This window comes from Citrobacter sp. MGH100 (assembly GCF_001034465.1).
GTDB lineage: Bacteria > Pseudomonadota > Gammaproteobacteria > Enterobacterales > Enterobacteriaceae > Citrobacter > Citrobacter youngae.
Genome location: NZ_KQ089801.1, coordinates 346,030 through 403,700 on the forward strand (window position 1 = coordinate 346,030; position 57,671 = coordinate 403,700).

A 57,671-nucleotide genomic window follows, 5' to 3' on the forward strand; every position below is an offset into this window, starting at 1 on the left:
GGTGAGAACGGCAACGCAATGCCCACCACCATTACCACCAGCGTCATCAGCATCAGCGGCCATGCGGCGCGGCTTTGGATGAACGGCACGCGACGGGTACGGATCATATGCACAATCAGCGTTTGCGACAGCAGACCCACCACGAACCAGCCCGACTGGAACAATGTCTGATGTTCAGGCGTATTGGCATGGAAGACGAACCACATCAGGCAAAAAGTCAGAATATCGAAGATCGAGCTGATCGGTCCAAAGAAGATCATAAAGCGGCCCAACTCGGCGGGATTCCAGCGCTGCGGCTTTTTGATCTGCTCTTCGTCGACGTTATCAAACGGAATCGCCACCTGGGATACATCGTACAGCAGGTTCTGGATCAGTAAGTGCAGCGGCAACATCGGCAGGAACGGTAAGAAGGCGCTCGCCACCAGCACGCTAAACACATTACCGAAGTTAGAACTGGCCGTCATTTTGATGTACTTCAGCATGTTAGAGAAGGTACGGCGTCCTTCGATCACCCCTTCTTCCAGCACCATCAGACTCTTTTCCAGCAGGATGATATCTGCCGCTTCACGCGCAATATCAACCGCGCCATCAACGGAGATACCAATGTCCGCCGCGCGCAGCGCCGGGGCGTCGTTAATGCCATCGCCCATAAAGCCGACCACATGACCTTCACGCTTGAGCAGTGTGACAATGCGCTCTTTGTGCATTGGCGTCAGGCGGGCAAACAACGTGGTGCGCTGGGCAAGTCGGGCCAGCTCGTCGTCGCTTAACCCTTCAATGCTGCTGCCGATAACCACATCACCTGCATCCAGACCCACTTCATGACACACTTTCGCCGCAACCAGTTCGCTGTCACCGGTGAGAATTTTCACCGTAATACCGCTGGCTTTCAGCGCTTTCAGCGCCGGGGCGGTCGTTTCTTTCGGCGGATCGAGGAACGCGATATACCCTTCGAGGATCAGATCGGATTCATCAATACGCTGATAGTCCCCTTCACGCGCAGGCAGGTATTTGGTTGCCACCGCCACCACACGCAACCCCTGACGATTCAGCGTATCGGTAACGCGTTTCACCCGACGCAGCATGTTGTCATCTAACGGGACAATCTCACCGTTATGGCGCACCTGGGTGCAAACGCTGAGGATCTCCTGCAGCGCGCCTTTACATACCAGTTGGTGCACATCGGTTTCTTCAGCGACCACCACCGACATGCGGCGGCGTTCGAAATCAAACGGGATCTCATCGATTTTTTGCCAACGGGTAGAGAGCCGGCGGGCGGATTCTTCGTCCACGCCTTCCAGCACTGCCGTATCCAGCAGATTCTTCAGCCCGGTCTGATAGTGGCTGTTCAGCCACGCGGAATGCAGGACATGTTCGCTGGGCTTGCCGGAGATATCGGTATGATTCTCCAGCACTATTTTATCTTGTGTCAGCGTGCCGGTTTTATCGGTACACAGAATATCCATCGCGCCAAAGTTCTGGATGGCGTCGAGGTGTTTGACGATGACCTTCTGTTTTGACAGCTTCACCGCCCCACGCGCCAGCGTCGAGGTGACGATCATCGGCAGCATTTCTGGAGTAAGTCCCACCGCCACAGACAGCGCAAACAGCGCCGCTTCCCACCAGTCACCTTTGGTATAACCGTTGATGATGAGAACAATTGGCGCCATCACCAGCATAAAGCGGATCAGCAGCATGCTGACGCGGCTGATCCCTTTCTGGAAGGCATTCTGCTCGCTTTCCTGCTCGCTAACACGGCCCGCCAGTTGCCCGAACCAGGTATTGGCTCCGGTCGCAATGACGATAGCCTGTGCCGTTCCGCTCACCACGTTAGTGCCCATAAAGCACAGGGTATCGCATTCCAGCGGGTTGCTTTGCTGCGGGTCGCGGCTGGTGGCGACTTTCTCCACCGGCAACGATTCACCGGTCAGTGAAGCCTGGGCCACGAACAGATCGCGCGCCTGCACCACGCGCAGATCGGCTGGGATCATATCCCCTGCTGCCAGCTTAATAATATCGCCAGGCACCAGCTGGTCGATCGGCAGTTCAACCCAGCCGTTCTCCCCTTTCTCGTTGATGACGCGCAGCACCGTAGCAGTGTTGCTGACCATCGCTTTCAACGCATCCGCCGCTTTGGTGGAACGCGCTTCCTGGACAAAATTAAGCAGCGTGGAGATGACAACCATCAAGGCGATAACGCCCGCGGCAAACAGATCCTCGGTTGCATAAGAAATGCCGCCTAAAATAGTCAGCAGAATATTAAACGGGTTGCGGTAGCAGACCCACAGGTGTACCCACCATGGCGACGGCTTCTGCGCCGGTAGCTGGTTCTCGCCATGTAACTCGCGAGCGTTTTCCACTTCTGCGGCGTTCAATCCTTCCGGGTGCGCGCCAAACGTTTTCCACAGCGCTTCTTCGTCCATCAGCGCCATTTTCAGGCAATGTTCGCTCAGCGAAGGCGGGATCGGCGTGCTGGCGACGGTCTGCGCATTGGGTAGCGGATCGCGATGCACCAGACGATGCGGTAAATGGCGGTTTAGCCGGGCAAACAGCTGGCGAGTAATATTTTTGAACATAGGCAGTCCCTCTGCACCAGTATAAGCGGGCGCAGTAAATCCTTCAGGCGTGGCAAAGCCTTGCCTGGTGGCAATTTTAAAATCACAACAGGGACGTCAGAACGTCACTGTCTTACAGCTCCGGTAAGACAGTGAAAACAGGCTTACCGGAGAGGGGGAGTTCTCCATTTAGGGAGAGGGGTGGGATCGGGATCCATATAGCCTCCGGTAAGTGAATGATAAGCGCTGCAGATTATACGCAGAAAACCATAAGGTTTGTGACAATTATGGCGGTATGATACAGCATGGAAACTAAACCAAACGTATACACATCGCCTGAAGGGTGAACGGTTTAAAGCAGACTTTCCCCATTGCACTCCACATGGGTAAAGTTACTCTCTTTGATATAACTGAAAAAGTGCGCAACGGGAAAACAGGATGCAAAATCGGCTGACTATTAAAGACATCGCCCGCTTAAGCGGTGTAGGGAAATCAACGGTTTCCCGTGTGCTCAACAACGAAAGCGGCGTTAGCGAACGCACCCGTGAACGTGTTGAAGCAGTGATGAATCAGCACGGTTTCTCCCCTTCCCGCTCCGCACGTGCCATGCGTGGGCAAAGCGACAAAGTCGTGGCGATTATCGTCACGCGTCTGGACTCACTTTCGGAAAATCTCGCCGTGCAGACCATGCTACCCGCCTTTTATGAGCAGGGTTATGATCCGATTATGATGGAAAGCCAGTTCTCGCCTGAACTGGTAGAAGAACATCTGGGAATGCTCAAACGTCGCAACATTGATGGCGTCGTGTTGTTTGGTTTTACCGGCGTAACGGAAACCATGCTCACCTCCTGGCAGGACTCTCTGGTTCTGCTGGCCAGGGATGCCAAAGGCTTTGCCTCCGTCTGTTATGACGACGAAGGCGCCATTCATACCCTGATGCAGCGTCTGTACGATCGCGAACATCGTCATATCAGTTTCCTTGGCGTCCCCCATAGCGACGTGACCACCGGTAAGCGCCGTCATGAGGCCTACCTGACCTTCTGCAAGAAACATAAGCTGCATCCTGTCGCTGCTCTGCCTGGTCTGGCCATGAAACAGGGCTATGAGCATGCCGCCGATGTCATTACGCCGGAAACAACTGCGTTAGTCTGTGCGACGGACACGCTTGCCCTTGGCGTCAGCAAATATCTGCAGGAACAGCGAATCGACAACCTGCAACTGGCAAGCGTCGGTAATACGCCGCTGATGAAATTCCTCCATCCGGAGATCATCACCGTCGATCCCGGCTACGCTGAAGCCGGACGGCAAGCGGCCTCGCAGCTGATCGAACAGATCAACGGCCGCAGCGAACTGCGGCAAATCGTTATTCCCTCCAGCCTCTCCTGATTGCTTTCTGAGCACTAATTTGTGATCTTCACTGCGTTTCGGGAACGTTCCCATTTTTAAATATTCACCGACGATATACTCTGGCACCAACAACGAGACAGCTGCCGGATGACGTCGCGAAAGCGTCTAATCCGACCTACGGGGAACACACGTCATCATGAGCAAAGTAAAACAAGCGGATATCGACCGGCTGATTGAGCTGGTAGGCGGGCGCGACAATATCGCCACGGTGAGTCACTGCATTACGCGCCTGCGTTTTGTGTTGAATCAACCCGCGAATGCCAGACCCAAAGAGATCGAACAGCTACCGATGGTCAAAGGCTGCTTCACCAACGCCGGGCAGTTTCAGGTAGTGATTGGCACCGAGGTGGGCGATTACTACAAAGCGCTGCTGGCGACAACCGGACAGGCCAGCGCCGACAAAGAGCAGGCGAAAAAAGCGGCGCGGCAGAATATGAAATGGCACGAACAGCTGATTTCTCATTTTGCCGAGATCTTCTTCCCGTTGCTGCCCGCGCTAATTAGCGGCGGTTTGATCTTAGGTTTCCGTAACGTAATCGGCGATCTGCCCATGAGCAACGGCCAGACGCTGGCGCAGATGCATCCTTCGCTGAAAACCCTTTACGACTTCCTGTGGCTGATTGGCGAGGCGATCTTCTTCTATCTGCCGGTCGGGATCTGCTGGTCGGCGGTGAAGAAAATGGGCGGTACGCCGATCCTCGGTATTGTGCTGGGCGTAACCCTGGTTTCACCGCAACTGATGAACGCCTATTTGCTCGGTCAGCAGGTGCCGGAGGTGTGGAACTTCGGTCTGTTCAGCATTGAGAAAGTGGGCTACCAGGCACAGGTTATTCCGGCGTTACTGGCCGGGCTGGCGCTCGGGTTTATTGAAACGCGCATGAAGCGCATCGTGCCGGATTATCTGTATCTGGTGATCGTCCCGGTGTGCTCGCTGATCCTTGCGGTATTCCTTGCGCACGCCTTTATCGGTCCGTTTGGCCGCATGATCGGCGATGGTGTCGCGTTTGCGGTCCGTCATCTGCTGACCGGTAGTTTTGCCCCGATCGGCGCGGCGTTGTTCGGCTTCCTGTACGCCCCGCTGGTGATCACCGGCGTGCATCAGACTACGCTTGCCATCGACATGCAGATGATTCAGAGCATGGGCGGCACGCCGGTATGGCCGCTGATCGCGCTGTCGAATATCGCTCAGGCCTCTGCGGTGGTGGGCATCATTATCTCCAGTCGCAAACACAACGAACGTGAAATCTCAGTCCCTGCAGCCATCTCCGCGTATCTCGGGGTCACTGAACCGGCAATGTACGGCATCAACCTGAAATACCGCTTCCCGATGCTGTGCGCGATGATCGGCTCCGGTCTCGCCGGACTGCTGTGCGGCCTGAACGGAGTGCTGGCAAACGGGATTGGCGTCGGCGGTTTGCCAGGCATCCTCTCTATCCAGCCGACCTACTGGCAGGTATTTGGCATGGCGATGGTCATTGCGATTGTTATCCCAATGATACTGACCTCATTTGTTTACCAGCGTAAATACCGTCTGGGCACATTACAAATTATCTAACTTTTCTTCGGGGCGCAGTTGCGCCCCAGCGTATTTCCAGGAAACAACCATGACTATTCCACACTGGTGGCAAAACGGCGTTATCTATCAGGTTTACCCCAAGAGTTTTCAGGACACCACCGGCAGCGGCACCGGCGATTTACGCGGCGTGACCCAGCGTCTCGACTATCTGCAAAAGCTGGGTGTCGATGCCGTCTGGCTGACGCCGTTCTATATTTCGCCGCAGGTTGATAACGGCTACGACGTCGCGGATTACCTGTCTGTCGATCCGGCCTACGGTACGCTGGAAGATTTTGACGAACTGGTGGCGCAGGCGAAAGCGCGCGGTATCCGTATTATTCTCGATATGGTGTTTAACCACACCTCAACCCAGCATGCGTGGTTTCGTGAGGCGCTGGATAAAGACAGCCCGTATCGCCAGTTTTATCTCTGGCGTGACGGTACGCCAGACAGTACACCGAACAACTGGCGTTCCAAATTTGGCGGCAGCGCCTGGGGCTGGCACGCCGCAAGCGAGCAGTATTATCTGCACCTCTTTGCTCCTGAACAGGCAGACCTGAACTGGGAGAACCCGGCGGTACGCGCCGAGCTGAAAAAAGTGTGCGAATTCTGGGCCGATCGCGGCGTGGACGGATTGCGCCTCGACGTGGTGAATCTTATCTCTAAAGATCAGAGCTTCCCGAACGATCCCGACGGCGATGGACGCCGTTTTTATACCGATGGCCCGCGCGCGCATGCGTTTTTACGCGAGATGAACCGCGACGTCTTCACGCCACGCGGCCTGATGACGGTGGGCGAGATGTCTTCCACCACACTGGAAAACTGCCAGCAGTACGCCGCGCTCGATGGCAGCGAACTGTCGATGACCTTTAACTTTCACCACCTGAAAGTGGATTACCCCAACGGTGAGAAGTGGACGTTAGCCAAACCCGACTATGTGGCGCTGAAAACCCTGTTCCGCCACTGGCAGCAGGGCATGCACAATCAGGCCTGGAACGCGTTGTTCTGGTGTAACCACGATCAGCCGCGCATCGTGTCGCGTTTTGGCGATGAAGGTAAATACCGCATTCCGTCGGCCAAAATGCTGGCGATGGTGCTGCACGGTATGCAGGGCACGCCCTATATCTACCAGGGGGAAGAGATCGGCATGACTAACCCGCACTTCAGCCAGATTACCGATTATCGCGATGTGGAAAGCCATAACATGTTTGCCGAACTGAACGGTCAGGGGCGAGATGCCGACGAACTGCTGGCGATCCTCGCCAGTAAATCCCGCGATAACAGCCGCACGCCGATGCAGTGGGATGCCAGCCAACACGCGGGCTTTACCGAGGGCGAGCCATGGATCAATCTGTGTGACAACGCGGCGGAGATCAACGTGGCGGCTGCGCTGAGCGATGCCGACTCAGTGTTCTACACCTATCAGCGGCTTATCGCATTGCGCAAAGCGGAGCCAGTTATTACCTGGGGCGACTATCAGGATCTGTTACCGGACAGCCCACATCTGTGGTGTTACCAACGCGAGTGGCAAGGGCAGCGGTTGCTGGCCATTGCTAATCTGAGCGATACTTTCCAGAGCTGGCAGCCAGCCCAGACCGATGGAAACTGGCAGGTGCTAATGCACAACTATGCCGAGGTCGCCAGCCAACCTGGGGACATGACACTGCGTCCTTTCGAAGCCGTCTGGTGGGTACAAAAATAGCTTGCAATTATGCTCAAGCCCGGTACGCATAGCGCTACCGGGCGTTGCTACATGCGCTTAGCTTAGCCTCCTGTTTTTGTTGAATAATTAATCAGAATTTTCTGCCCACAATTTACAATCGCTGTACTGCCCGTCATCTGTACGCTCCGATTTTTACTTTGCGCTACATCAAATAAATCGTAAACATCCTTGATGCAAATCACTACATATAGAACTTAAAATGCACGCCGACCCAATATGTTGTATTAATCGACTACAATTGCTACAACTACAGTGCACCGCTTTACGGTGGAATTGTGGATAAAGTGGGTCAGGATTGCGGGAAGTCATTGGCCTGATAGATGAATAAACCCATGACCGCTTCCCCAACCTCTGTGGATAACCTGTTCTTATAAATATGGAGTGATCATGACACCGCATGTGATGAAACGAGATGGCTGTAAAGTGCCGTTTAAATCAGAGCGCATCAAAGAAGCCATTCTGCGTGCAGCTAAAGCAGCGGGAGTCGATGACGCAGATTACTGTGCCACCGTCGCAGAAGTCGTTAGCAGTCAGATGAATGAGCGCAGCCAGGTCGATATCAACGAGATCCAGACCGCGGTAGAAAACCAACTGATGTCTGGTCCGTACAAACAACTCGCCCGTGCGTACATCGAATATCGCCACGACCGTGATATCCAGCGTGAAAAACGTGGCCGTCTGAACCAGGAAATTCGTGGTCTGGTTGAGCAAACCAACTCTGCTCTGCTGAATGAAAATGCCAACAAAGACAGCAAAGTGATCCCGACCCAGCGTGACCTGCTGGCCGGTATCGTCGCCAAACATTATGCGCGTCAGCACCTGCTGCCGCGTGATGTGGTCCAGGCACATGAGCGTGGTGATATTCACTATCACGACCTCGATTACTCGCCGTTCTTCCCGATGTTTAACTGCATGCTGATCGACCTCAAAGGTATGCTGACACAGGGCTTTAAGATGGGTAACGCGGAGATTGAGCCGCCAAAATCCATCTCGACCGCGACCGCCGTCACTGCACAAATCATCGCGCAGGTTGCCAGCCACATTTATGGCGGCACCACCATTAACCGTATTGACGAAGTTCTCGCGCCGTTCGTCACCGAGAGCTTTAATAAGCACCGTAAAACCGCTGAAGAGTGGCAGATCCCGGATGCCGACGGCTATGCGCATTCCCGTACCGAGAAAGAGTGCTATGACGCATTCCAGTCCCTTGAGTATGAAGTGAATACCCTGCATACCGCCAACGGTCAGACGCCATTCGTCACCTTTGGTTTTGGCCTGGGGACCAGTTGGGAATCACGTTTGATCCAGCAATCCATTCTGCGTAACCGCATCGCGGGACTGGGTAAAAACCGTAAAACAGCCGTCTTCCCGAAACTGGTGTTCGCCATTCGTGACGGTCTGAACCACAAGTTCGGCGATCCAAACTACGACATTAAACAGCTGGCGCTGGAATGCGCAAGCAAGCGTATGTACCCGGATATCCTGAACTACGATCAGGTAGTGAAAGTCACCGGTTCGTTCAAAACCCCAATGGGCTGCCGTAGTTTCCTCGGTGTCTGGGAAAACGAGAACGGCGAACAGGTTCACGACGGGCGTAACAACCTCGGCGTTATCAGCCTCAACCTGCCGCGTATCGCGCTGGAAGCGCACGGTGATGAAGCCACCTTCTGGAAACTGCTCGACGATCGCCTGGTGCTGGCGCGTAAAGCGCTGATGACCCGCATTGCGCGTCTGGAAGGTGTGAAAGCCCGCGTTGCGCCAATCCTGTATATGGAAGGCGCCTGCGGCGTGCGTCTGAAAGCGGACGATGATGTGTCTGAAATCTTTAAAAATGGTCGCGCATCCATCTCTCTGGGTTACATCGGCATTCATGAAACCATTAACGCGCTGTTTGGTGACAAACATCTGTACGACAGCGAGGAGCTGCGCGCCAAGGGTATCGCCATTGTGGAACGTCTGCGTCAGGCGGTCGACCAGTGGAAAGACGAGACCGGCTACGGCTTCAGCCTGTACAGCACGCCGAGCGAAAACCTGTGCGACCGTTTCTGCCGTCTTGATACCGCCGAGTTTGGCGTGGTACCTGGCGTTACCGACAAAGGTTACTACACCAACAGCTTCCACCTCGACGTGGAGAAAAAGGTTAACCCGTACGATAAAATCGATTTCGAAGCGCCGTACCCGCCGCTGGCAAGCGGAGGCTTCATTTGCTACGGCGAATACCCGAATATTCAGCACAACCTGAAAGCGCTGGAAGACGTGTGGGATTACAGCTACCAGCACGTGCCGTATTACGGGACCAACACGCCAATCGATGAATGCTACGAGTGTGGCTTTACCGGTGAGTTCGAATGCACCAGCAAAGGCTTCACCTGTCCGAAATGTGGTAACCACGACGCCGCGCGCGTGTCGGTAACCCGTCGCGTATGCGGTTACTTAGGCAGCCCGGACGCCCGTCCGTTTAACGCCGGTAAGCAAGAAGAAGTGAAGCGCCGCGTTAAGCATTTGGGTAACGGGCAGATAGGTTAATCCGCTGTTACGTTAATGCCCGGTGGCGCTGCGCTTACCGGGCCTACGGACCGCACTCTTATTGTAGGCCGGGTAAGCGCAGCGCCACCCGGCATGGTTACAAGCTATGAACTTTCACCAATACTATCCCGTCGACATCGTTAACGGCCCCGGCACCCGCTGCACGCTGTTTGTGTCCGGGTGCGTGCATGAATGTCCCGGTTGCTATAACAAAAGCACCTGGCGGCTCAATTCCGGCAAGCCATTTACCAAAGAGATGGAAGACAAGATCATTGCCGATCTGAACGATACGCGAATCAAGCGTCAGGGGATCTCGCTCTCCGGTGGCGATCCGCTACATCCGCAAAACGTGCCGGAAATCCTGAAACTGGTACAGCGCGTTCGCGCTGAGTGCCCCGGCAAAGATATCTGGGTGTGGACTGGCTACAAGCTCGATGAACTCAACGCCGCGCAAATGCAGGTGGTCGATCTCATCAACGTGCTGGTCGATGGCAAATACGTGCAGGATCTCAAAGACCCGGCGCTAATCTGGCGCGGCAGCAGCAACCAGGTCGTACATCATTTGCGTTGATCGCTAAAGCCGTTTGTTTGCATCGAGATAAACGGCCGAATGTTCTCGCTTGCCGACCGCGACAACAAACACGGTCACAACCTCATCCCGAACCTGGTACACCAGACGATAGCCGGACGATTTAAGCTTAATTTTATAGCAATCTGGAAGACCGTTTAAACGGGCAGAGTCAATTCTGGGGTTCAACAACACGTCGGCCAACTTCTTCTTAAACTGAGCCTTCACCGTATCACCCAGTTTATGCCACTCTTTTAAGGCTCTCGGGTCGAATTCCAGTTCATAAGTCATCCAGACTAACCTTGATTCCTTTTTGCGGGCTGGCCAGCCTCTCCCGGACTGTCTGAATCAGTGTATCTTCGCTGTCGCTAACGGTGACGGTTTTCACTGGCATGCGCCCCGTTTCCGCGACGTACTGAAACAGTAATCGCACAGCTTCCGTTGGAGTAATGTTCAGTTTTTCCAGCACGGCATAAGCCTCATTTTTGAGTTTGTCATCCAGACGGACGTTCAGCGTGGCCATTATGCCTCCAGTAGAATCGAATGTGTAATGCAGTTTAGCATTACATACGCATTACATCGAATTCTGGATAACGCCTCTCAAAAACGACTGACACACTCCATGGCGACGGTTTTGAACTCGGTGAAATTCCGGCATGCGCAGAGCCGCGTCATGGCGCGCTCACGCAGGAAGGTGACGAAAATATCGTAGATCGCCATCGCTTCTTCGTACTCGCTTTTACTAATGGCGAGCAGGAAGATCACGTGCGCGGTTTCATCGCCCCAGGCAATACCCTGCGGGGCGAGGATGGTGTAGACCACCGTTTTCTTTGCCAGCAGACCGAGGGCGTGCGGCAGCGCGATGCCATCACCCAGCATAGTGCTGACGATGGCCTCACGTTCAACCACCGAATCAAGAAACTCCGCGTCGACAAAACCTTCATCCTGCAACTGATGGCATAACGTTTTGAACAGCGTCTGCTGATCCATGGTGCCGTCGATCACGCGAAAATGGGCGGCATCGAAAAATTTATTCAGCATCCACGGGCGGGTTCTGTCCACCAGCACCAGCTTGCCAATTTGCTCCAGTTGATAATCGGTCGGAAACGGCGCAATCATCGCCACGGGCTTATCTTTTTCACCGATCCGCGCGGTCGAGATAACAAAATCTTCGCTAATGCTTTCCCGCTGTTCGTAGTCGCGCAACGTGACGGTATCGACGATTTCAATCTGCGGATACTTACGCGCCAGCACCGCTTCAATCATCCGCGCCATCGCATTTCCAGCATCGCATACCAGCAGAACTTTCGGTTGCCTCTGGTAACCGATGTTGTAACTACGTTCCAGCCCCACGCCAATATGCAGGACCAGAAAGCCAATCTCATTTTCACTGATGGTATACGGCGTATATTTCCCCCATCCCGAGACGGCGGCCAGCGTCATATCCCATGCCATCGGGTAGTGCTGTTTAATATTTTCCAGCAACGGATTAGGGATCATTATCTGGTAACGCACGCGGGTGATCATCGTCTTAATATGCGTCAGCAGATCGGCATGCAACTGTTTGTCATTCAACAGGTTGTAGTTGTATTGAGTATTGATAAAACGCAGGATGTAATTAACCAGCGCTTCGTCATCATCCGCATTGATGGCGCTGGGGGCGATCTCTTGAACCTGACGGGCGGCGATGTGCACCTGTAGCCAATTCTCTTCGAAAACAGAAAGCGGTTTGTCTGCCAGCCGGTGCAGGACCGCAGCAATCTCACGCGCGGCCAGGCACACCGCCTGTTCAGTTTCTTCAGCAGCAAACTCCGGCAATGGATACCCTTCACTAATCCGCCGTATCGCCACCGCGCAGTACAAGCGTAAAAACAGCTCGCCCTCGTCGGTCAAACGAATATGAAAACGAGCAAAAATATCCTGTAAAACGGGCTGTAGCTGCTCAGGGATCCCGGCATTCAGCGCCTCCTGCATCACTAACGGGTGCTGCGGATCCTGCTGTGCCAGCGTCCACAACAGATCGGTCAAACAGGCGCGGATCGCCATCTCGCTGCCAAACAGCTTCATGCCGTGACGGGGACGCGTTTCCAGCGTCAGATGATAACGTTGCAGATGCTCACGCACCTCAGCCATATCGTTTTGCAGCGTCGCGCGGCTGATAAACCATTCATCAGCCAAATCTTCAAGCTTTAGCGAAAAGGCCGACGTCAGAAAACGGACCACCAACCAGTGTATCCGCTCCTGGCTGGTTCGCGGGATGCGCAGCAACGTTTCAGGCTGCTGCGTTTGCAGAGAGTGATAACTTGCCGGGTCGTCAATTTTGAGCTGATAACCGCTGCCCCGGCTGAGGACAAACTGCGCGCCGTACTGAGTAAGCAGCGCGTTTAGCGCAGTGATATCCGCCCGTACGGTGCGTGTAGAAACCGACAACCGCTGCGCCAGCTCATCCTGTGGAAGCGCTTCGTTTTGCAACATATCAAACAGCTGTGCTAAACGTTGGTTGGGAAATCGCACGTCAGTTTCCTCATCTGTCAGTTAGCCTATGCAAGCCCGGGTCATCGCCATCAGTTGGCGCACGTCGTCCGGGCGGGTGTTACCACTCACCTTATCAATAATCGAACTATAGATGTGAGGAATGATTTTGCTCACTCCGGCATCCAGGGCGATCTGCAGGATTTCAGTAAAATTATCCAGATCGATACCCCCGGTAGGCTCCAGCCAGAAGTCATGCCGGGCACAGGCCTGCGCGACGGCGATGTACTCGTCACGGCATTTCAGGCCGCCCATCGGGAAGTATTTAATCGAGCTACCGCCCATATCTTTGAGCAGCGCAATCGCGGTTTCTACCGGCACAATGCCGTCCGGCGTCTGGCTGCTCAGCGGACCGGTGGAGATTTTCACCATCCCCGGCGTACCCGTTGGCGAGACCAGACCGTTGACTACCGTCTCCTGCTGGCCCAACAGCGCCCGACTGGTCGCCACGCCGGTAAAGACCTGATTAACATGCTGCGGCTGTACCTGACGGGAGATCTCACTGACCATCGCCGACTGGTTTGGATCGCCCGCCCCCAACCCCACTGAAAGCGCATTGTCGATAAGCGCTGCGTATTCACGCATATCCGCGACCGCGCTTGCGACATCCGGGTAATTTTTTGACAACACGCCGACCAGCACGTGTCCTTCCGCCGCTGCGTAAATATCCCGCGCATTTTCTTTGGAGCCTGCCAGCACGTTCAGGCAGACGCGGTCGCGATAAAAGTTAGGGGTCAGTTTCATGCGTTTTTCTCCTGCGAAATCACTTCACCAATTCGACGGGCCACAATTTCCAGCTGCGCGCGATCCACGCTGCGCACATCGGCTTCGATAATGCCTTCGTTGGCTTTGTACCCACGGAAGTAAATCGCGTACTCGCCTTGTTTCAGGGCTTCAACCAGTTCGCCCGTGGCGATCCCGGTTACCGCTTCATCAAACTTAATTTCGGTACGGGCGATGTCGCGCCCTGCGCTGTCCCACACCACGCGGGCGCTGACGCCATTAAAGGAATTTAGCGCATTAATGAACGGCGTCATTTTCTCGACCATCTCCGCGCCACTCTCTTTCTGCGCGTTCAGATACAGTTCGATGGCGCAGGTCAGGCCAAGAATTCCCTCTTTGCCCACCTTCATCGCCCGGCCGATCCCCGCCGTCTGGCGTTTCACCCACTCAACATACTGGGTTTTGCCAATCACCAGTCCACTGGTTGGCCCTTCAATCGCCTTTGCGCCGCTATAAATCACCAGATCCGCACCAAGGCGGTAGTAGCACTGCAAATCTTCTTCCGCCGCCGCATCCACGATCAGCGGCAGGTTATGCGTGCGCGCCACCACCGCGGCCTGCTCCACGCTGAGCATGCTTTTCTGTACGCAGTGGTGAGATTTGATATACAGAATCGCCGCCGTGCGCGGTGTAATGGCTGCCGCCAGCTGTGCCGCGGAACATTCATTGGCATAGCCCGCTTCCACCAGCTTGCCGCCGCCAAGCGCCACCATGGTGCCAACCGGGGCACCAAAGTTGACGTTGTGGCCTCTGGGCAGCACGATTTCGTTGTTCTCGATGGGCGTAACGTGCAGATTTTCCAGCAGCCAGTCGCTGTCTTTCACCAGCACCGCAGCCACCGACTGGGCGATTCCAGCCGATGCGCAGGAGACGACGGTCGCCCCTTCCACTTCCAGCAATTTCGCGATGTAGTCGCCGGTTTTATTGACCAGATCTTTCATTTCGAAGTACTGATTCATCCCCGCCATCGCAGCCTCAACCACTTCTGGTCGCGGCGTGGAAACGCCGAGCGCCGTCATGCGGCCTGATGTGTTAATCACCTGTTTTAAATTGTATTTCTCAAAAATCGAAGGCATGTTCCGCGCTCCCTTGTTCGGTCATATAGCCCTTGCCCGCACGTATTGCGGCAAGCGGCACCAGCATTTGTTCAGCCTGCAGGCTGTCGTTTTCAGCATCTACCAGCACGGTTGGCTGGCGCTTAAGCGTAAAGAGGGTTAAATCGGCATCCAGACCAGGCTGCAGTCGCCCTTTCTGTTTCAGGCGCAGGCCGTCAGCGGCATTGGCGGTCACGCACTCAATGACCTGTGGGAGCGACATCCCCATGGCGAGAAATTTCGACATCACATTCGCCAGGGAAAACACCGGACCGCTGATACGGTTGCGGCAATAAATATCGGAGCTGATGGTGTGCGGCAAAATACCAAGATCGATAGCGCGTTTTGCCACCGCAAAGCTCAGGCTGGCGGTGCCATGCCCAACGTCCAGACGCACGCCTCGTTGTAGCGCCCGCGTGACAGATGTACGCAGCTCGCCCTGCGGCGTCAGAATGCGGTTCGGCTTACCGTTGTAGCAGTGGGTAATAATATCGCCCGCACTCAGGCGTTCGGCGATCTCATCGAGATTCGGCGGGTTGTTGCCAATGTGCACCATCAGCGGCAGGTCCCCGTTCTCTGTTTGCATCGCTTTGGCACGATCCAGCGGCGTGATGCCGTTTTCACCTACCACGCTGCTGCTCATGCGTGCCTTCAGGCCGACAATAAAATCAGGGTGGCGTTTCACCGCCTGGCGCACCGCATCGGCGTCAATGTTGGCCATGTTGGCCAGCTCGTTCTGGGCGATAAGCCCAACGCGGGAGATGTTCAGCAGCGCATACACTTCCGTCGCTGCTTCCCGGGTCAGGGTGTAAAAATCGTCGATATCATCCGCCCCGGTACTGCCCGCATCCACGACCGTGGTGACGCCGGTCGCAATACCGACGCTATCCGGCTGGTCGTGGTAAATCGGGGATTTCGGGTAGCAATGAACGTGGGAGTCAATCCAGCCTGCGCTGACGTAGCACTCGCCGCCCAGCTCAATGGTTTTCAGCGCCGGGCCATCAACGTCGCCCAACGCCGCGATCTTGCCGTCTTTCAGCGCAATATCGCTCACCGTATCGTCAACGAGGCGCGCACGGCGCAGGAGTAAATCAAACATCGCTCTCTCCTATGCCGGATGGCGGCGTAACCGCCTTATCCGGCCTACAAATCAACAGTTAGCTAATGGCAATCGGGAAGATGGACCCCAGGATCATTGCCCCAAGGATCGCCCCGCCGGTGATCGGTTTTTGCCACAGATAAAACAGCAGCGCACCCGCCAGAGAACCGATGCCGATAGGAATAGAAGCCGTCATCGCGCTGAGGATAATCAATGGCCCGAGGAAGCGGCCAGAGGCGTTACCGGCCCCCATCATGACGTCCGCTCCGTAAGTTGAATCGCTCTGGTTGATGGTGAACTTACGCGCCAGAATAATGATGTAGCCAATCGCCAGGCCAATCACCAGGCCGGTGACCAAAGAGGCGGCAAAGTTGGCGACCGGGAAGATAATGCCCGCGCCCAGCAGCAGCGCCGGAACACCTAACCCGACCCCGGTCTGAATCGCGCCGCCGATATCCAGAATCCCCACCAGCGAACCTTCAATGATGCGGGCAAACAGGAAGCTTGCGCCAAATGCCGCCACCGCGCCGTAAGAGCCGGTGTCCATTCCCGCCTTTAGCATCGCCACAAAAGCGACTTCGTTAAATGCGCCGATACCGTACAGGTAGTACATGTGCGTTCCGGCAAAGACGCCAGAGGAGAGCAGGCCAACGAAGATCGGGAACGACCAGTCAGCGAACCAAAAACCTTTATTCTGTTCCATGATGACCTCCGTTATTTGCCGCTGAGCGAGTTGTGGATCAGTTCCAACCAGTTCGGCACGGTCAGATGGAAGGATTCGATCATCTTCATGTCGAAACCGCGGAAGAAGCCGCTCAGGACAAACAGCGCGACGATAGCTACCATCATCACTTTCGTGACGTGGTTCCAGCCGCTTTCTTCAACACCTTTGCCGATCAGAATACCAAGGACCAGACCCGGAACGGCGTTGCCCATGATCAGTTGCGCCGCGCCGCCAAAAACGGTGGCCCAGAAGCCGGATTTCTTACCGGCATCGATCGCCGCCAGCCAGAAGATCACCGGCATCACGGTATTAACCAGCAGGTTAGCCGCAGGCACCAGCACCTTGACGGCGGTAACCTGCAGCGCTTCCGGTACGGATGACGCGGTGAGGTTCAGGAAGGTCACGACAATCATCCCGATAACGCCACAGGCAATCGCCATGCGCTTGGGATCGTGCAGCGTTTCACCGACGTTGCGGTTTTTAACCATCAGCGCGGCGGCACCCCAGTTGGGAATGATGCGATGGTCGACATCCTGCGTGAACGCCCCCGCCGCAACGGAAGAAGCCCAGGCGTTAAAGAAGAAGCCCAGGCCGAACGAGAAGTGAGAAGCCGGATCCCCTTCGCAGGAATTCAGTTCTCCCAGAGTACGAAACGCGCCCATCCCTTGAGTGGTAGGCGCATGAAACATGCGTGCAGCCCCAGCGCCGACACCGACGCCAACCAGGCCACCAATGATGAGCGATTTTATTAATATTATCAGGAACATATTTATGCCTTTTAATAAAGAATCAGCGTTGCGTAACGAAATCCACCTTGTCGAGATTGATGGCAGTCACGTTGACGGTCACATCCAGCTCCACGCTGAAGGTGCGTCTTTCCCGGCGCAGAAAGAGGAATAAAAACGCCTCTTTACGCACCGTTTCACGCGCTTGAACAACCTGCACATCCTGTGGCTCAATACGCAGTAAGATATGCGGCGACGCTTTCATCACCGCAGCCTGAACGTGGTTCAGGGCATCGGCAAAGGCGCGCGCTTTGGCCTCGCCCTTGCCAGTGACTCTCACCGTGGTGGTGAATTGCTCTTTCATACTTAAGCGCCGTGTTTCTTTTGCCAGGCCTGCACCAGGCGCTCGCCGAGCTCTTCTTTGTCCATAAAACCGAATCCCAGCACGTTGCAACCTTCGTTGATGGCCGTTACGCCTTCATCAACCGAGCGCATGCCATATTTCGCCTTGTAGCCGTATTTGGTCTGTGCGGTAATCGCCCCTGCCCCGCCACTGCCGCAAAACGAGATACCAAAGGTGGCGTTTTCCGCTTTCATTACGTCACCCAGCTTCATGTCAGCCGCCACGCCCGGTACCACAACCGCACGGCCACCCGCTTTCTCAACGCCTGCCGCCACTTTCTGGCCTTTACCCAGACGATCGCCAATCACTACGGTAATCTGTTCCATCTTTTGCTCCTTAAAGGTTGTCTTTCGCGACTTCGAAGTGCACCGACAGCAGCCAGGCTTCTTCCTCGGGAAGATTGCCAAACTCGGCGACCACGTCGCGGGCAAGCGCCATTGACTCGGCAGAAATTTCATCAAATAAGCTGGCATCGACTTCTGGTAAGGGTTCACCCGTTATCGAGCGGTGCGCCATGGCGCGAACATGCGATGTCAGCATCTGTTCCTGTACGGCGTTGGGAATAATGTGGCGTTCACGCAGCAAGGCATATACCTGCGCCAGCATGCGGTCGGCCAGTTCCACCGATTCCCCCATGTCATTCATTACAGCTCCGTTATTCACTCGTCTTACCCCACTAATGGCTCTGAGGGTAAATTAGCGGTGGGGGTTAAAAGTTTGTAGCGAGTTGTTTTCCACTTCGAAGTGGAAAGGGGGTCAGCGATAGTGATCTGTGCCGCAAAAAGGGCGGGATTCGCAATTTATCACTGGAAGAATGTGATTGAGATCGCAAGAGTGAGCCGCAAAATGGCAGGAAATACGAACAATGAATGGGCGATAAAAATGAAAAAATGTGATGGGGATAGCGTTTACTTATGGGGCGTGCAGTAGCGGGGGATTTTATCCGGCCTACGGGTATGCAGGCCGGATAGCGCAGATTAGCGGAACTTCTTGTGGTTTTCGTTGCGCGTGGTTTTCAGCTCTTCCGCAACGGCTTTCGCCTCTTTGACTTTACCTTCGTTCGCCAGCTTAAGCGCACCATCAATCTGGCCGATCAGCGTGTCAAAACCGTGGCGGAAATCCTTCATCTCCGGGCTGTCCGGGGATTTGCTTTCCAGCTTCGGCGGCGTGGCCTTTTGAGCATCCAGCGCGGCTGCACGCATTTTGGTTAACGCATCTTTCAGTTCAGTCGCATTATCCGTTTTTTCGACGATCTTCAGGTTGTCATTGAGGATCCCCATGTCGTCTTCAAGATCGGCTGCAAACGCAGAAGAACCAAGAACCAGCGTTGAAGCCGCGACGATCGCTAACAGGTGTTTACGCATTGCTCACTTCCTTTTTTATTATTAAAAATTAACGCCTTAACGAGTATCACTGCCCGGCGATTTTCATCTCCGGTAACAATACCGAACCACACTGGATATTACTGCGCGTTTCAATATCGTTCCCCACGGTCACAATATTGCGCCACATCTCTTTTAAGTTCCCGGCGATGGTAATTTCACTCACCGGATACTGAATTTCGCCGTTTTCGACCCAGAAACCCGCCGCGCCGCGCGAGTAATCGCCGGTAATGCCGCTTACGCCCTGGCCCATCAGCTCGGTAACCACAAGGCCTGTGCCCATCTCCTTGAGCAACTGCTCGAAGCTTAGACCCTGTCCCGGAATTCGCCAGTTGTGGATCCCGCCCGCATGCCCGGTGCTCTTCAGCCCCAGCTTACGCGCAGAGTAGTTGGTCAGCAGCCACTGAGTCAGCACGCCGTCTTTAATGATGTCACGGCGTTCAGTCCGTACCCCTTCACTGTCGAATGGCGACGACGCCAGCCCTTTCAGCAGGTGCGGATGCTCTTCAATAGTCAGCCATTCCGGCAGAATTTGTTTGCCCAGCGAATCCAGCAGGAAGGTGGATTTGCGATATACCGAGCCACCGGCGATCGCGCCGACCAGGTGTCCGAACAGTCCGGTCGCCACTTCGTTGGCGAAAATCACCGGTGCTTTCATGGTGGACAGCTTACGCGGCGACAAACGAGATAAGGTGCGGCGAGCACAGTCAGCCCCTACCCACTCCGGCGTTTGCAAATCGCCCATCGCCCGACCAATGGTGTAGGCGTAATCGCGTTCCATATCGCCATTTTCTTCCGCGATCACACAGCTGGAAAGGGAATGACGCGTGGAGCAGTAGCCCTGCAGCATGCCGTGGCTGTTACCAAACACTTTGATGCCATAGTGGCTGTTAAAGCTGCCACCTTCGGTATTGGTGATACGCTTATCAGCCTGCAGCGCCGCCTGTTCAGCACGAGCAGCCAGTTCGATGGCTTCATCAGGGGAAACTTCCGCCGGGTGGAACAGGTCCAGATCGGGCGCCTCAAAGGCCAGCAAGTCTTTATCTGCCACGCCTGCGCACGGATCCGGCGAAGTGTAACGTGCAATGTCCAGCGCAGCCTGCACGGTGCGTGCAATTGCCTGCGGGCTTAAATCGGTGGACGATGCGCTGCCCTTACGGTTCTGGTGATAAACCGTAATCCCCAGTGCACCATCGCTATTGAATTCGACGTTCTCCACTTCACCATAACGGGTGCTGACGCTAATACCCGTGGTCTTGCTTACAGCGACTTCCGCGCCATCCGACTTACCTGACGCTAATTCCAGTGCCGTCGAGACTGCTTCTTCCAGAATCTTACGCTGCGCTTCAACTTGTGAGATTACTTTCATCGCAAATGCCATAATGTAGAGAGAGTTTCTCTGAAGTCTAACAGAGAACCGTTTTTCAGTGCGCATCTTAACTGGTAACATTAGCCTCTTTTTTTAAGGAGCCTGACATGACTAAGCAGCCCGAAGACTGGCTCGACGACGTTCCCGGTGATGACATCGAAGACGAAGACGATGAAATTATCTGGGTCAGTAAAAGTGAAATAAAACGTGACGCCGAGGAGTTAAAACACCTGGGTGTGGAACTGGTAAAACTGGGGAAAAACGCGCTGGATAAAATCCCGCTCGATGCGGATTTACGTGCCGCGATTGAGCTGGCCCAGCGTATTAAGATGGAAGGTCGCCGCCGCCAGCTGCAGCTGATTGGCAAAATGTTGCGCCAGCGCGATGTTGATCCTATCCGTCAGGCGCTGGACAAGCTGAAAAACCGTCACAACCAACAGGTCGTTGTCTTCCATAAGCTGGAGCAACTGCGTGACCGTATGGTTGACGGTAGCGATGAAGCCATCGAAGAAGTGATGAACCTGTGGCCTGACGCCGACCGTCAGCAACTGCGTTCGCTGGTGCGTAACGCCAGGAAAGAAAAAGCGGGCAACAAGCCGCCAAAATCTTCCCGCCAGATCTTCCAGTATCTGCGTGAACTGGCGGAAAACGAAGCCTAACCTCTTCGTCTGCCGAAAGTGCCGGATGGCGGTGCAACCACCTTATCCGGCCTACAATCCGTGAATTCGTTGTAGGCCCGGTAAGCGTAGCGCCACCGGGCATTTTTTACTCTTGCGCTTCCGCCTGAGCTTTCTTCGCCAGACCATCCAGCAGTTTTTGATGAATACCACCAAATCCGCCGTTACTCATCACCAGAATGTGATCGCCTGGCTGCGCGGTTTTCACCACCATATCTGCCAGGGCATCCACATCGCCACTCCAGTGCGCCGGCTGAACGCAGGCTTCAGCGACTTCTGCTACCTGCCACGGAATATGCGGGGGTTGCAGCAGGAACACTTCGTCCGCACGGCCTAACGACGGCGCCAGATCATCTTTGCACAGTCCCATTTTCATGGTGTTAGAGCGAGGCTCCAACACCGCAATAATGCGTGCCGTACCGCCAACTTTCCCGCGCAGCGCCGCAAGCGTTGCCAGAATCGCGGTTGGATGATGGGCAAAATCGTCATACACCGTCACGCCGTGCGCTTCACCACGCAGTTCAAGACGACGACGGGCGTTAATGAACGAGCCTAGCGCATTGGCTGCATCCGCAGGCACGACGCCCACGTGACGGGCTGCCGCAATCGCCATCAGGCCATTGTGCATGTTGTGTTCGCCGACCAGACCCCACTTCACTTCGCCGACTTTTTCACCGTCCAGCCATACTTCCCACTCAGAAGCATCGGTGGTCAGTTTTTTCGCCTGCCAGTGACCTTGTTCGCCCACCAGTTCTTGTTCGCTCCAGCAGCCCATCGCCATCGTCTGTTTCAGATTGATGTCGTTTTCCGGGTAGATGATGCGTCCCTGGCCCGGCACGATACGCACCAGATGGTGGAACTGTTTCTGGATCGCTTTCAGATCGTCAAAGATATCTGCGTGATCGAACTCAAGGTTATTGAGGATCAGGGTACGCGGGCAGTAATGCACGAATTTAGAACGCTTATCGAAGAACGCGCAGTCGTACTCATCCGCTTCAATCACGAAGAAGTCACTTTCGCCCAGACGCGCGGAAACCTCAAAGTTACCCGGCACGCCGCCGATCACGAAGCCCGGTTTATAACCACAGACTTCGAGGATCCAGGTTGCCATTCCAGCCGTAGTCGTTTTGCCGTGCGTCCCCGCCACCGCCAGTACCCAGCGGTCGCGCAACACAAAGTCATGCAGCCATTGCGGGCCAGACATGTATGGAATGTTCTTCTCCAGCACCGCTTCCACGCAGGGGTTACCACGGGTCATCGCATTACCGATGATCACCAGGTCCGGCTGTGGATCGAGCTGGCTGGCATCGTAACCCTGAATCAGATCAATGCCTTGCTTCTCAAGTAAGGTGCTCATCGGCGGATACACATTGGCGTCCGAACCGGTTACTTCATGACCGAGCGAGCGTGCCAGCATCGCCAGACCGCCCATGAAAGTGCCACAAATTCCCAAAATATGAATGCGCATACGTCACTATCCTTTTTTAATCTGGGGGCCATTTTACGCACATGTCTGGCAACTGAGAAACGCATTTCAGGATATTCCGTAGTTTGCTGGCGCGATTCACCTGAGCGCGATAGCTGAAATATTTGTTAATATTGTTGCGGTCGCTTTACTCCACATAAATTGCAGGGAAAGTGTTATGAAAACGTTAGGTGAATTTATTGTCGAAAAGCAGCACGAGTTTTCTCATGCTACCGGTGAACTCACTGCTTTGTTGTCGGCAATAAAGCTGGGCGCCAAGATCATCCACCGCGATATCAATAAGGCCGGTCTGGTCGATATCCTGGGTGCCAGCGGTGCAGAGAACGTGCAGGGAGAGGTGCAACAAAAACTCGATCTGTTCGCAAACGAAAAACTGAAAGCTGCACTGAAGGCACGCGACATCGTGGCGGGAATTGCCTCAGAAGAAGAAGATGAAATTGTCGTCTTTGAAGGCTGTGAACACGCAAAATACGTTGTGCTAATGGATCCGCTGGATGGCTCATCCAACATCGATGTTAACGTCTCTGTCGGTACGATTTTCTCTATTTATCGCCGCGTAACCCCCGTCGGCACGCCGGTCACGGAAGAGGATTTCCTGCAGCCGGGCAACAAGCAAGTTGCTGCAGGTTACGTGGTTTATGGTTCTTCCACCATGCTGGTGTACACCACCGGCTGTGGCGTGCACGCCTTCACCTACGATCCTTCTCTGGGCGTATTCTGCCTCAGCCAGGAACGTATGCGCTTCCCGGCGAAAGGTAGCACGTACTCCATTAACGAAGGCAACTACATTAAATTCCCGAATGGCGTGAAGAAATACATTAAATTCTGTCAGGAAGAAGATAAGTCAACCCAGCGCCCGTACACTTCGCGCTACATTGGCTCTCTGGTTGCCGATTTCCATCGCAATCTGCTGAAAGGCGGGATCTATCTGTACCCAAGCACCGCCAGCCACCCGCAAGGGAAACTGCGTCTGCTGTACGAATGCAACCCAATGGCCTTGCTGGCTGAGCAAGCCGGCGGCAAGGCGAGCGACGGTAAAAATCGTATTCTGGATATCATCCCGGAAAGCCTGCACCAACGCCGCTCCTTCTTCGTGGGTAACGACCATATGGTTGACGATGTAGAGCGCTTTATCCGCGAGTTCCCGGACGCATAAGCGCAACATCCGGCCTACAGCACGTTGCAGGCCGGATAAGCGAAGTACCATCCGGCACAATGCTGTGATATTGCCGGATGGCGGCTTCGCCTTATCAGGCCTACGTTCGGTTAGGCTGTCTGTAGCTTAAATACGGCCATGGCTTCGATTAGCGCTGAAGACTGCTCTTCCAGCGAGCGGGTAGCCGCTGACGACTGCTGTACCAGCGCCGCATTTTGCTGCGCCGTTTCATCCATCTGAATCACCGCAATATTCACCTGCTCAATGCCGCGACTTTGTTCCTGGGACGCACTGGCAATTTCACGCATCAGTTTGGTCATACGCATGACCTCGGTCGCAATCTCATCCATGGTTTCACCCGCCTGCTGCGCCAGTTCACTTCCCTCACCCACATGCGTATGGGAATCGCTGATCAATGTACGGATCTCTTTGGCCGCTTCAGCGCTGCGGCTGGCCAGATTGCGTACTTCCCCTGCTACCACCGCAAAACCACGGCCTTGCTCACCCGCGCGCGCCGCTTCAACGGAGGCATTAAGCGCCAGGATGTTGGTCTGGAAAGCAATACCATCGATTACGCTAAGGATGTCGGCAATTCGGCTGGAACTGCCGGAAATATCGCGCATTTTCTCGATCACATAGCACACCATCTCGCTACCTCGATCGGCAGTATCCGACACCGATTTTGCCAACTGATGCGCTTGTTCCGCGTTCTGCGCATTTTGTTTCACGGTCGCCGTGAGTTCTTCCATGCTGGCGGCGGTCTGCTCCAGCGACGTGGCTGTCGATTCAGTGCGTTGCGCCAGATGCTGATTTCCGGCCGTCAGCTCACGGCTACCAATATCAATTTGCGAACTGGCATCGCGTACGCGTTGTACCGAGTCGCCCAGCGCATGGCGCATTTCATCCATTGCAGCGTTCAGGCGGTTGAATTCGGCGCTGGCCGACGGCGCCGAAACCGGCGACAAATCCCCCGTCGCCAGGCGTTCCAGTTGCTCCACTATGCTATCCAGCGGCTTGAGAAACTTATTTCGCAGCATAAACCAAATCACGGCCAGCAGCGCGATAGCAGCCAACATCGCCCCACTCATAATAGTGTTGTAAATCAATGAAGTAATAATACGAGTAGAGGCATATAGCCCCATCCCTCCGGTCAGTAACAGAAGGAACGTCAGCAGCGACAATAACACCAACAAACTTGATCGAATTGAAAGGGATTTTGGCATTGTTATATTTCCGGTTGTAGGGTTAAAACAGACCTGTACAGAACCTATCGACTACAACCGGAAAAAGTTTAGGTATTTAAACATTTTATTGAAAATCATGATGTTACTTTGATGTTGCTGTCGTACCCACTCGGGTTACTGGCGAGCTTTGACGATTTTCCCATAGCACCGTCAAACCGCGTTGTAACGCTATAAAAATAAACAATAAAATACCAATCGCAATCTTCGTCCACCAGGAACTTAATGTGCCATCAAAATTAATGTAGGTCTGGATCAGCCCTTGGATCGCCACGCCAAAAAGCGTACCCAACACCGTTCCCACGCCGCCGCTTAGCAGCGTTCCGCCAATCACCACTGAGGCAATCGCATCCAGCTCAACGCCAACGCCCGCCAGCGCATAACCCGCCTGGGTGTAAATGGAAAAGACAATGCCGGCCAGCGTAGCAAGCCCGGTAGACAGCATATAGATACGAATGGTCGTGCTACGGGTTGAGATGCCCATCAGGTTGGCCGACGTGGCGTTGCCGCCAATGGCGTAAACCTGATTACCAAAGCGCGTACGGTGCGCAAGGAAGATGCCAATCACCACCACGCCCAGCATTAACAACCCCATCGCGCTCAGGCGACCGCCGCCAGGAATTTTCCATGCCAGGCTTGAGAGCGTGTCATAGATCGGATGGTTAATTGGGATCGACTCTTCAGAGACCAGATAGCTGACGCCGCGCAGGAAAAACATTCCCGCCAGCGTAATAATGAATGCCGGGATCTTCAGCGCATCAATCAGTAACCCCATAAATGCGCCAAACGCGCAGCCCATCAGCAAAATCAGGGGAAACGCCAGCAGCGGGGAAATCCCCCAATAGCCAATGGCCTTCGCCAAAAATACGCCGGTAAAGGCGATCACCGAGCCAACGGAAAGGTCGATCCCGCCAGAGAGGATCACGAAGGTCATGCCCACGGCAATAATCCCTAAAAAAGCGTTATCGGTCAGGATATTGCAAATCACCCGGGTGGAAGCAAAAGCTGGAAACTGCGTCAGGCAGTAAAGGTAGCCCAGCACAAACACGCCGAGGGTGATCATCAGCGGTAAATTACGTTTTATCATGACCGCGCACTCCTTTTATCAGGCTGATAAAGCGTTGTGACTGCACGACCAGCACGCACAACACCACGATGGCTTTGACCACCTGATTCAGTTCCGGCTGGAAGCCCGACAGCAAAATCCCGGTGTTCATCCCCTGAATGATCAACGCGCCAATTACCGATAGCAGCAGGTTAAAGCGCCCGCCCATCAGCGAACCGCCGCCGATAACCACCGCCAGAATGGCATCTAACTCCAGCCATAATCCGGCGTTATTGGCGTCTGCCCCGCGGATATCCGCCGTGACGATAATACCGGCGATAGCCGCACACAGGCCGCTCAGCACATAAGTGAGCATCACAATGATGCGGGTATTCACCCCGGCGTTTTTCGCCGCACGAATGTTAATGCCCACCGCTTCAATGAACATGCCCAGCGCCGTTTTACGCGTTAGCAGCCAAAAGGCGACCAGCGTCAGCAGCGCGATAATCACCGGCGTGGGGAACAGTAACAGCGAGCCGCTGCCAAACCACGACAGCTCGGGCGAGTTGAAAGTGACGATCTGCCCGGAAGTGATAAGCTGCGCCACTCCACGCCCGGCCACCATCAGGATAAGTGTCGCAACAAACGGCTGGATCTTGAGGATTGCCACCAGAATCCCGTTCCACAACCCGGCCAGAATGCCGGAGCCTAAGGCGGCAAACAGCACCACCGGCAGACTGTGCCCGGCCACCGTCATCGCCGCGGTGGTCGCCCCTGCAATAGCCATCACCGCGCCAACGGAAAGATCGATGCCGCCAGTGGCAATCACCAGCGTCATACCAATCGCCAGCAGCGCCACGGGAGCGGCACGGTTGAGAATATCAATCGGGCTGCCGAACAGGCGACCATCCTGCAAAATCACCTGGTAGAAGTGCGGGGCCACCAGGCTGTCGACCAGCAGCACCAGCAGTAGCGCCACCAGTTGCGGCATACCTTTTGGCCAACGGAACCTTCGTTTCGCGGTGTTGGATTGAGGGAGAGATTGAGGCATCACCATAGTCTCCTTAGGCCGCAATGGCATTCATGATCGCCGGTACGGACAGTTCAGCCAGTGGGATCTCGGCCACCTGTTTGCGATCGCGCATAATAATGACCCGATCGGCATAACCCACTAACTCTTCCAGTTCGGATGAAATCACCAGCAGCGCCAGACCATCCGCGCACAGCGTTTCGATCAGGCGGATAATCTCCGCATGCGCGCCGACGTCGATCCCGCGCGTGGGTTCATCGAGGATCAGGAACTGCGGTTTGGTCAGTAACCAGCGCGAGAGCAAAACTTTTTGCTGATTACCGCCGGAGAGAAACTCGATCGGCTGTTCAGCGTTGGGGGTACGAATTCCGAGCTGGCGGATAAAACGCTCGGCAATCTCGTTTTGTTCTTTCCGTGGGATAGGCCGCAGCCAGCCACGCTGCGCCTGCAGGGCCAGAATGATATTTTCCCGTACCGAAGCCGCGGCGATGATGCCATCCGTTTTGCGATCCTCCGGGCAGAAGCCGATCCCCAGACACGAAGCCTGATGCGGCGATCGCAAGGTCTGCGGTTTGCCTTTGATCAGCGCACTGCCGCTGTCGGCGGGTTTAATGCCGAAGATCACCTCGGCCGTTTCCGTTCGCCCGGATCCCAGCAGTCCGGCGAGACCGACGATCTCGCCGGGACGCACCTGTAGATCAAACGGCGCGATGGTGCCTTTCTTGCCAAAGCCGCTAAAGGCCGCCACCGGCTTATCGCTCAGCAAGGTGCGGCCCGCACGCTGTAGCGCATGGGTATCCAGTTCGCGACCCAGCATCATTTTGACCAGTTCGATCTGTGGCAGTTCGCGGGTTTCGCGGCAGCCAACGAAGCCGCCGTTACGCAGAACGGTGATGCGATCGCTGACCTGATAAACCTGATCGAGGAAATGAGTGACGAAGATCAGGCTGACGCCGCGATCGCGCAGATGACGCATCAGGCCGAACAGCATTTCAACTTCCTGGGTATCGAGGCTGGCGGTGGGTTCGTCGAGGATCAGCACTTTCGCGGAGAGATCTATTGCCCGACAGATGGCAACTATCTGCTGCATCGCCACGGAAAAGCGGTTCAGCGGCTCGCGCACGTCGAGGGAAAAACCGTATGACGCCATCAGCTCCGTGGCGCGTTTTTCCATCTGCTTGCGCTGAAGCAGGCCAAAACGCCGCGGCTCACGACCAATAAATAAGTTATCGGCAACCGACATATTGGGCAGCAGGTTCACTTCCTGGTACACGGTGCCAATCCCCAGTTGCTGGGCATGGGCGGTGTTTTTGGGGGAGATCGGTTGGCCTTCGAGCCAGATAGTGCCGCGATCGGCGTGGTAAACGCCGGTCAGCGCTTTGATGAGCGTCGATTTGCCGGCTCCGTTTTCACCCAGCAGCGCCATAATTTCACCGCGACGCAAGCTGAAATCTACGTTATCCAACGCTTTGACGCCGGGAAAGAATTTGCTTAATCCTTCAGTGCGGAGGATTTCCTGATGTTGGTCGGTGGTCATGATTCCCCCTGCATCACGCCGGATGGCGCTACGCTTATCCGGCCTACAAAAGAGCGTAATGTAGGCCGGGCAAGCGCAGCGCCCCCGGCATTTTCATGAAGGCTTAGTAGCCCATGTTTTTCTTCTTCTCTAACTCTTCTTTCGCCGTATCCGGCAGATAGAGGATAGATTTGGTAATGGTCAGCTTCTCAGGCATCGTGCCGTCTTTTTTGAATTTCTCCAGCGCGTCGAATGCCGGCCCCGCCATATTTGGCGTCAGTTCGACGCTGGCGTTGGCTTCGCCATCAATCATCGCTTTATAGATATCCGGTACGCCGTCGATTGAACCGGTCAGAATATCTTTGCCCGGCTTCAGACCCGCTTCTTTGATCGCCTGGATAGCCCCGATCACCATGTCATCGTTGTGAGCGTAAACCATGCAGATGTTCTTGCCGTTGTTTTCAGCTTTGATAAAGCTCTCCATCACTTCTTTGCCTTTGCTGCGGGTGAAGTCCCCGGACTGAGAGCGAATAATTTTGATGTTTGGCGCGCTGGCGATGGCTTCGGCAAAACCTTTTTTACGGTCAATCGCCACGCTGGCCCCGACGGTCCCTTGCAGCTCAACCACGTTACACGGTTTGCCGTTCACCTCTTTAATCAGCCAGTCGCCGATTAATTTACCTTCCAGCACGTTATTGGCGGTAACGGTGGTCATATAGAGAGATTTGTCTTTTACATCGATGGAACGATCGAGCAAAAAGACCGGAATGTTGGCATCTTTCGCTTCTTTTAACACCGGCTCCCAACCCGTTGCCACGACCGGCGCAATGAAGATGGCATCCACGCCCTGCGCAACAAATGAGCGTACGGCTTTAATCTGGTTTTCCTGTTTTTGCTGGCCGTCAGCGATTTTCAGCGTAATACCTCGCTTTTCGGCCTCGCTTTTCGCCACATTGGTTTCCGCCGCGCGCCAGCCGGATTCAGAGCCAACCTGCGAAAATCCTACGGTTAAAGGGGCTGCCAATGCCATAGACGACATGGCTGTCGAAACTGCTGTGACTAAAAGTAAGCGCTTCCACATAAGTGCGTCCTCGTAGGGGGATTATTGTTGGTTAATAAACAGTCGCGAAAAAACTATAGACAATTGAGGATGTAACGAATTGCGTTACATCACACTTCAAAAAAGTAAATAAAACGTTAATCACAACTTTGTAATCGCTTTCATATCACTATGAAAAATGCGGCTGAAGATATGGATTTTTCTGTCACAAAAGAGAAGGGAAAAGAAGAAAATGTGCGCCGCGAAATCGAAAACAAGCGGAGACATTCGGCGCGAGTTGGCTATAATACCCGCCACTTGTTTGCCATAGCTTATTTAAAGGAAACAGACATGAGCTTACTCAACGTCCCTGCCGGTAAAGATCTGCCGGAAGATATCTACGTTGTTATCGAGATCCCTGCAAACGCAGATCCGATCAAATACGAAGTTGACAAAGAGAGCGGCGCCCTGTTCGTTGACCGCTTCATGTCCACCGCGATGTTCTATCCGTGCAACTACGGTTACATCAACCACACCCTGTCTCTGGATGGTGATCCGGTAGACGTTCTGGTCCCGACTCCGTATCCGCTGGAGCCAGGTTCAGTGATCCGCTGCCGTCCGGTTGGCGTACTGAAAATGACCGACGAATCCGGTGAAGATGCAAAACTGGTTGCGGTACCGCACACCAAACTGAGCAAAGAATACGATCACATTAAAGATGTGACCGACCTGCCGGACCTGCTGAAAGCGCAGATCACCCACTTCTTCGAGCACTACAAAGACCTCGAAGCAGGCAAATGGGTAAAAGTTGACGGTTGGGACAACGCTGAAGCCGCTAAAGCTGAAATCGTTGCTTCCTTCGAGCGCGCGAAGAAGTAAGTTCGCCTGCTCTGAAAACCCTGAACACCAGCCTCTGGTTAGTAAGGGTTTTTTTATGCCTGTGCTTTTCCTCCCTTTATTTTCCCGGTATCCCGCTGGTTTCTTTTTGACCTACCAGATTGGGTAGTCACATTTCATTTATCTTAATTGCGAATGAGATTAGATCTCATTATCATTTTAAGCATGTAAATAAATGTGAATAAAAGTCAATGAACCTCCACACTGTGAAGTCCCTGAAACACTATTCTTGTGTGGCGCTCGCCACAGCACTGTTATTTACCAGCCTGCCCAGCGTGGCGCAGATGCTACCTGAGAAAGATTTTCTGACCCACGACGTCGGGAACGGCGTGTATGAACTGGCGGTTGATAGTCAGCAGAACACGCTCTTTGCCGCCTCGTCTCCGTCGTTTGATAAAGACAAAACCCGCGGGCTTATCTACAAACTCGATCTGGAAAAACTCACAACCACCGAAGTCATCGACACCAGCCGTCGTGCCTTTGCCACCGCGCTGGACGAAGAAAATCAGGTGCTATATGTGGGCAACACGCTGGAAGGTTCGGTAACGCTAATTGATACCCGCAGCGGTAAAGAGTTGGCGATACTGCAACTGAGCGAAACCAAAAATCCAAAGGAAATCGTCCATACGCGTGAAATGGTGCTCGATAAGCAGCATCACCGTCTGTACGTTTCCGGCGTGGCTGAAAAAGGCATTGTCTGGGTAGTGGATACGCAAAAGCGCGAAAAAATCGCCACCATTGAAAATATGGGTCAGTATCCGACCGGTATGGCGGTGGATGCAAATAAGAACCGCCTGTATGTGGTGAATGGCAGAAACGAGCTGATTACGCTGGACACCAGCAGCCACAAAATCATTAGCCGCTTTTCCATTGAACCCGCTAAAAAACATTTCTTCCTGAATATTGCGCTGGATGCAAAAAATAACCGCGCGTTCCTGACCGATCCGGATTTAGCAGATGTTTTGGTTGTCGATATTAATACTGGCAAAGTTATTGCGCCAATTAAGGTCATTAACTCTTTGGCAGTTATATATAACGAAAAACGCCAGGAAGTGTATATCACCCACCGCAATGCAAAGCGCATCAGCATTGTGGACAGCAAGACTTATCAGGTAAAACAAAGTATTGAAACCACTGCGTTACCTAACAGCCTTGCACTTTCTCAGGACGCTAACACCTTGTATGTCAGCGTAAAACAGCCGGAAGAAATGATTGGCGTAAAGCCCGATTACGTGCTGAAAATCGATCTCTCTAAATATTAATAATTAAAAACGCTTCTTACACCTTGCAGCTTTTCCGGGCTGCAAGGTGATGCTTTTGTTTTTTACTTTTCAGGTGTCTTATATTATGAAAACGCGTCAACTTATTACGCTGACAGGGATCGTTGCATTCTCTGGCGGGGTTATTTTCCCCACTCAGGCAGAAGAACTCACCGAAACCTCACGCAATAATGAAGATGAAATGGTGATCACCGCATCCGGGTTCTCGCAGCAAAAGCGCGAAGCGCCGGCCACCATTTCAGTTATCGATCGTAAAACGCTGGATATTCAGCCGGACCGTAGCATTGGTGAAGCGATTAAAAACCTTCCTGGCGTCTCGGTTACCAACAGCAGCGGCATGAATGCGGGCAGCATTATGATCCGCGGTATGGACCCGTCCTATACCGCTTTTATGGTCAACAGTGTCAAACAAAATACCGGTGAGTCACGCCCCTACGGCCATGATATCGGTACTGAAGCCAACTTCTTACCGCCAATGGAGGCCATTGAGCGTATCGAAGTTATCCGCGGGCCAATGTCCTCGCTGTACGGCTCAGATGCCATCGGCGGTGTGGTCAACGTGATTACCAAAAAGCCGTACGGCGCGAAAGACTGGACGACGGCGATTGCGGCGAATACCTGGCTTCAGGAACACCAGTATTTGGGTAATACCAGCCAGATGAATCTGTTTACCATGGGGCCGATTGTGCCAGATGTTCTCGGCCTTAGCGTAGCGGCCGACTGGCTCGACCGTCGCGATGACGATCGCAATGACTATTTCGGCAAACACAACCGTAAATCCGTTGATATGACGCTGGGCCTGGCCGCCAGCGAAAACAACCTGTTCGACCTCAACGTTGTCACCGGCGAGCAGGAGAAAAATCGCACTCAGAAACGCGGCGCGCCATGGTCATGGCTGTTCGATCGTAACGCCGCCACCCTGACACATACCGGCTGGTATGCAGATGACACCATCGCGACGACCAACTACATCAACTACGAAAAGGGCCGCTCAAAATACGTTTATGACGGTCAGTCCCCGCAGTATGTGCAGATGGAAAACTATGTCGCTAATTCGCAAACCACGTTTACACTCGACAACCATAAACTGACCATCGGGGCGAATTTTACCCGCGAAGAGTTAAATGACCGCTTTGATGTGGCTAACAAAACGCTGCCCGGCTCAGAGCCGGTAACCAAAATCAGCCGCAACGGCTGGGCATTGTTTGCTGAAGACGGCTGGAGCATTGACGATTTCATCCTGACCACTTCGGCGCGTATGGATCAGGACGATAACTTTGGTACACATATTACGCCAAAAATGTACGGCAACTGGGCCTTCAGCGATGCCTGGGCGCTAAAGGGCGGTATTTCGGCAGGATATAAAAAACCGGAGCTACGCGCGACCTCCAGCAACTTCGTCACCCCTTACGGCTCAACCGTGCCTTATCCCTTCCTGACGGTAGGTAATGACGACCTGAAACCAGAGAAAAGCGTTAACTCTGAACTGGGCCTCTACTGGACGGGCGACGCGCTGGCTCTGGATAGCACGGTCTTCTATACCCAGTTCAAAGACAAAATCGCTGAACAAACCATTTGTGAAACCACGGCGACAAACCAGTGCTCGGTGAATGGCTACAAAGCAGATTCCGTCAGTAAATACTTTAACGTCAGTGAGGCAGACGTATACGGCATTGAGCTGAATGCCGACTGGCAAATTAGCGCCGACCTCAAAGCCAACGCTAACTACACCTGGAACCACAGCGAACAGAAAAGCGGCATAAACAAAGGCTACGCGCTCAACGATTATCCGCGTCATATGGCGAATCTGTCGCTGACCTGGGCGGCGACACAGAGTCTCGACGTGTGGAGTACGGTGAACTATCGCAGCAGTAACCGCAACAGTGGTAATAACTACAAGTACGATGACTACACAATGGTTGATGTGGGCGTACGTTATCAGCTCAATAAGCACACGCAGTTGATGGCAGGGGTCTACAACGTGCTGGATGAGGATCCGAAGCTGACTACCGCGTGGAATGAATCCGCGCAGGTGGAAGGCCGTCGCTATAATCTCGGCGCGCGCGTAGAGTTTTAAGCCTTAAATAAACAACGCCACCCGAAGGCGGCGTTGTTTATTCTCGTAGCGATATATCAGTACTGGTCTCGGTCTAACCAGTTACCGCTTTCAATCAGCGTTAATCCCTCGACTGAACGTTGGTACACGTACATCCATGCACTTCCGTACGGCGTCTGAATTAACTGGCGTGCATATTCGCCACCTCGCGTACGCAGAGCGTCAAGCTCTGCCAGCGTGGCGTTGTCAATACGATAAACTTCCCCGTGTACCGTTCCGTTCCCCGGAACTGCGCCTGGATAGTGGCCCAGGCTGTACAACTGGTAGTTGTCGATACTGAAATTTCCCAGCAACAGGGCATTGGTCATCCAGTGGCTGTTGCCTTGTTTGGTTCGTAAACTGCCGTAGACAAATATTCGCATTGCTAAAACTCGAACTGATAGAGCAAATCAAGTGCCTGATCTACGCCAGACACGGCTTCCAGATATAGCTTAGGCATCAGACGATAACGTAGCGTGAGTGTCGCTAAGGAGTCAAATATACCCACACCATATTTCACCTGCAGACCTGGCAGTACGTATCCGCTGACAACCACCTGAGAGGAGTCACCCACCCCTTGCGTGTCCAGTGCCAGATTGCTTACGCCAAATGTCTCCCCGATTTTACCCACAACCTGACCACTTTGTGCAACCCCCAGGCCAATAAGCATTGAGGTCATCGCCGCGCTGTCGCTCTGCTCGCTGTCCAGCCCTTGTCCGCGCAGCAGGTAGGAAAGCGTCATTTGCTGCGACATTGCCGGGTCAGAGAAGATCTCCGCTTTCGGTTCATCAGCAGTGCCGGTGACGCGAACGCCGGCGATCACATCGTCTTCGGTGGCATCCGGGTTACGAATCGCTTCGATGTTGAGCAACGGCTGATCCGGCGGGCCGGAGAACAACAGCTCGCCCTTACGCACAATCAGATCCTGACCATAGGCATGGAAGCGACCGCTCGGGATATTAATTTGTCCGTTCAGCCCCAGCCCCTGCTTATCCTGCGCAACTTTCAGATCGCCCGTCAGACGTGCTTTCAGACCAAAAGCATCAATACGTACGTTGTTGCCTACATGAATGTTCAGGTTGCTGTTGATCGGAATACCGGCGCTTTGCGGCTTCTCTGGCTGCAGGTTGTCGTTGAGCATGACCATGTCGCTGGACACCCCTACCGCACTTTCCGGCAGGTCGTGCACCACAATACGCGCCCACGGCACATCCACGTTGCCATCCAGGGTAAACAGACTCGGCGTGGCTTCAAAGACCACGTCCGGAGAGACATCCAGACGAACCATCGGCGGCACGGTAATACGAACCCTACTGCCTTTAGCCGCGACCCGCGCCCGCCAGTTGTCTATCTGACTCCAGTCGGCATCGCCGCTCAGGTTAATCTGCCCCTGCTGCGTACGCACCACGCCCGCTAACGTCGAACGCGTTCCGGTGAAGTTAACGGCTAACTGGCTGGGCTGCATGTCAAACGGCATAAAGTTGCCGTCGATATCCAGACCGCTCAGTTGCAGTTGTCCAAGCAGTTGTGGGCTTTGCACATCGCCGCCCAGACGCAGATTGGCGTTGATCATTCCCGCGGCTTTTTCACCTCTGGAGAAGATAGGGTTCACCATCGCCAGATTGAAGCTGCGAATATTGACGTTACCGCCCAGATTACGGCGTCCTTGCGGATCGGTTACCTGCACCTGGCCGTCGAACTGCCCGTTGTTGGTCAGGCGAATCAGCCAGCCCAGTTCAGCACGGTTGTTGTGCAGGTCAGCGGTCAGATTCAGCGTCTCAAACGCCACCGGTAACGCGGCATCGTTTACGCTCTGGGTGACCTTCACGTTACGCCCACTTAGCGTGACCTGTCCCTGCGGCAGCCCCTCTTTGGTGGTGTCCCAGCTCACATCGGCTTTACCGGTGAACACGCCGCTGGCCTGGGTTGTCTCCGGCATAAACGGTTTCAGCATTGCCAGATCGAAACGGTTCAGATTCACCACCGCGCGCCCTTCCGCGCCCGCATCAATCGTCTGTGGCACGCACAGTTCCGCATTCGGGTTATTCCAGCAGTGTGGCCCAATGCTGATTTTCTGTTCCTGATTACGGTAATCAAGCGCAATCGCGCGGTTAAGCGACCACGGACCAACCGGCGTCTGGAAGCGGGTATTGCTCAACGCCCCTTTCCAGCGCTGTTCTTTGCGATCGAAGCTGCCTGCCAGATCAAGCTGTCCGGAAACCGGCTCCCCCTGAATGCGTAGCTGTAATTCATGTTGCTTTTCACTGCCTTTCGCGTTGAGCGTCACGAGGCCGATATTCACGTCAGGTTGTACAATCCGCTCTACGCGAACATTGAGATTACCGGCGATTTGCTCGGCCGATTTCACGTCGCCTTCGACGCGTACCTGAGCGACGGAAAGTTCCTGCCAGCGCAGACCACGGGCGGTGATATCCGCCAGCAGCTGTGGTGCTTCAACCGTACCGCGAACTTTTACCAGCCCTTTCGCCGTACCGCCCAGCCCCGGCAGCGCGTTATCCAGGCTTGGGGCATCAATCGTCGCGTCGAGGTTGAGGTCTTTAACCCCCAGTTCACCTTTTACGTCCGCACTGTTGCGTCCCAGCTCCAGATGCAGGCCCGGAATGATCCATTGCAGGTAACTGTTCCCCTTCAGCGAACCGTTCACATTGACCTTATTCTGTTTTACATTCCCGGTCAGCTTCAGCTCCGGAACCTCCATCTGCCAGCTTCCGCCATACAGACTGCCGCGGGTTTTCACCAGACCATTCAGTTTTGACGGCCAGTCCGGGATCTCTTTTGCCGTATTGATGCCATCCAGCGTCAACTCTCCGCGCCAGCTGATCGCCTGCTGCCAGTCCACCAGCGCTTTCAGCTCGGTTTTTCCTTCCAGCGCCGCAACGCTGAGTTTGTCGAGATTGATCTGCTGTTCGTTGCCTTTAGCATCCAGCGTGATGGTAGCTGGAGGAATATCCTGTCCCTTCACGGCGGTACGCATCGACAACGTGTAGTCGGTCATCTTGCCGGTCAGCTTTAGCTTGATGTCATCGGCCTGAAACTGTTTGTCGCCGGTAAACGGCCAGTAAATCTGCTTACTCACCACTTCCAGATTGAGCGGCAACCCGGCTTCCGCCAGACGCGTTTGCGCCCGCAGATCCATATCCACCGGACCGGACAGGTTTATGCCGACTTCCAGTTGGTCACGCAGCGCGCCGCCGACCTTCAGCTTCACCTTTTCGCCTTTTAACGGGTCGATGTTCAGCGTGCTGTTTAACGTAATATCGACCGGCCATGTGTCGGTGAGCTGCGCCGTGCCGCTGGCTTTTACCGCCCCCTGATTCGAGTCGATATCCAGCGCGTCCAGCTTCATGTTGCCGTCAATGCTGCTCACTTTCAGCAGCAGGTTATGTACCGTGAGATCCGTATCCCCGGTCACGCGCAGCTGCTCGCCGCGAAATTCTTCAATATTGAGATTGAGCGGCAGATGCACATCGGCCATTTCCGGCAGCACCGGCTTTGAGAACAGATCTTTTAGCGTTTCGCCGAGCGGTTTTTCATCCGGCTGCGGGTTTTGAATTTTTGGTTCAACGACCTCTTCCTGTGCCACTTCCGCCACTTTAGGCAGGGCAATCAGCAACCCCTGCAATGACGTTGGCTTCAGGGTCAGCGTTTTTTCCTGCCAGTTCAGGCCGGAGGTAAAATCCAGCACGGAAACCGTGGTGTCATCAATTTTGATATTGATGTTGTTAAGCGCCACGTGTGAAAGCGTGATGGGGTAAGGCGTGGAAAGGTTAAGCGGACCGCTCTCTTCTTCCTCCACCGGCGCTGATGGCGGCATTTTTTTGCTGTCGATCGCTACGTTGATATTTTTCAGCGACAGATCGTTGACGCACAGACTGCTGTTCCACAGGCAATTAAGCCCCACGGCCAGATGTACTTCGCCAGCATTCACCGCCACGCCGGGCTGGTCATAACGAATATTTTTCAGTGATAAATCCCGCCAGCCACCGGTGACCTGACCAATCTCCAGCCCCGGAAGCCAACGATTAGCTGCTTTGAAGACCAGATGCAGACCGGAGGTTGTCCCCACCAGGAACGCGACGGTACCTAACAACAGCAGGATAACAACCAGTACCCCGAGGCTTATCTTCTTCCATAAACTCATAATTCAGGCCCCAGACCGATGTAAAACTGTAAACCATGTTCATCTTTGTCGCCGACGGGGACGGCAAAGTCGAGCTTGATAGGTCCTACCGGCGATTGCCAGCGAACGCCGACCCCGGCACCGGTTTTGAAATCGCTTTTGCGAATATCGCTGACCGCTTCACCGCTATCGACAAACATCGCGCCCCACCATTTCCCGGTCACGTTGTACTGGTATTCCAGCGAGCCCGTCGCCAGCTTCGAGGCCCCTTTCAGCTTGCCGTCGCTGCCTTCGGGTGAAATAGATTTGTATTTGTAGCCGCGGATACTACGGTCGCCCCCGGCGAAGAAACGCAGATCTGGCGGGACTTTGTCGAAGTCACCGGTTTCAATCCAGCCGAGGTTACCGCGCATCACAAAACGGTGCTTGTCGTACAGTGTACGGATCCAGACGTTCTGCGCCTGGAAAACGGAGAAATCAACGTCTGAGCCCCAGGCTGTGTTGGAGTAATCGATGGAATAACGTTGGGAGTCGCCCCAGACGGGCATCAGGCCGCCGCGCGAGCGCGTCCGGCTAATCATCACCCCCGGATAAAGCAGCATGGTGGTATTGGTAACGTTACCCTGGGTAAAGTGGTCGAGGCTCCAGCGCAGGTTGATTGCACGCTGCCAGCCACTCGACAGATCCCAGTAGCGGGAGACCGCGAGCGTGGTTGAGTCCTGCTCGGTGTCGTTTAAATCGGTACGCTTAAAGCCCCCCTGCACCAGGTAATACTGCTCCAGCGGGTTCTTTAACAGCGGCATTTTATAGCTGAAATCAAGGACCTGCTCTGGCGCAGAAATACTGGCACTGGTGGTCAGGCTATGGCCGTAGGAGTTCATCCACGGCTTTTTCCACGAGGTTTTCAACCGCGGTCCCACGTCAGTAGAGTAGCCGGCCCCGGTTTCGATGGTATTTTCGGTGCGCGGCGAGACCACGCCTTTTAGCGGCAGTACTTTGGTTTCACGGGCTTTATCAAATTCAGGCGCCACCACCACAGAATTAAACCATCCGGTTGCCGAAAGGCGACGGTTTAGCTCTGCCAGATCTTTCGACTCGTACTCTTTGCCCTCTTTGAACGGCACCAGGTTTTGCAGGTACTCATCGCGAATTTGCGAACCTTCAAAAGTGACATGGCCAAAGCGGTAGCGCTCTCCGCTGTTGTAATCAATATCCCAGAATGCCTGGCGGCGATCGAGTGCAATTCCGAGCTGACTTTTATTAAATTCGCTGTCGAAATAGCCTTTACGCAATGCCACGCTGGTGAGCGACTTTTTGAAGCTGTCATAATCGCCCTGATTCAGCACGGTGCCGATTGCCGGGCGTGTTTTCAGCAGATCCAGGTAATCTTTATCCGTACGTGCGCCACCGCGCAGAATCACTTCTGTGCCGCCAATCAGCACCGGCTCACCGGGGGTCACTTTGGCAATCAGCACCTGGCGTCCTTTCGCCGGCGGCGGACGCAGTTCAAAATCAATGGTCGGCTCAAAGTAGCCCAGCGCTTTTAGCCCTTCGCGGATAGCATCATCAACGCGCGCACGAAAGCGTCGGTCTGGTGTGACTTCGTCACTTTGAATCGTGGACAGCTGCGCACGGACGTTTTTCTCCAGCGGCCCTGATAATCCTTCGACCTGTAAGCGAACATTCGCAGCAGCGGCGGAGCCACTTAAGCACAGTAATCCCACCCAACATAACTGACGGATATGTGGCACATTTTCTCCTGAATATCCTTTTTTCCACCCCTGGAAAAAAATACTATGCCGTTCCTCGGCTTAACAAAAAATCAACAATAAGAGTTGAAAAACAGACGACAACCCAAATATTTCTTATGTTTAACTCTAGACGCATTCACGCTGTTTATTTTGGGCAAAGACGCGTCTCGTTACAACCTTAACCCAAATGACTGATTTCGGGAGAACGGCCATGAGTTTATTTGATAGAAAGCATCTCGTTACTCAAGCAGATGCCCTACCTGGACGCAACACCCCGATGCCAGTGGCAACGCTGCATGCGGTTAACCAACGTTCGATGACCAACGTGCCCGATGGTATGGAGATAGCTTATTTCGCCATGGGATGCTTCTGGGGCGTTGAACGTTTATTCTGGTCATTACCCGGCGTATATAGCACCGCAGCCGGCTACACCGGTGGCTATACCCCTAACCCAACCTATCGGGAAGTCTGTTCTGGCGATACCGGACACGCCGAAGCGGTACGCGTCGTCTATGACCCGCATGTTATCAGCTACGAACAACTGCTGCAGGTGTTCTGGGAAAATCACGATCCGGCGCAGGGCATGCGTCAGGGGAACGACCAGGGTACGCAGTATCGCTCCGCCATTTACCCGTTAACGCCGGAACAAACCGCCGCCGCACAAGCCAGCCTTGAGCGTTTTCAGGCAGCAATGACCGACGCAGGCGATGAACGCGAGATTACGACGGAAATCAGCACGGCGACTCCGTTCTACTACGCCGAGGACGATCACCAGCAATATCTGCATAAAAACCCTTATGGATACTGTGGCATTGGCGGCATAGGCGTTTGCCTGCCGCCGCAAGGATAATCGCCGCCCTCTGGCGGCTTTACAGTACCTTACGCTATACTAGCTCCTGAAATTGCCGGTCCACTCCCTTCGGACCGGTTTTCAATGTGTATTTCACACAGATTTATCAATTTATCCCTTCCGAGGATCTGGCCTTAACGGTCGGATAAGATATGTTAAACAGTATTTTAGTCATTCTCTGCCTGATCGCCGTGAGTGCGTTTTTCTCGATATCCGAGATCTCGCTTGCTGCGTCACGCAAAATCAAACTTAAACTGCTTGCCGATGAAGGCAACGTAAACGCACAGCGTGTTTTGAAGATGCAGGAAAACCCCGGCATGTTCTTTACCGTTGTGCAAATTGGTCTTAATGCGGTTGCTATTCTTGGCGGTATCGTCGGTGACGCGGCGTTTTCACCGGCATTTAACGGTCTGTTCTCGAAATACTTCGCCCCAGAGCTGTCCGAACAGTTAAGCTTTGTTCTGTCGTTCTCCCTGGTGACTGGCCTGTTCATCCTGTTCGCGGATTTAACCCCGAAACGCATCGGTATGATTGCGCCAGAAGCTGTAGCTTTGCGTATCATCAACCCGATGCGCTTCTGTCTGCTCGTGTTCCGCCCGCTGGTATGGTTCTTTAATGGTCTGGCAAATAACATTTTCCGTCTGTTTAAGATCCCGATGGTGCGCAAAGACGACATCACCTCGGACGATATTTACGCCGTAGTAGAAGCCGGCGCATTGGCAGGGGTTCTGCGCAAGCAGGAACATGAGCTGATCGAAAACGTATTTGAACTGGAATCCCGTACCGTGCCGTCTTCAATGACCTCGCGCGAAAACGTTATCTGGTTTGATCTGCACGAAGATGAACAGAGCCTGAAGAACAAAGTGGCGGAACATCCGCATTCCAAGTTTCTGGTCTGTAACGAAGATATCGACCACATCATTGGCTATGTTGATTCAAAGGATCTCCTCAACCGCGTACTGGCAAATCAAAGCATGGCGCTGAACAGCGGCGTACAGATCCGCAATACGCTGATTGTTCCGGATACGCTGACGCTCTCAGAAGCGCTGGAAAGCTTCAAAACCGCAGGTGAAGACTTTGCCGTCATCATGAACGAGTATGCACTGGTGGTGGGGATTATTACGCTTAATGACGTAATGACGACACTGATGGGTGACTTAGTCGGCCAGGGTCTGGAAGAACAGATTGTGGCGCGTGATGAGAACTCATGGTTAGTTGATGGTGGTACGCCGATTGATGACGTGATGCGTGTGCTGGATATCGACGAGTTTCCGCAGTCCGGCAACTATGAAACCATCGGCGGTTTCATGATGTTCATGCTGCGTAAAATCCCGAAACGCACCGACTCGGTGAAGTATTCTGGCTACAAATTTGAAGTGGTGGATATCGATAACTACAAGATCGATCAGCTGCTGGTGACGCGCCTGGACAGCAAACCTACCGTTCTGGTACCAAAGCTGCCGGATGCAAAAGAAGAGACCAAAGCGTAATCCCGCCAGAAACATCAACGGCTCCCATCAGGAGCCGTTTTTTTAACTACTGCATAGCACTTTGATCAAGCCATCTCAGTTTGCAGACGCAAGACCTGACGGTTAACTTCGGACATAACAGAAAAATGCAGTTTGTCCTTCACTTTTGGGATAAGAATCTTACCCTTATCAAACTCAAAAGCGCCTACGTCCTTGATATATAACCGTCCACGAAACAGGATCTTCACGTACTTCGCCACCTGCAGCGGGTTGTATCGTTGGAAAATTTTCATTGTATCTCCTGCTGAGCGTTACGCCTTTGCGGTACCACAATCGGTCCGACAATCCTCAGGCGCAAATTTTAATGCCTTATGACTATAGACTATCTGAACGATGTTTCCAGCGTGTATAAGTTTATTTACCTTCAGGTTACAATTATTCAGAATTATCTTTTCAACGCTTCGCTGTCTTCAGTATAAGCCTTCATTTTTCGCAGGATTTGTGCGCCCGTCCGCAAACTGGCATCGCGCTTGCGGGAAAAAGCATCATTCGCACATATGATTAAATTCCAGGCCCAAGTGGTCGGATCACCTGCCAAATAAAGAAAGAAGGAAAACCCATGACCTTACAAAAACTGCTGGCCCTATCGTGCCTGCTGCTGCCGATGATTGCCTCCGCACATTCGTTTGAGACTAACCAGCGCGTGCCGCCGGTGGGTATTGCCGATCGCGGCGAACTGATTCTTGATAACGATAAGTTTAGCTACAAAAGCTGGAATAGCGCGCAACTGCCAGGGAAAGTCCGTATTGTGCAACACATCGCTGGACGTACCTCCGCCAAAGAGAAAAATGCGACACTGATTGAAGCCATCAAAGCGGCCAATCTGCCGCATGATAAATACCAGACCACCACTATCGTCAACACCGATGACGCCATTCCCGGCTCCGGTATGTTTGTGCGCAGCAGTCTGGAGAGCAATAAGAAGCTCTACCCGTGGTCACAATTTATTGTCGACAGCAACGGCATTGCGCGTAAGGCCTGGCAACTGGATGAAGAGAGCTCCGCTATCGTCGTTCTCGACAAAGACGGACGCGTACAGTGGGCAAAAGATGGGGCGCTAACGCAGGATGAGGTGCAGCAGGTGATTGCCCTGCTGCACAAACTGCTCAGTAAATAGAGACGCGGAAGCCGGGGTTGAGGAACGATTCACGTGGGGTGTAATCCAGAGGTTTCCCCTGCCAGTCGTGAACGTGCGCTCCGGCTGCGGCAGCAACCGCGTGGCCCGCAGCGGTGTCCCACACGTTTGTGGGTCCAAAACGCGGATACAGTTGCGCCTGCCCTTCCGCCACCAGGCAGAACTTCAGCGAGGAACCAATCGAGGTGGTCTGGTGCTCACCCAACTGTTGCAGATACTCTTTTAACTCATTGTCGGCATGGGAGCGGCTAATCACCACCAGCGGCGGACGCGCATCACGCACCTGGATTTGTTTGCGCACGCCGCACTCTTCTTTCCACGCTTTACCTTCTGCTGCGCTGTACATCACTTTCATTACCGGCGCGTAAACCACGCCCAGAACCGGCTTTCCCTTCTCGATAAGCGCAATGTTAACGGTAAATTCACCGTTACGCTTAATGAACTCTTTGGTCCCGTCCAGCGGGTCCACCAGCCAGTAGCGCTGCCAGTGCTGGCGAACATCCCAGCCAGGAGGCGCCTCTTCAGACAGAACAGGAATATCCGGCGTCAGCGCCAGTAATCCTTCGAGGATCACCTTGTGCGCGGCGATATCCGCCGCCGTGACCGGAGAATCGTCCTGCTTGCTGGTAATCTCCATCGGTTTGAGTCCATCGTAGACCTGCATAATGGCATCGCCCGCGTTCCGTGCAAGCTGGCATACATGTTCTAACATTCTCCACCTCGTTTCTTTCGTGGTGTTAACTCGTTGTTTTACTTATACCCGATCGCCAGGGGATCCGCCAACTGTGATAGCGTCTGCGGTTTTAAACGCTATATTCATGTCATGATTCACAGTTCTGTAAGCAAGAAGATTTATATACATTTTCTTTTGTGGCTTAGATCTTAAAAGGATGCCCCTGATGATTAAGTTTAGTGCAACGCTTCTGGCTACGCTGATTGCAGCCAGTGTGAATGCCGCGACCGTCGATCTACGGATAATGGAAACAACTGATTTGCATAGCAATATGATGGATTTCGATTATTACAAAGATACGGCGACTGAAAAATTTGGCCTGGTGCGTACGGCGAGTCTTATCAACGCTGCGCGTGGTGAAGTCAAAAACAGCGTGCTGGTTGATAACGGCGATTTGATTCAGGGCAGTCCGCTCGGGGATTACATGGCGGCCAAGGGGCTGAAAGCGGGCGAAACCCACCCGGTCTATAAGGCGCTGAATACGCTGGATTACGCGGTGGGTAACCTCGGCAACCATGAATTCAACTACGGTCTTGAGTATCTGCACAACGCACTAGCCGGGGCGAAGTTCCCTTACGTTAATGCCAATATCATCGACGTTAAGACCAAAAAGCCGCTGTTTACGCCTTATCTGATCAAAGACACTGAGGTTGTCGACCAGCAAGGGAACAAGCAGACGCTGAAGATAGGCTATATCGGTTTTGTGCCGCCGCAGATCATGACCTGGGATAAAGCCAACCTCAGCGGTAAAGTGACGGTGAACGACATCACCGAAACCGCACGTAAATACGTGCCTGAGATGCGAGCCAAAGGCGCGGATGTGGTGGTGGTGGTAGCTCACTCCGGGCTTTCAGCCGACCCGTATCAGACAATGGCGGAGAACTCCGTTTACTACCTCAGTGAAGTCCCGGGCGTGGATGCCATTATGTTTGGTCACGCTCACGCCGTTTTCCCCGGTAAAGACTTTGCCAACATCAAAGGTGCTGATATCACAAAAGGTACGCTCAATGGCGTTCCTGCGGTGATGCCGGGCATGTGGGGCGATCATCTGGGGGTGGTGGATTTAGTGCTGAATAACGACAGCGGTAAATGGCAGGTCACCCAGGCGAAAGCTGAAGCACGCCCGATCTATGACGCCACGGCCAAAAAATCACTGGCAGCAGAAGACAAAAAAATCGTTGAGATCCTGAAAGCCGATCACGACGCCACGCGTGAGTTTGTGAGCAAACCGATCGGTAAATCCGCCGACAATATGTACAGCTATCTGGCGCTGGTACAGGATGACCCGACCGTACAGGTGGTAAACAACGCGCAGAAAGCCTATGTGGAACATTTTATCCAGGGCGATCCGGACCTGGCGAAACTGCCGGTACTTTCCGCCGCCGCGCCGTTTAAGGTCGGCGGACGCAAGAACGATCCGGCAAGCTTTGTCGAAGTCGAAAAAGGTCAGCTCACCTTCCGTAACGCCGCCGATTTGTATCTCTATCCCAATACTCTGGTGGTGGTGAAAGCCAGCGGTAAAGAGGTGAAAGAGTGGCTGGAATGTTCCGCCGGGCAGTTCAATCAGATTGATATCCACAGCAGCAAACCACAGTCGTTGATTAACTGGGACGGCTTCCGTACCTATAATTTCGACGTGATTGATGGCGTGAATTATCAGATTGATGTTTCACAACCCGCCCGCTACGACGGGGAATGTCAGACCATTAATCCGAAAGCGGAACGTATTAAAAATCTGACCTTTAACGGCAAACCAATCGATCCGAATGCCACCTTCCTCGTCGCGACCAACAACTACCGCGCCTACGGCGGTAAGTTTGCCGGAACCGGCGACAGCCACATCGCGTTTGCTTCTCCGGATGAAAACCGCTCGGTGCTGGCCGCGTGGATAGGTGGCGAGACGAAGCGCGTCGGTGAAATACATCCGGCGGCAGATAACAACTGGCGTCTGGCGCCAATTCACAGCGATACGCCACTGGATATTCGCTTTGAAACATCACCGTCTGATAAAGCCGCGGCGTTTATCAAAGAGAAAGGGCAATATCCGCTGAAGAAAGTCGCGACCGATGACATCGGTTTCGCCATTTATCAGTTGGATTTGAGTAAGTAACTTTAGTGCCGGATAAGGCGTTAGCCGCCATCCGGCAATACTTTACGCCGCCCGCTCTTCCCGCTGCGCTAAAACCTGCGGCAAATTCAGTTCTATCCAGTCCGCCAGTGCGGCGACTTTATCGCTCACCTGCTCACCCAACGACGTCAGGCTATACTCCACATGCGGCGGTACGACCGGATACGATACCCGGTTGATAAACCCGTCCTGCTCCAGCGCTTGCAGAGATTGCGCCAGCATCTTTTCACTGACGCCGCCCATCTTACGGCGCAAATCGCTGAACCGGTGCGTACCGTCGCGCAGCGCCACCAGAATCAATACGCCCCAGCGGCTGGTGACGTGTTTTAACACCTCGCGGGAGGGACACTGTTCGGCAAACAAGTTGCCATCGCGTAACTGCTGGGAGAGCGTCGAAGCTGTCATTTTCATACTAACCTTTTTGTACGTACTTACTAAAAGTAAGTTTAGGTGTTAGCGTGATTAAACACAAGACCAATACCAGGGAGTCACCCCATGATCGCGATTACCGGCGCCACCGGCCAACTGGGCCAACACGTTATTGAATCTCTGCTGAAAACCGTTCCTGCCAGCCAGATTGTGGCAATCGTGCGTAATCCCGCTAAAGCGACGGCGCTTAGTCAGCAGGGCATTACCGTTCGTCAGGCGGATTACAGCGATGAAGCCGCCTTTACAACTGCCTTGCAGGGTATCGACAAGCTACTGCTGATCTCGTCGAGCGAAGTGGGACAACGTGCCCCGCAGCATCGCAACGTGATTAACGCAGCGAAAGCCGCTCACGTGAAATTTATCGCCTACACCAGCCTGCTGCACGCCGGCACCTCCCCGTTGGGGCTGGCTGATGAGCATATCGCAACCGAGAAGATGCTGGCTGAATCCGGTATCGCCTACGCGCTGCTGCGTAACGGCTGGTACACCGAAAACTATCTCGCCAGCGCCCCGGCCGCGCTGGAACACGGCGTCTTTATTGGCGCGGCAGGTGAAGGTAAAATCGCCTCGGCGACCCGCGCCGACTATGCCGCTGCCGCCGCGCGCGTCATCAGTGAAGACGGTCACGCCGGTAAAACCTATGAGCTGGCGGGCGACGCAGGCTGGACCCTGAGCCAGTTGGCTGCCGAACTGGCAAAACAGAGCGGTAAAAAAGTGGTGTATCAGAACCTGAGCGAAACTGACTTTGCCGCCGCACTGAAGGGCTTTGGTCTACCAGCCGGGCTGGCGGACATGCTGGCTGACTCAGACACTGGCGCCTCCAAAGGCGGTCTGTTCGACGACAGCCATACGCTAAGCAAACTGATTGGTCGCCCGACCACCTCGCTGGCTGACAGCGTCAAAGGCATCGTGTAAGTGTTAAAAATTAGTTAATTGTGGTGGCATCCCCGCGCATCCTCTCTGATAATGACAGGATGATGCGTGGGGAGAGAAAACGTGCAAGGTGTACCTGAGCAGTTTATTGATGAGAAAGACAGCGCCCGCTTTCGCCATCTGGCGCAGGTGCCGGGCGTAGAGCTGTATCATGCGCACATCTCACGTTACGCCTTTGAGCCGCACACTCATGAAGCGTTCGGCATTGGCGCGATAGAAGCCGGAGCCGAGCGTTTTCGCTATCGCGGCACGCAGTACGTGGCCCCCGCCCATTCCGTCGTCACCATGAATCCTGATGAGCTGCACACCGGCGAGGCCGAAACCGCCGACGGCTGGCGCTATCGGATGATTTATCTTGAGCCCGATCTTCTGGAAGAGGTCACCGGGATCCGCCACTGGTGGTTCCATGACGTTACCCGTCACGATCCGCTGCGCTCGCGCCAGATCTGCTCGTTGATCCACGGTCTGTGGAACACCGAAGATCCGTTGGCGCAAAAAGGACTATTGCTCGATCTGATCGACACGTTCCAGCCGCTGGCCCGCCACGCGCCGGTATTGCCGGAAGGAGCGCATCGCTTTGAACGCGTGCGCGAGTATCTGCACGATAATTATATGCATCCGGTCACGCTCGACGAGCTGGCGCGGGTTGCATCGCTGAGTCCCTGGCATTTTCAGCGCCAGTTCAAATTGCATTTCCACGTCACGCCGCACCAGATGCTGATGGCGATCCGTCTGTGGCGAGCCAAAGGTTTTCTTACCTACGGTATGCCCGCCGCAGAGGTCGCCGCCGCAACCGGCCTCACCGACCAGTCGCATCTCACCCGCGCCTTTACCCATCGCTACGGCATTACGCCGGTACGTTATCAGAAACAAGTCGTCCGGCGTTGATCAGCAATCTCATACAATACGGCGGCATTTTTCCTGCCTACACTCGACCTTATGTTAAGCGATGTGGATGTCAAAAATGATTAGCGGTGTGTTGTATGCCCTGCTGGCCGGGCTGATGTGGGGATTAATTTTTGTTGGGCCGCTGATCGTTCCGGAATACCCGGCGGTGTTACAGTCGATGGGGCGTTATCTGGCGCTGGGGCTGATCGCATTGCCGATTGCCTGGCTGGGACGTGTGCGCCTGCGTCAGTTGACGCGCAAAGACTGGGTAACCGCTCTGGCGTTAACCCTGATGGGCAATCTGATTTATTACGTTTGCCTGGCAAGCGCTATCCAGCGCACCGGCGCACCGGTCTCCACGATGATTATTGGTACATTGCCGGTGGTGATCCCGGTCTTCGCTAACCTGCTCTACAGCCAGCGTGACGGCAAATTATCATGGTGGCGTTTGTCGCCTGCGCTGGTGTTGATTGGTATAGGCCTGCTGTGCGTGAATATCTCAGAGCTGAATCAAGGGCTGCCTGATTTTAGCGGCTGGCGGTATGGCTCTGGCATCGCACTGGCGCTGATTTCGGTGGTGTGTTGGGCGTGGTATGCGCTGCATAATGCCCGCTGGCTGCGCGAGAATCCGGATAAGCACCCGATGATGTGGGCGACGGCCCAGGCACTGGTGACGCTGCCTGTTTCTCTGCTCGGTTATATTGCCGCCTGCCTGTGGCTGAACGGGCAAACGCCTGACTTCGCGCTGCCCTTCGGCCCGCGCCCGGGCGTGTTTATCGGCCTGATGATAGCCATTGCGGTCTTGTGTTCGTGGGTTGGCGCACTGTGCTGGAACGTCGCCAGCCAGAAGCTGCCGACGGTGATCCTCGGCCCGTTGATTGTCTTCGAAACGCTGGCTGGCCTGCTGTACACCTTTATTCTGCGCAAGGAATTTCCGCCGCTGCTGACGGTAAGCGGTATTGCGCTGCTGATAATAGGCGTGGTGATTGCGGTGCGGTCAAAACCGCAGAAACCGGCGGTAGTGCCGGTTTCGGGGGATGCCTGATGGCGCTGCGCTTACCAGGCCTACAAGGACTGTACGATCTCATGTAGGCCGGATAAGGCGTTTACGCCGCCATCCGGCGCGACACTTTAAACACCGCCACCGTCTGGTTCAACCGCGCGGCCTGCTCTTCGAGCGCGGCGGCGGCGGAAGCGGACTCCTCCACCAGCGAGGCGTTTTGCTGCGTGACGCGATCCATCTCAGCCACCGCCTGGCCGACCTGATCGATACCCCGACTCTGCTCATCGGAGGCCGAGGCTATCTCGCCCATAATATCGGTCACGCGGGTCACGGCGCTGACGATTTCCGCCATCGTTTCACCCGCTTCATGCACCAGCGCTGTACCGGCATTAACCCGATTCCCCGAGTCATCAATCAGCGCCTTAATCTCTTTTGCCGCCTGAGCGCTACGCTGCGCCAGCGTGCGGACCTCACCGGCAACGACAGCAAAGCCGCGCCCCTGTTCGCCCGCGCGCGCCGCTTCTACCGCCGCGTTCAGCGCCAGAATATTGGTCTGGAAAGCTATGCCGTCGATAACATTGGTTATTTGCGCGATTTTGCTGGAACTGGTGGCGATTTCATCCATCGTACGCACCACACCGTCGACCACGGCTCCACCTTTCTGCGCCGTCTGCGAGGCATTTTTTGCCAGACTGGTCGCCTGACGCGCGTTATCCGCATTCTGTTTCACGGTTGCGGTGAGTTGTTCCATGCTGGCAGCAGTTTCTTCCAGAGAAGCAGCCTGCTGCTCGGTACGTGAAGAGAGATCGTTACTGCCAGCGGCAATTTCACCCGCGCCGGTATAGATGGTGTCAGCCCCGTCACGCACTACGCTGACAGTGTTCGCCAGCGCCTGCTGCATCTCGCGGACGTTCTGGGCCAATAGCGCCATTTCGTTACGGCCATCAGCAGTAATAGTATGGGTCAGATCACCTGAAGCGATATGCCGAATATGCCCCATCACCTCGTGGAGTGGTTTCAGCAGGACACGCTGCATGGCAATCCAACTGACGATAATGACGGCCAACACAATCAACAGTATGGCGGATAACAACCAGATAATTTTCTGGTAGTCATTTTCGTTATCCCGAACGCCCTCATTTGCCAGCGCGGTTTGCGCGCTACGCCATTCCCGATAAACTTCCTGCATGGCCGTCTGCTTTTGCTCGGCATTCTGTTTGAACATCTCTTCCAGCTTGCCTTCAGCCAGCAGCGCGTTCATTTTTGCCAGCGCAGTAGAATAGATACCGTACTGTTCTTCCAGTCGATCGGCCAGATGCTCATCCAGTCCCGGCGTTTCCGGCAAGGCGTAGTATTTATCGTAATGCTCTTTCGATTCGGCCAACAGGCGATTTGCCGTGTTCACCAGTTCCTTCAACTGACCGCCGTTAATATCGCTGGCCATCGTGCCCTGTAAACGCAGCATGCCCCGGTTGAGCGTGACGCGAGCCTGGTTCAGGCTAATCCATGCATCGGTAAACTCGGCCACATTCTGGCTGGAAAGTTGAGAAACGTTAAAGTTTTCCTTGTCGTTTTTAAGCGCGCCAATAAATACGCCTGCGGAAATGAGCTGCATCGCGCCCAGGGCGAGTAACACGGTGATAAGTAAGGTTATCACTTTGATTCGTTTGAACATCTGTTGCCTTTTAATTATGCAGGTATTGTCTGAGGTCTAACTATCGGCAGCTGCGTCGGCTTATTTAATCTTGTGGCGTAGCTTTTTTCGCCGCTTTGTCCCTTTTCAATAAGATTCAGCATGTTAACGAGATAAGAAATTTTCGTGACAATCATCACAAAATCCTCTGACCCGAAAGGGTTATATCCTTCCCCATAAGTTGCATTTAAAATACATCTTATATTATTGAGAATGAGGTAACGGCTATGTCTTATCGCGATCAACCTTTAGGTGAACTGGCGCTCTCTATTCCTCGCGCTTCGGCCCTGTTTCGTAAATACGATATGGATTACTGCTGCGGCGGTAAGCAAACGCTGGCACGCGCTGCCGCACGTAAAGAGCTGGATGTGGAAGCTATCGAGGCGCAGCTCGCCCAGTTGGCTGAACAGCCGCTGGAAAAAGACTGGCGTACCGTGGCACTGGCAGAAATCATCGACCATATCGTCATTCGATATCATGATCGCCACCGCGAACAGCTGCCGGAGCTGATCCTGCAGGCCACTAAAGTTGAACGTGTTCATGCCGACAAGCCGAGCGTACCGCGTGGTCTGGCGAAGAACCTGACGATGCTGCATGAAGAGCTGTCCAGCCACATGATGAAAGAAGAGCAGATCCTGTTCCCAATGATCAAACAGGGCATGGGTAGCCAGGCGATGGGGCCAATCAGCGTGATGGAAAGCGAACACGACGAGGCCGGCGAACTGGTGGAAGTGATCAAGCACATCACCCACAACGTGACGCCGCCGCCAGAAGCCTGCACCACCTGGAAAGCCATGTATAACGGCATTAACGAGATGATCGACGATCTGATGGAACACATCAGTCTGGAAAACAATGTGTTGTTCCCGCGTGCCCTCGCAGGTGAATAAAAAAAGGCGCCCGAGAGCGCCTTCCTGAAGTCCGAATTCGGCCACTGCTTATGTGGCCTTTTTTGTGTCCGATATGACAACGCTTAACGCATACCCGCCATACGTTTCTTACCGATAAACAACCAGCCCAGACCCAGCGCGATGAACCACAGCGGCGTCACCATCAACGCCTGACGGGTATCTTCTTCCAGAGTCAGCAGCACCAGTACGAAGACAAAGAACGCCATACATACCCAGCACATTAGCTTGCCTAACGGCATCTTGTAGATCGATTTCTCATGCAGGTGTGGACGCTGTTTGCGGTACACCAGGTATGAGCAAAGAATGATGGTCCAGACAAACATAAACAGGATTGCCGACACGGTGGTGATCATGGTGAACGCGCCAATCACGCTCGGGTTCACATAGAGCATCACCACGCCGCCCAGCAGACAGATACAGGAGAAGGTTAAACCTTTCGCCGGAACCGCGCGTTTAGACAGCTTGGCAAACGCTTTAGGCGCAACGCCTTCCTGTGCCAGGCCGAACAGCATACGGCTGGTAGAGAACACGCCGCTGTTTGCGGAAGAGGCCGCTGAAGTCAGCACCACAAAGTTAATCAGGCTCGCCGCCGCAGGCAGACCGACCAGCACAAACAGCTCAACGAATGGGCTCTTGGTTGGTACTACCGAGCTCCACGGCGTCACGGACATAATCACGATCAGCGCGAAAACGTAGAACATGATGATACGGATTGGAATCGAGTTAATAGCGCGCGGCAGAGACTTTTCCGGATCTTTAGTTTCTGCAGCCGTCGTACCTACCAGCTCAATACCCACAAACGCGAACACCGCTATCTGGAAGCCGGCAAAGAAGCCGCTCAGACCTTTCGGGAACCAGCCACCGTCATTCCACAGATGCGTGAACGAAGCCTGAACGCCGGTTGGCGACTGGAAGTGCGTCAGTACCATCACCAGACCGACGACAATCAGGCCGACAATGGCGACGATTTTGATCATCGCAAACCAGAACTCCATCTCACCAAACATTTTCACCGTGGCGAGGTTAAGAGCCAGCAACAGAATGATCACCGCCAGTGATGCCACCCAGTCTGACAGTCCGGGGAACCAGAATTGCGCATACGCCGTAATCGCAACGACGTCTGCCATCCCTGTAACCACCCAGCAGAACCAATAGGTCCAGCCGGTAAAATACCCGGCCCATGGCCCGAGCAGGTCGGAGGCGAAATCACTAAAGGATTTGTATTCGAGATTCGAGAGCAGTAATTCTCCCATTGCCCGCATCACGAAAAACAGCATAAAACCGATGATCATATAGACAAAAATGATCGACGGCCCGGCGAGGCTGATGGTTTTCCCTGAGCCCATAAACAGGCCGGTACCAATAGCGCCACCAATGGCAATAAGTTGAATATGACGGTTTGTGAGATTGCGCCGTAGCGACTGTTCAGACGAAGCCTCTTCAACGGCGTCGACTTTTACCTGATCTACCATGTTTTTTCTTCCTGTACCTGTCTGTGTTGTTCAGGCTCTACGGCCTTTAGTGTGTCTATGATACGACGATCCTGTTGGCAGGACTCATCGATATTAGGTAAGAATCGGCGGGATGAATACTAAGATTTAGATATAATGTTAATTTTATGTTTAAAGTGAGTGTCATATCACTCTGATAGCGAGAATCAGTTCACAAAAATACACGCAATAACATCATTTGCAAGATAAAATATCGACATCGACGTAACTATAGCTTTTCACGCTATTTTGTTGCTCCCCCCAGCGTCGGGGGGAACAGAAGTTACTGCTTACAGGATTTCAAGCAGCTCAACTTCAAATACCAGCGTGCTGAACGGAGGAATGGACGCGCCAGCGCCACGCTCACCGTAAGCCAGTTCCTGAGGAATAGTCAGTTCCCATTTCGAACCTACCGGCATCAGGGTCAGTGCTTCAATCCAGCCAGGGATCACGCCGTTAACCGGGAATTCAGCCGGTTCGCCACGCGCAACAGAGCTGTCAAACACGGTACCGTCGATCAGTTTACCGGTATAATGCACGCGTACGTGGTCGGTACGTGCCGGGATAGAACCTTCGCCCTGAGTCAGAACACGGAACTGCAGACCGGATTCAGTGCTGTTCACACCCTCTTTCTCACGGTTTTCTTCCAGATATTTGACGCCATCAGCCGCCATAGCCTGGAAACGCTCGCGACGTACTGCATCAGCACGTTCGTGAATTTCACGCAGCGCACGGTGCACAACATCAACAGGCACTGCCGGGTGTTTACCTTCCAGCGCATCAGCGATACCCGCTACCAGCGCTTCAGGCAACAGCCCTTCCAGACCGGATTCGCTCAGCTGTTGTCCTACCTGCAAACCAATGCCGTAGCTTGCTTGCGCTTCGATAGTGTCAAAAGTCGGGTTAGCCATCATATTTCCTTTCATCGGATGTAAAGTAGCGGGCAGCATATCAGCCATGCCGCATCCGGTAAAACTTTGTCTCGGGAACAGATGACAAATCGCGAGGAAAAAGAAACAATGCTATTGCCCGCATCAATGTCACGAAAGCGGGTACCTGAACAAGTATCATAGAGTTAGCGATCTATACTCTATGACAGAGGAACGAGACGCGGAGCAGGAGGAAAGCCATGCCCGGGCGCTTTGAATTAAAACCAACCCTGGCGAAAATCTGGCATGCACCGGACAATTTTCGCATTATGGACCCGCTACCGCCTATGCACCGACGCGGCATTATTATTGCTGCTATCGTGCTGGTGATAGGTTTCCTGCTTCCTTCCAGTGACACTACTGATACCCCTGTGGTTACGCGTACTGCCCAGCTGGATTTACAGTCACAGTCGCAGCCGCCAACCGAGGCTCAGCTTCAGGCACAGTTAGTGGCCCCGCAAAACGATCCCGGCCAGGTGGCTCCCGTTGCGCCGGAACCCATCCAGGAAGGAGAACCAGACGCGCAGCCGCAGGCTCAGCAATCACAGCCTCAGACGCAGCCCTTTCAGCAGAATAGTGGTATTGAGCAGCAGTGGCGTACCTACCGCGTAGACTCAGGGAAAACGCTGGCGCAGGTCTTCCGGGACCATAACCTTCCGCCAACTGATGTGTACGCCATGGCGCAAGTGGAAGGTGCCGGGAAGCCGCTGAGCAATTTGAAAGACGGCCAGATGATCCAAATCAGGCAGAATGCTAACGGGGTGGTGACCGGGTTAACCATTGATAGCGGAAATGGTCAGCAGATATTGTTTACCCGCCAGCCCAACGGCAGCTTTATTCGCGCACGCTAAGACTGTCTCAGTCAGTAGGCCTGATGCGCGTAGCGCCATCAGGCCTCAAGGTGAAGCACTAACGCTTCACCTTATTCACCCACCAGATCCCCGAACAGACCAGCACCAGCGCCAGCGCATATTTCCATTCGAGAATGTTTTCGCCGAGGAATATCGCCGACAGCACCGCCCCCGAAACCGGGATCAGGAAGTTAAACGGCGCAATCATCCCCACGCGGTTGTACTTGAGCAAAATGCTCCACAAAGCGAAGGCCACCGATGAAAGCAACGTCAGGTAACCCAGAATAGCCACTGAAGCTAAGCCGTGTACGGTCAGCGTGCCACCAAAAGCATAACCGCCGATAACTAACGCCAGACCGCCCATCCCCAGTTGGTAGCCTGTCATGACCGTCGGGTCTACCGTCTGAGAAATGCGTTTACCGTATAGCGTGGCGGCAGAAAGGATAAAGGCCGCTATCACCACTGAACCATCACCTAACAGGCTGAAGCTAAAATCCATTCCGCTGTTAAAGTTCACCACCATCACGCCGGTAAAACCCAGAATACAACCTAGTGCTTTGTTGTAGCTTAGTTTGTCGTTTTGATAGATAAAATGGGCCAACAGCACGCTAAAGAATGTCCCGGTCGCATTCATGATGGACCCTTTCACCCCCGTCGTGAACGCCAGGCCAATATAGAAGAAGATGTATTGCAGCGAGGTTTGCGTCAGCCCCAACAGCGTGAGTTGGCCGTACTGACGCGGGCTTAACCGGCCAATCGGTTTACGCTGCGCCATCGCCAACAGTAGCAGCAATAATCCCGCAAACAGGAAGCGATAGCCGGCAAAGACAATTTTTGACGGAATATCATCCGTGGCAATCTGGAAGATCTCATATCCGCTTTTGATCGCCGGATAGGCGCTCCCCCACAGCAGGCAGCAGAAGGCTGCGCTCAGATAGACAACATTTTTACGCGCGAACAGAGGTTGGTGCGTTGGTTCCATTCCATCACCACTTTGAAATAATGTTTTATTTTTATGATTATCCCGAAAAGGACAAAGAATAGCCAGAGCGAAAAACAGGAGGGTAGAAAAGCAAAACGCCGGCACAGGGCCGGCGCTTTTACGCGGTCATCAGAATAAAAACTTATTCTGCAACTACGTTTACAGTCAGCTTAGCAAACACTTCGCTGTGAACCTGGAAGCTCACTTCGTGCTCACCAGTGGTACGCAGAACGCCGTTCGGCAGACGAACTTCGCTCTTAGCAACTTCAACGCCAGCTGCAGTTACAGCGTCAGCGATGTCGCGAGTACCGATGGAACCGAACAGTTTACCTTCGTCGCCAGCTTTAGACGCGATGGTTACGGTTTCCAGTGCGTTGATTTTCTCAGCACGAGCTTCAGCAGCGGCCAGAACGTCAGCCAGTTTGGCTTCCAGTTCAGCGCGACGCGCTTCGAAAAATTCAACGTTTTTCTTGGTAGCAGGAACAGCTTTACCCTGTGGTACCAGGAAGTTACGAGCATAGCCCGCTTTAACGTTAACCTGATCACCCAGGCTACCCAGGTTTGCTACTTTATCAAGCAGAATAACTTGCATTACCTTATCCTCTCAAAGTCGTATTAATGGACCGTGACCGATTACTGATGACGATCAGTGTACGGCAGCAGGGACAGGTAGCGAGCGCGTTTGATAGCGCGAGCCAGCTGACGCTGGTATTTTGCACGGGTACCGGTGATACGGCTTGGGACAATCTTACCGCTTTCGGTGATGTAGTTTTTCAGCGTAGCGATATCTTTATAGTCGATCTCTTGAACGCCTTCCGCGGTGAAACGGCAGAACTTGCGACGACGGAAATAACGTGCCATATGGCTAGTCTCCAGAATCTATCAATTCAATCTGCTCGGCATGCAGAACCATTTTGCTCAGGCCGTTCTTTGCCTTGTGGCAAGAGATGAACCCCTGAACGGTCACTGCGCTACCGACCGTTATACTGTGAGTAATGGCCTGGTTTTCGTGTCCGCTAATAATAACGGGCATTTGGCACCACGCCTGCCGGTGAAACCCGGCTTCCTCCTGCACAGAACGATGCTCAAGCACGAACTGGCAATGAGGAATTCCTGATGGACTGACCTTTCGAAGGGGAGCCCTGCACACGGTGCCGGACAGCGCCAGACGGTTGGTCATCAGAAATTACTCTTCAGAATCCCCAGCTTCAGCATCATCTGCGGTTTCGTTAGCGAAATCATCGCGACGTTCACGACGCTCGTCTTTCGCTTTAACCATCGGAGATGCTTCGGTAACAGCGTGTTTAGTACGCATAACCATGCTGCGGATAACGGCATCGTTGAAGCGGAAGGTAGTTTCCAGCTCATCGATCACTTCCTGCGGCGCT

53 protein-coding genes (2 of these 53 only partly in view) are annotated in these 57,671 nt (G+C 53.9%); 19 read left to right on the plus strand and 34 right to left on the minus strand.

Features of this window, described 5'->3' with window-relative positions; translation table 11 throughout:
- Positions 1-2,576 carry the 5' portion of a magnesium-translocating P-type ATPase gene (gene mgtA / locus SK32_RS13265; protein WP_048212840.1) on the minus strand. 133 nt of this gene lie to the left of the window's left edge, so the window shows 2,576 of its 2,709 coding nt (coding positions 1-2,576); its start codon is at positions 2,574-2,576; its stop codon lies beyond the left edge, outside the window.
- A gap of 417 nt (positions 2,577-2,993) precedes the next feature.
- Here mgtA and treR point away from each other — a divergent pair, with 417 nt between their 5' ends.
- The 5 genes from treR to nrdG all read left to right on the plus strand — a co-directional run bounded on the left by treR (position 2,994) and on the right by nrdG (position 10,337).
- Positions 2,994-3,941, plus strand: a complete 948-nt coding sequence (gene treR, locus SK32_RS13270) for a trehalose operon repressor TreR (protein ID WP_048212841.1) — start codon at positions 2,994-2,996, stop codon at positions 3,939-3,941.
- A gap of 157 nt (positions 3,942-4,098) precedes the next feature.
- Positions 4,099-5,517, plus strand: a complete 1,419-nt coding sequence (gene treB / locus SK32_RS13275; protein WP_048212842.1) for a PTS trehalose transporter subunit IIBC — start codon at positions 4,099-4,101, stop codon at positions 5,515-5,517.
- 49 nt (positions 5,518-5,566) lie between these two features.
- Positions 5,567-7,219 carry an alpha,alpha-phosphotrehalase gene (gene treC / locus SK32_RS13280; protein WP_048212843.1) on the plus strand — a complete coding sequence of 551 codons (1,653 nt, stop codon included), beginning with the start codon at positions 5,567-5,569 and terminating at the stop codon, positions 7,217-7,219.
- A gap of 408 nt (positions 7,220-7,627) precedes the next feature.
- Positions 7,628-9,766, plus strand: a complete 2,139-nt coding sequence (nrdD, locus tag SK32_RS13285; RefSeq protein WP_048212844.1) for an anaerobic ribonucleoside-triphosphate reductase — start codon at positions 7,628-7,630, stop codon at positions 9,764-9,766.
- A 106-nt stretch (positions 9,767-9,872) separates the two neighbouring features.
- Complete coding sequence (gene nrdG / locus SK32_RS13290; RefSeq protein WP_048212845.1) at positions 9,873-10,337, plus strand: anaerobic ribonucleoside-triphosphate reductase-activating protein; 465 nt, start codon at positions 9,873-9,875, stop codon at positions 10,335-10,337.
- A 3-nt stretch (positions 10,338-10,340) separates the two neighbouring features.
- On the opposite strand, the gene SK32_RS13295 is transcribed toward nrdG, so the two are convergent.
- The 13 genes from SK32_RS13295 to pmbA form a co-directional block, all read right to left on the minus strand.
- Positions 10,341-10,625 carry a type II toxin-antitoxin system RelE family toxin gene (locus tag SK32_RS13295; RefSeq protein WP_003839578.1) on the minus strand — a complete coding sequence of 95 codons (285 nt, stop codon included), beginning with the start codon at positions 10,623-10,625 and terminating at the stop codon, positions 10,341-10,343.
- Positions 10,615-10,857, minus strand: coding sequence for a type II toxin-antitoxin system RelB/DinJ family antitoxin (locus SK32_RS13300; RefSeq protein ID WP_003839576.1), 243 nt, complete (start codon positions 10,855-10,857; stop codon positions 10,615-10,617). The genes SK32_RS13295 and SK32_RS13300 overlap by 11 nt, the downstream gene beginning before the upstream one ends.
- Before the next feature lie 77 nt (positions 10,858-10,934).
- Positions 10,935-12,848 (minus strand): BglG family transcription antiterminator, encoded by a 1,914-nt coding sequence (locus SK32_RS13305; RefSeq protein WP_048212846.1) that lies wholly within the window; start codon positions 12,846-12,848, stop codon positions 10,935-10,937.
- A gap of 21 nt (positions 12,849-12,869) precedes the next feature.
- Positions 12,870-13,610, minus strand: coding sequence for a 2-dehydro-3-deoxy-phosphogluconate aldolase (dagF, locus tag SK32_RS13310; protein ID WP_048212847.1), 741 nt, complete (start codon positions 13,608-13,610; stop codon positions 12,870-12,872).
- Positions 13,607-14,725 (minus strand): DgaE family pyridoxal phosphate-dependent ammonia lyase, encoded by a 1,119-nt coding sequence (locus tag SK32_RS13315; RefSeq protein WP_048212848.1) that lies wholly within the window; start codon positions 14,723-14,725, stop codon positions 13,607-13,609. The genes dagF and SK32_RS13315 overlap by 4 nt, the downstream gene beginning before the upstream one ends.
- Entirely contained in the window at positions 14,709-15,842 is a 1,134-nt protein-coding gene (locus tag SK32_RS13320; protein ID WP_048212849.1) for an amidohydrolase/deacetylase family metallohydrolase, read from the minus strand. The genes SK32_RS13315 and SK32_RS13320 overlap by 17 nt, the downstream gene beginning before the upstream one ends.
- 58 nt (positions 15,843-15,900) lie before the next feature.
- The gene (locus tag SK32_RS13325) at positions 15,901-16,545 is read right to left on the minus strand and encodes a DUF4310 family protein (RefSeq protein ID WP_003830379.1); all 645 of its coding nucleotides are present in this window, start codon (positions 16,543-16,545) and stop codon (positions 15,901-15,903) included.
- Positions 16,546-16,556: 11 nt separating this feature from the next.
- A complete protein-coding gene (locus tag SK32_RS13330) occupies positions 16,557-17,333 on the minus strand; it encodes a DUF4311 domain-containing protein (protein WP_005134210.1) in 777 nt (258 codons plus the stop codon).
- A 22-nt stretch (positions 17,334-17,355) separates the two neighbouring features.
- On the minus strand, positions 17,356-17,655 hold the full coding sequence (locus tag SK32_RS13335; protein WP_038636649.1) for a DUF4312 family protein: 300 nt from the start codon (positions 17,653-17,655) through the stop codon (positions 17,356-17,358).
- A gap of 2 nt (positions 17,656-17,657) precedes the next feature.
- Positions 17,658-18,020 (minus strand): SFCGS family glycine-rich protein, encoded by a 363-nt coding sequence (locus tag SK32_RS13340; RefSeq protein ID WP_003830384.1) that lies wholly within the window; start codon positions 18,018-18,020, stop codon positions 17,658-17,660.
- A gap of 10 nt (positions 18,021-18,030) precedes the next feature.
- Entirely contained in the window at positions 18,031-18,339 is a 309-nt protein-coding gene (locus SK32_RS13345) for a glycine dehydrogenase (RefSeq protein ID WP_048212850.1), read from the minus strand.
- A 332-nt stretch (positions 18,340-18,671) separates the two neighbouring features.
- Entirely contained in the window at positions 18,672-19,058 is a 387-nt protein-coding gene (gene cybC, locus SK32_RS13350) for a cytochrome b562 (RefSeq protein WP_048212851.1), read from the minus strand.
- A gap of 46 nt (positions 19,059-19,104) precedes the next feature.
- Complete coding sequence (pmbA, locus tag SK32_RS13355; protein ID WP_048212852.1) at positions 19,105-20,457, minus strand: metalloprotease PmbA; 1,353 nt, start codon at positions 20,455-20,457, stop codon at positions 19,105-19,107.
- A gap of 95 nt (positions 20,458-20,552) precedes the next feature.
- Between pmbA and yjgA the strand changes: the two genes are divergently transcribed.
- Positions 20,553-21,104, plus strand: coding sequence for a ribosome biogenesis factor YjgA (yjgA, locus tag SK32_RS13360; protein ID WP_008786039.1), 552 nt, complete (start codon positions 20,553-20,555; stop codon positions 21,102-21,104).
- A gap of 106 nt (positions 21,105-21,210) precedes the next feature.
- Here yjgA and mpl read toward each other — a convergent pair whose 3' ends face one another.
- Positions 21,211-22,590: a UDP-N-acetylmuramate:L-alanyl-gamma-D-glutamyl-meso-diaminopimelate ligase gene (gene mpl / locus SK32_RS13365; RefSeq protein ID WP_048212853.1), complete on the minus strand. Its 1,380-nt coding sequence runs from the start codon at positions 22,588-22,590 to the stop codon at positions 21,211-21,213.
- 175 nt (positions 22,591-22,765) lie between these two features.
- Here mpl and fbp point away from each other — a divergent pair, with 175 nt between their 5' ends.
- Positions 22,766-23,764 carry a class 1 fructose-bisphosphatase gene (gene fbp, locus SK32_RS13370; protein WP_048212854.1) on the plus strand — a complete coding sequence of 333 codons (999 nt, stop codon included), beginning with the start codon at positions 22,766-22,768 and terminating at the stop codon, positions 23,762-23,764.
- A 110-nt stretch (positions 23,765-23,874) separates the two neighbouring features.
- Here the strand turns inward: fbp and SK32_RS13375 are convergent, their stop codons facing one another.
- The 5 genes from SK32_RS13375 to ytfQ form a co-directional block, all read right to left on the minus strand.
- Complete coding sequence (locus SK32_RS13375) at positions 23,875-24,987, minus strand: methyl-accepting chemotaxis protein (RefSeq protein WP_075551418.1); 1,113 nt, start codon at positions 24,985-24,987, stop codon at positions 23,875-23,877.
- Positions 24,988-25,090: 103 nt separating this feature from the next.
- On the minus strand, positions 25,091-26,092 hold the full coding sequence (yjfF, locus tag SK32_RS13380; RefSeq protein WP_005134488.1) for a galactofuranose ABC transporter, permease protein YjfF: 1,002 nt from the start codon (positions 26,090-26,092) through the stop codon (positions 25,091-25,093).
- Positions 26,079-27,101 carry a galactofuranose ABC transporter, ATP-binding protein YtfT gene (ytfT, locus tag SK32_RS13385; protein ID WP_048213483.1) on the minus strand — a complete coding sequence of 341 codons (1,023 nt, stop codon included), beginning with the start codon at positions 27,099-27,101 and terminating at the stop codon, positions 26,079-26,081. The genes yjfF and ytfT overlap by 14 nt, the downstream gene beginning before the upstream one ends.
- Positions 27,102-27,114: 13 nt before the next feature.
- On the minus strand, positions 27,115-28,617 hold the full coding sequence (ytfR, locus tag SK32_RS13390) for a galactofuranose ABC transporter, ATP-binding protein YtfR (RefSeq protein WP_048212855.1): 1,503 nt from the start codon (positions 28,615-28,617) through the stop codon (positions 27,115-27,117).
- Positions 28,618-28,720: 103 nt separating this feature from the next.
- The gene (ytfQ, locus tag SK32_RS13395) at positions 28,721-29,677 is read right to left on the minus strand and encodes a galactofuranose ABC transporter substrate-binding protein YtfQ (RefSeq protein ID WP_048212856.1); all 957 of its coding nucleotides are present in this window, start codon (positions 29,675-29,677) and stop codon (positions 28,721-28,723) included.
- A gap of 309 nt (positions 29,678-29,986) precedes the next feature.
- On the opposite strand from ytfQ, the gene ppa reads away from it, so the two are divergent.
- From ppa to SK32_RS13410, 3 genes are all read left to right on the plus strand, one after another.
- Positions 29,987-30,514 carry an inorganic diphosphatase gene (ppa, locus tag SK32_RS13400; protein ID WP_048212857.1) on the plus strand — a complete coding sequence of 176 codons (528 nt, stop codon included), beginning with the start codon at positions 29,987-29,989 and terminating at the stop codon, positions 30,512-30,514.
- Between the two features lie 209 nt (positions 30,515-30,723).
- Entirely contained in the window at positions 30,724-31,794 is a 1,071-nt protein-coding gene (yncE, locus tag SK32_RS13405) for a 7-bladed beta-propeller protein YncE (protein WP_048212858.1), read from the plus strand.
- Between the two features lie 85 nt (positions 31,795-31,879).
- Positions 31,880-33,889, plus strand: a complete 2,010-nt coding sequence (locus tag SK32_RS13410) for a TonB-dependent receptor domain-containing protein (protein WP_048213484.1) — start codon at positions 31,880-31,882, stop codon at positions 33,887-33,889.
- Positions 33,890-33,945: 56 nt separating this feature from the next.
- On the opposite strand, the gene SK32_RS13415 is transcribed toward SK32_RS13410, so the two are convergent.
- Genes SK32_RS13415 through tamA form a run of 3 tightly spaced genes read right to left on the minus strand, consistent with a single transcriptional unit; the run spans position 33,946 to position 39,799 of the window.
- Positions 33,946-34,290 carry a gamma-glutamylcyclotransferase family protein gene (locus SK32_RS13415; protein ID WP_048212859.1) on the minus strand — a complete coding sequence of 115 codons (345 nt, stop codon included), beginning with the start codon at positions 34,288-34,290 and terminating at the stop codon, positions 33,946-33,948.
- Between the two features lie 2 nt (positions 34,291-34,292).
- Complete coding sequence (tamB, locus tag SK32_RS13420) at positions 34,293-38,069, minus strand: autotransporter assembly complex protein TamB (RefSeq protein ID WP_048212860.1); 3,777 nt, start codon at positions 38,067-38,069, stop codon at positions 34,293-34,295.
- Positions 38,066-39,799 (minus strand): autotransporter assembly complex protein TamA, encoded by a 1,734-nt coding sequence (tamA, locus tag SK32_RS13425; protein WP_048212861.1) that lies wholly within the window; start codon positions 39,797-39,799, stop codon positions 38,066-38,068. The genes tamB and tamA overlap by 4 nt, the downstream gene beginning before the upstream one ends.
- 211 nt (positions 39,800-40,010) lie before the next feature.
- On the opposite strand from tamA, the gene msrA reads away from it, so the two are divergent.
- Positions 40,011-40,649, plus strand: a complete 639-nt coding sequence (gene msrA / locus SK32_RS13430; RefSeq protein WP_048212862.1) for a peptide-methionine (S)-S-oxide reductase MsrA — start codon at positions 40,011-40,013, stop codon at positions 40,647-40,649.
- A 152-nt stretch (positions 40,650-40,801) separates the two neighbouring features.
- The gene (locus SK32_RS13435) at positions 40,802-42,139 is read left to right on the plus strand and encodes a polyamine export protein PaeA (RefSeq protein WP_048212863.1); all 1,338 of its coding nucleotides are present in this window, start codon (positions 40,802-40,804) and stop codon (positions 42,137-42,139) included.
- A gap of 65 nt (positions 42,140-42,204) precedes the next feature.
- On the opposite strand, the gene SK32_RS13440 is transcribed toward SK32_RS13435, so the two are convergent.
- The gene (locus tag SK32_RS13440) at positions 42,205-42,411 is read right to left on the minus strand and encodes a DUF1107 domain-containing protein (RefSeq protein ID WP_003025710.1); all 207 of its coding nucleotides are present in this window, start codon (positions 42,409-42,411) and stop codon (positions 42,205-42,207) included.
- Between the two features lie 326 nt (positions 42,412-42,737).
- Between SK32_RS13440 and SK32_RS13445 the strand changes: the two genes are divergently transcribed.
- Entirely contained in the window at positions 42,738-43,295 is a 558-nt protein-coding gene (locus SK32_RS13445; protein ID WP_048212864.1) for a YtfJ family protein, read from the plus strand.
- Here SK32_RS13445 and cysQ read toward each other — a convergent pair.
- Positions 43,285-44,025, minus strand: coding sequence for a 3'(2'),5'-bisphosphate nucleotidase CysQ (gene cysQ / locus SK32_RS13450; RefSeq protein WP_048212865.1), 741 nt, complete (start codon positions 44,023-44,025; stop codon positions 43,285-43,287). The two genes, SK32_RS13445 and cysQ, sit on opposite strands and share 11 nt — an antisense overlap.
- Positions 44,026-44,212: 187 nt before the next feature.
- Here cysQ and cpdB point away from each other — a divergent pair, with 187 nt between their 5' ends.
- Positions 44,213-46,156 (plus strand): 2',3'-cyclic-nucleotide 2'-phosphodiesterase, encoded by a 1,944-nt coding sequence (gene cpdB / locus SK32_RS13455; protein WP_086523547.1) that lies wholly within the window; start codon positions 44,213-44,215, stop codon positions 46,154-46,156.
- Positions 46,157-46,198: 42 nt separating this feature from the next.
- Here cpdB and SK32_RS13460 read toward each other — a convergent pair whose 3' ends face one another.
- On the minus strand, positions 46,199-46,579 hold the full coding sequence (locus SK32_RS13460; protein WP_048213485.1) for a winged helix-turn-helix transcriptional regulator: 381 nt from the start codon (positions 46,577-46,579) through the stop codon (positions 46,199-46,201).
- A 90-nt stretch (positions 46,580-46,669) separates the two neighbouring features.
- On the opposite strand from SK32_RS13460, the gene SK32_RS13465 reads away from it, so the two are divergent.
- The 3 genes from SK32_RS13465 (at position 46,670) to SK32_RS13475 (ending at position 49,469) form a co-directional block, all read left to right on the plus strand.
- Positions 46,670-47,518, plus strand: a complete 849-nt coding sequence (locus SK32_RS13465) for an SDR family oxidoreductase (protein ID WP_048212867.1) — start codon at positions 46,670-46,672, stop codon at positions 47,516-47,518.
- 81 nt (positions 47,519-47,599) lie between these two features.
- Positions 47,600-48,424, plus strand: a complete 825-nt coding sequence (locus SK32_RS13470) for an AraC family transcriptional regulator (protein ID WP_048213486.1) — start codon at positions 47,600-47,602, stop codon at positions 48,422-48,424.
- A 76-nt stretch (positions 48,425-48,500) separates the two neighbouring features.
- Positions 48,501-49,469, plus strand: coding sequence for a DMT family transporter (locus SK32_RS13475; protein ID WP_048212868.1), 969 nt, complete (start codon positions 48,501-48,503; stop codon positions 49,467-49,469).
- Positions 49,470-49,530: 61 nt separating this feature from the next.
- Here the strand turns inward: SK32_RS13475 and SK32_RS13480 are convergent, their stop codons facing one another.
- Positions 49,531-51,102: a methyl-accepting chemotaxis protein gene (locus tag SK32_RS13480; RefSeq protein ID WP_048212869.1), complete on the minus strand. Its 1,572-nt coding sequence runs from the start codon at positions 51,100-51,102 to the stop codon at positions 49,531-49,533.
- A gap of 245 nt (positions 51,103-51,347) precedes the next feature.
- Between SK32_RS13480 and ytfE the strand changes: the two genes are divergently transcribed.
- Positions 51,348-52,010, plus strand: coding sequence for an iron-sulfur cluster repair protein YtfE (gene ytfE, locus SK32_RS13485; protein ID WP_048212870.1), 663 nt, complete (start codon positions 51,348-51,350; stop codon positions 52,008-52,010).
- Between the two features lie 83 nt (positions 52,011-52,093).
- On the opposite strand, the gene cycA is transcribed toward ytfE, so the two are convergent.
- Together cycA and fklB are read right to left on the minus strand one after the other, a co-directional pair.
- Positions 52,094-53,503 (minus strand): D-serine/D-alanine/glycine transporter, encoded by a 1,410-nt coding sequence (gene cycA / locus SK32_RS13490; RefSeq protein WP_048212871.1) that lies wholly within the window; start codon positions 53,501-53,503, stop codon positions 52,094-52,096.
- 308 nt (positions 53,504-53,811) lie between these two features.
- Positions 53,812-54,432 carry a BamJ family beta-barrel-assembly machinery protein gene (gene fklB / locus SK32_RS13495; protein ID WP_048213487.1) on the minus strand — a complete coding sequence of 207 codons (621 nt, stop codon included), beginning with the start codon at positions 54,430-54,432 and terminating at the stop codon, positions 53,812-53,814.
- Between the two features lie 218 nt (positions 54,433-54,650).
- Here fklB and SK32_RS13500 point away from each other — a divergent pair, with 218 nt between their 5' ends.
- A complete protein-coding gene (locus tag SK32_RS13500; RefSeq protein WP_048212872.1) occupies positions 54,651-55,301 on the plus strand; it encodes a LysM-like peptidoglycan-binding domain-containing protein in 651 nt (216 codons plus the stop codon).
- 58 nt (positions 55,302-55,359) lie between these two features.
- Here the strand turns inward: SK32_RS13500 and SK32_RS13505 are convergent, their stop codons facing one another.
- The 5 genes from SK32_RS13505 to rpsF all read right to left on the minus strand — a co-directional run.
- Entirely contained in the window at positions 55,360-56,283 is a 924-nt protein-coding gene (locus tag SK32_RS13505) for a DMT family transporter (protein ID WP_048212873.1), read from the minus strand.
- 142 nt (positions 56,284-56,425) lie between these two features.
- Positions 56,426-56,875 carry a 50S ribosomal protein L9 gene (gene rplI, locus SK32_RS13510; protein ID WP_005134442.1) on the minus strand — a complete coding sequence of 150 codons (450 nt, stop codon included), beginning with the start codon at positions 56,873-56,875 and terminating at the stop codon, positions 56,426-56,428.
- A gap of 41 nt (positions 56,876-56,916) precedes the next feature.
- Positions 56,917-57,144, minus strand: coding sequence for a 30S ribosomal protein S18 (gene rpsR, locus SK32_RS13515; protein WP_000135199.1), 228 nt, complete (start codon positions 57,142-57,144; stop codon positions 56,917-56,919).
- Between the two features lie 4 nt (positions 57,145-57,148).
- Entirely contained in the window at positions 57,149-57,463 is a 315-nt protein-coding gene (gene priB, locus SK32_RS13520) for a primosomal replication protein N (RefSeq protein ID WP_003025674.1), read from the minus strand.
- 6 nt (positions 57,464-57,469) lie between these two features.
- Positions 57,470-57,671, minus strand: the 3' portion of a protein-coding gene (gene rpsF / locus SK32_RS13525) for a 30S ribosomal protein S6 (protein WP_003025672.1). Its footprint extends 194 nt past the window's final position; the window shows 202 of its 396 coding nt (coding positions 195-396); its start codon lies off the right edge, out of view — the gene reads right to left on this strand; it ends in the stop codon at positions 57,470-57,472.

Coding starts and splice junctions, on each gene's coding strand:
- SK32_RS13410 (WP_048213484.1), top strand. CDS start 31,880: ATGAAAACGCGTCAACTTATTACGCTGACAGGGATCGTTGCATTCTCT.
- treC (WP_048212843.1), top strand. CDS start 5,567: ATGACTATTCCACACTGGTGGCAAAACGGCGTTATCTATCAGGTTTAC.
- SK32_RS13330 (WP_005134210.1), bottom strand. CDS start 17,333: ATGTTCCTGATAATATTAATAAAATCGCTCATCATTGGTGGCCTGGTT.
- SK32_RS13440 (WP_003025710.1), bottom strand. CDS start 42,411: ATGAAAATTTTCCAACGATACAACCCGCTGCAGGTGGCGAAGTACGTG.
- nrdG (WP_048212845.1), top strand. CDS start 9,873: ATGAACTTTCACCAATACTATCCCGTCGACATCGTTAACGGCCCCGGC.
- SK32_RS13435 (WP_048212863.1), top strand. CDS start 40,802: ATGTTAAACAGTATTTTAGTCATTCTCTGCCTGATCGCCGTGAGTGCG.
- SK32_RS13475 (WP_048212868.1), top strand. CDS start 48,501: ATGATTAGCGGTGTGTTGTATGCCCTGCTGGCCGGGCTGATGTGGGGA.
- yjfF (WP_005134488.1), bottom strand. CDS start 26,092: ATGATAAAACGTAATTTACCGCTGATGATCACCCTCGGCGTGTTTGTG.
- priB (WP_003025674.1), bottom strand. CDS start 57,463: ATGACCAACCGTCTGGCGCTGTCCGGCACCGTGTGCAGGGCTCCCCTT.
- SK32_RS13340 (WP_003830384.1), bottom strand. CDS start 18,020: ATGGAACAGATTACCGTAGTGATTGGCGATCGTCTGGGTAAAGGCCAG.
- yjgA (WP_008786039.1), top strand. CDS start 20,553: ATGACTAAGCAGCCCGAAGACTGGCTCGACGACGTTCCCGGTGATGAC.
- ytfR (WP_048212855.1), bottom strand. CDS start 28,617: ATGACCACCGACCAACATCAGGAAATCCTCCGCACTGAAGGATTAAGC.
- ytfT (WP_048213483.1), bottom strand. CDS start 27,101: ATGCCTCAATCTCTCCCTCAATCCAACACCGCGAAACGAAGGTTCCGT.
- SK32_RS13315 (WP_048212848.1), bottom strand. CDS start 14,725: ATGCCTTCGATTTTTGAGAAATACAATTTAAAACAGGTGATTAACACA.
- rpsR (WP_000135199.1), bottom strand. CDS start 57,144: ATGGCACGTTATTTCCGTCGTCGCAAGTTCTGCCGTTTCACCGCGGAA.
- cybC (WP_048212851.1), bottom strand. CDS start 19,058: ATGCGTAAACACCTGTTAGCGATCGTCGCGGCTTCAACGCTGGTTCTT.
- treR (WP_048212841.1), top strand. CDS start 2,994: ATGCAAAATCGGCTGACTATTAAAGACATCGCCCGCTTAAGCGGTGTA.
- SK32_RS13480 (WP_048212869.1), bottom strand. CDS start 51,102: ATGTTCAAACGAATCAAAGTGATAACCTTACTTATCACCGTGTTACTC.
- SK32_RS13500 (WP_048212872.1), top strand. CDS start 54,651: ATGCCCGGGCGCTTTGAATTAAAACCAACCCTGGCGAAAATCTGGCAT.
- mpl (WP_048212853.1), bottom strand. CDS start 22,590: ATGCGCATTCATATTTTGGGAATTTGTGGCACTTTCATGGGCGGTCTG.
- cpdB (WP_086523547.1), top strand. CDS start 44,213: ATGATTAAGTTTAGTGCAACGCTTCTGGCTACGCTGATTGCAGCCAGT.
- ytfQ (WP_048212856.1), bottom strand. CDS start 29,677: ATGTGGAAGCGCTTACTTTTAGTCACAGCAGTTTCGACAGCCATGTCG.
- ppa (WP_048212857.1), top strand. CDS start 29,987: ATGAGCTTACTCAACGTCCCTGCCGGTAAAGATCTGCCGGAAGATATC.
- tamB (WP_048212860.1), bottom strand. CDS start 38,069: ATGAGTTTATGGAAGAAGATAAGCCTCGGGGTACTGGTTGTTATCCTG.
- SK32_RS13300 (WP_003839576.1), bottom strand. CDS start 10,857: ATGGCCACGCTGAACGTCCGTCTGGATGACAAACTCAAAAATGAGGCT.
- SK32_RS13445 (WP_048212864.1), top strand. CDS start 42,738: ATGACCTTACAAAAACTGCTGGCCCTATCGTGCCTGCTGCTGCCGATG.
- cycA (WP_048212871.1), bottom strand. CDS start 53,503: ATGGTAGATCAGGTAAAAGTCGACGCCGTTGAAGAGGCTTCGTCTGAA.
- SK32_RS13505 (WP_048212873.1), bottom strand. CDS start 56,283: ATGGAACCAACGCACCAACCTCTGTTCGCGCGTAAAAATGTTGTCTAT.
- rplI (WP_005134442.1), bottom strand. CDS start 56,875: ATGCAAGTTATTCTGCTTGATAAAGTAGCAAACCTGGGTAGCCTGGGT.
- SK32_RS13335 (WP_038636649.1), bottom strand. CDS start 17,655: ATGAAAGAGCAATTCACCACCACGGTGAGAGTCACTGGCAAGGGCGAG.
- treB (WP_048212842.1), top strand. CDS start 4,099: ATGAGCAAAGTAAAACAAGCGGATATCGACCGGCTGATTGAGCTGGTA.
- SK32_RS13460 (WP_048213485.1), bottom strand. CDS start 46,579: ATGACAGCTTCGACGCTCTCCCAGCAGTTACGCGATGGCAACTTGTTT.
- nrdD (WP_048212844.1), top strand. CDS start 7,628: ATGACACCGCATGTGATGAAACGAGATGGCTGTAAAGTGCCGTTTAAA.
- SK32_RS13325 (WP_003830379.1), bottom strand. CDS start 16,545: ATGGAACAGAATAAAGGTTTTTGGTTCGCTGACTGGTCGTTCCCGATC.
- msrA (WP_048212862.1), top strand. CDS start 40,011: ATGAGTTTATTTGATAGAAAGCATCTCGTTACTCAAGCAGATGCCCTA.
- SK32_RS13295 (WP_003839578.1), bottom strand. CDS start 10,625: ATGACTTATGAACTGGAATTCGACCCGAGAGCCTTAAAAGAGTGGCAT.
- fklB (WP_048213487.1), bottom strand. CDS start 54,432: ATGGCTAACCCGACTTTTGACACTATCGAAGCGCAAGCAAGCTACGGC.
- SK32_RS13465 (WP_048212867.1), top strand. CDS start 46,670: ATGATCGCGATTACCGGCGCCACCGGCCAACTGGGCCAACACGTTATT.
- ytfE (WP_048212870.1), top strand. CDS start 51,348: ATGTCTTATCGCGATCAACCTTTAGGTGAACTGGCGCTCTCTATTCCT.
- dagF (WP_048212847.1), bottom strand. CDS start 13,610: ATGAAACTGACCCCTAACTTTTATCGCGACCGCGTCTGCCTGAACGTG.
- cysQ (WP_048212865.1), bottom strand. CDS start 44,025: ATGTTAGAACATGTATGCCAGCTTGCACGGAACGCGGGCGATGCCATT.
- SK32_RS13320 (WP_048212849.1), bottom strand. CDS start 15,842: ATGTTTGATTTACTCCTGCGCCGTGCGCGCCTCGTTGACGATACGGTG.
- yncE (WP_048212858.1), top strand. CDS start 30,724: ATGAACCTCCACACTGTGAAGTCCCTGAAACACTATTCTTGTGTGGCG.
- pmbA (WP_048212852.1), bottom strand. CDS start 20,457: ATGGCATTTGCGATGAAAGTAATCTCACAAGTTGAAGCGCAGCGTAAG.
- SK32_RS13375 (WP_075551418.1), bottom strand. CDS start 24,987: ATGCCAAAATCCCTTTCAATTCGATCAAGTTTGTTGGTGTTATTGTCG.
- SK32_RS13415 (WP_048212859.1), bottom strand. CDS start 34,290: ATGCGAATATTTGTCTACGGCAGTTTACGAACCAAACAAGGCAACAGC.
- SK32_RS13345 (WP_048212850.1), bottom strand. CDS start 18,339: ATGAATGACATGGGGGAATCGGTGGAACTGGCCGACCGCATGCTGGCG.
- fbp (WP_048212854.1), top strand. CDS start 22,766: ATGAAAACGTTAGGTGAATTTATTGTCGAAAAGCAGCACGAGTTTTCT.